Annotated in this window: 51 protein-coding genes and 5 pseudogenes (1 of these 56 running past the window's edge); 26 read left to right on the top strand and 30 right to left on the bottom strand. The window is 62.7% G+C overall.

What is annotated here, in order from left to right:
* Window positions 1-1243, bottom strand: partial view of a sigma-54-dependent Fis family transcriptional regulator gene (locus ASD12_RS10415; protein WP_056585074.1) — the 5' portion only. The gene continues 683 nt to the left of window position 1, outside the view; only the first 1243 of its 1926 coding nucleotides appear in the window; its start codon is at window positions 1241-1243; the stop codon falls past the left edge of the window.
* A gap of 384 nt (window positions 1244-1627) precedes the next feature.
* Here ASD12_RS10415 and ASD12_RS10410 point away from each other — a divergent pair, with 384 nt between their 5' ends.
* From ASD12_RS10410 to ASD12_RS10395, 4 genes are all read left to right on the top strand, one after another.
* Window positions 1628-2737 carry an LLM class flavin-dependent oxidoreductase gene (locus tag ASD12_RS10410; RefSeq protein WP_056585072.1) on the top strand — a complete coding sequence of 370 codons (1110 nt, stop codon included), beginning with the start codon at window positions 1628-1630 and terminating at the stop codon, window positions 2735-2737.
* Window positions 2738-2760: 23 nt separating this feature from the next.
* On the top strand, window positions 2761-4026 hold the full coding sequence (locus ASD12_RS10405) for a D-arabinono-1,4-lactone oxidase (RefSeq protein ID WP_056585069.1): 1266 nt from the start codon (window positions 2761-2763) through the stop codon (window positions 4024-4026).
* Between the two features lie 38 nt (window positions 4027-4064).
* Complete coding sequence (locus tag ASD12_RS10400; protein WP_056585067.1) at window positions 4065-5540, top strand: aldehyde dehydrogenase family protein; 1476 nt, start codon at window positions 4065-4067, stop codon at window positions 5538-5540.
* A gap of 83 nt (window positions 5541-5623) precedes the next feature.
* Window positions 5624-5977, top strand: coding sequence for a RidA family protein (locus ASD12_RS10395; protein WP_056585065.1), 354 nt, complete (start codon window positions 5624-5626; stop codon window positions 5975-5977).
* A 22-nt stretch (window positions 5978-5999) separates the two neighbouring features.
* Here the strand turns inward: ASD12_RS10395 and ASD12_RS35245 are convergent.
* From ASD12_RS35245 to ASD12_RS10375, 3 genes and pseudogenes are all read right to left on the bottom strand, one after another.
* Window positions 6000-7165: pseudogene (locus ASD12_RS35245) on the bottom strand (serine hydrolase domain-containing protein).
* Window positions 7165-8097: pseudogene (locus tag ASD12_RS10380) on the bottom strand (oligopeptide/dipeptide ABC transporter ATP-binding protein); the annotation flags it as partial. The pseudogenes ASD12_RS10380 and ASD12_RS35245, both read right to left, overlap by 1 nt.
* Before the next feature lie 27 nt (window positions 8098-8124).
* Window positions 8125-8898, bottom strand: a complete 774-nt coding sequence (locus ASD12_RS10375; protein WP_244482819.1) for an HPF/RaiA family ribosome-associated protein — start codon at window positions 8896-8898, stop codon at window positions 8125-8127.
* On the opposite strand from ASD12_RS10375, the gene ASD12_RS10370 reads away from it, so the two are divergent.
* Window positions 8863-9930, top strand: coding sequence for a CapA family protein (locus ASD12_RS10370; RefSeq protein WP_244482818.1), 1068 nt, complete (start codon window positions 8863-8865; stop codon window positions 9928-9930). The genes ASD12_RS10375 and ASD12_RS10370 overlap by 36 nt on opposite strands.
* Window positions 9931-10050: 120 nt before the next feature.
* Entirely contained in the window at window positions 10051-10515 is a 465-nt protein-coding gene (locus tag ASD12_RS10365; RefSeq protein ID WP_200953690.1) for a YbhB/YbcL family Raf kinase inhibitor-like protein, read from the top strand.
* Here the strand turns inward: ASD12_RS10365 and ASD12_RS34045 are convergent.
* Entirely contained in the window at window positions 10484-10786 is a 303-nt protein-coding gene (locus ASD12_RS34045; protein WP_156398564.1) for a hypothetical protein, read from the bottom strand. The two genes, ASD12_RS10365 and ASD12_RS34045, sit on opposite strands and share 32 nt — an antisense overlap.
* A 661-nt stretch (window positions 10787-11447) precedes the next feature.
* On the opposite strand from ASD12_RS34045, the gene ASD12_RS10360 reads away from it, so the two are divergent.
* Window positions 11448-11891, top strand: coding sequence for a hypothetical protein (locus ASD12_RS10360; RefSeq protein WP_056585056.1), 444 nt, complete (start codon window positions 11448-11450; stop codon window positions 11889-11891).
* A gap of 488 nt (window positions 11892-12379) precedes the next feature.
* On the opposite strand, the gene ASD12_RS10355 is transcribed toward ASD12_RS10360, so the two are convergent.
* From ASD12_RS10355 to ASD12_RS10320, 8 genes are all read right to left on the bottom strand, one after another.
* Entirely contained in the window at window positions 12380-13123 is a 744-nt protein-coding gene (locus ASD12_RS10355; RefSeq protein WP_056585054.1) for an amino acid ABC transporter ATP-binding protein, read from the bottom strand.
* Complete coding sequence (locus tag ASD12_RS10350) at window positions 13120-14094, bottom strand: amino acid ABC transporter permease (protein ID WP_056585052.1); 975 nt, start codon at window positions 14092-14094, stop codon at window positions 13120-13122. The genes ASD12_RS10355 and ASD12_RS10350 overlap by 4 nt, the downstream gene beginning before the upstream one ends.
* 54 nt (window positions 14095-14148) lie before the next feature.
* A complete protein-coding gene (locus ASD12_RS10345) occupies window positions 14149-14982 on the bottom strand; it encodes a transporter substrate-binding domain-containing protein (protein ID WP_056585049.1) in 834 nt (277 codons plus the stop codon).
* Window positions 14983-15246: 264 nt separating this feature from the next.
* Window positions 15247-16074, bottom strand: a complete 828-nt coding sequence (locus tag ASD12_RS10340; protein ID WP_056585047.1) for an alpha/beta hydrolase — start codon at window positions 16072-16074, stop codon at window positions 15247-15249.
* 2 nt (window positions 16075-16076) lie between these two features.
* The gene (locus ASD12_RS10335) at window positions 16077-17153 is read right to left on the bottom strand and encodes an LLM class flavin-dependent oxidoreductase (RefSeq protein WP_056585045.1); all 1077 of its coding nucleotides are present in this window, start codon (window positions 17151-17153) and stop codon (window positions 16077-16079) included.
* A 28-nt stretch (window positions 17154-17181) separates the two neighbouring features.
* Window positions 17182-18693 carry an aldehyde dehydrogenase gene (locus ASD12_RS10330; protein WP_056585043.1) on the bottom strand — a complete coding sequence of 504 codons (1512 nt, stop codon included), beginning with the start codon at window positions 18691-18693 and terminating at the stop codon, window positions 17182-17184.
* Between the two features lie 22 nt (window positions 18694-18715).
* Window positions 18716-19693, bottom strand: a complete 978-nt coding sequence (locus tag ASD12_RS10325; protein ID WP_056585041.1) for a flavin reductase family protein — start codon at window positions 19691-19693, stop codon at window positions 18716-18718.
* 175 nt (window positions 19694-19868) lie between these two features.
* Window positions 19869-21668 carry a helix-turn-helix domain-containing protein gene (locus ASD12_RS10320; RefSeq protein WP_056585038.1) on the bottom strand — a complete coding sequence of 600 codons (1800 nt, stop codon included), beginning with the start codon at window positions 21666-21668 and terminating at the stop codon, window positions 19869-19871.
* Between the two features lie 163 nt (window positions 21669-21831).
* On the opposite strand from ASD12_RS10320, the gene ASD12_RS10315 reads away from it, so the two are divergent.
* Both ASD12_RS10315 and ASD12_RS10310 read left to right on the top strand, forming a co-directional pair.
* Window positions 21832-22422 (top strand): amino acid synthesis family protein, encoded by a 591-nt coding sequence (locus ASD12_RS10315; protein WP_056585035.1) that lies wholly within the window; start codon window positions 21832-21834, stop codon window positions 22420-22422.
* A gap of 113 nt (window positions 22423-22535) precedes the next feature.
* Window positions 22536-23036: pseudogene (locus tag ASD12_RS10310) on the top strand (peptide deformylase).
* 131 nt (window positions 23037-23167) lie between these two features.
* Here ASD12_RS10310 and ASD12_RS10305 read toward each other — a convergent pair.
* A complete protein-coding gene (locus ASD12_RS10305; RefSeq protein WP_056585034.1) occupies window positions 23168-24196 on the bottom strand; it encodes an aldo/keto reductase in 1029 nt (342 codons plus the stop codon).
* A 188-nt stretch (window positions 24197-24384) separates the two neighbouring features.
* Here ASD12_RS10305 and ASD12_RS10300 point away from each other — a divergent pair, with 188 nt between their 5' ends.
* The 4 genes from ASD12_RS10300 (at window position 24385) to kdgD (ending at window position 28524) form a co-directional block, all read left to right on the top strand.
* Window positions 24385-25473, top strand: a complete 1089-nt coding sequence (locus ASD12_RS10300; protein WP_056585032.1) for a sugar ABC transporter substrate-binding protein — start codon at window positions 24385-24387, stop codon at window positions 25471-25473.
* A gap of 141 nt (window positions 25474-25614) precedes the next feature.
* Window positions 25615-26688 (top strand): ABC transporter permease, encoded by a 1074-nt coding sequence (locus ASD12_RS10295; RefSeq protein ID WP_057144808.1) that lies wholly within the window; start codon window positions 25615-25617, stop codon window positions 26686-26688.
* Complete coding sequence (locus tag ASD12_RS10290; protein WP_056585028.1) at window positions 26685-27512, top strand: ATP-binding cassette domain-containing protein; 828 nt, start codon at window positions 26685-26687, stop codon at window positions 27510-27512. Before ASD12_RS10295 ends, ASD12_RS10290 begins: the two co-directional genes overlap by 4 nt.
* Before the next feature lie 79 nt (window positions 27513-27591).
* Window positions 27592-28524 carry a 5-dehydro-4-deoxyglucarate dehydratase gene (kdgD, locus tag ASD12_RS10285; protein ID WP_056585026.1) on the top strand — a complete coding sequence of 311 codons (933 nt, stop codon included), beginning with the start codon at window positions 27592-27594 and terminating at the stop codon, window positions 28522-28524.
* A gap of 48 nt (window positions 28525-28572) precedes the next feature.
* On the opposite strand, the gene ASD12_RS10280 is transcribed toward kdgD, so the two are convergent.
* Window positions 28573-29304 (bottom strand): FadR/GntR family transcriptional regulator, encoded by a 732-nt coding sequence (locus ASD12_RS10280; RefSeq protein ID WP_162252237.1) that lies wholly within the window; start codon window positions 29302-29304, stop codon window positions 28573-28575.
* A 155-nt stretch (window positions 29305-29459) separates the two neighbouring features.
* Between ASD12_RS10280 and ASD12_RS10275 the strand changes: the two genes are divergently transcribed.
* On the top strand, window positions 29460-30287 hold the full coding sequence (locus ASD12_RS10275) for an NAD(P)-dependent oxidoreductase (RefSeq protein ID WP_244482817.1): 828 nt from the start codon (window positions 29460-29462) through the stop codon (window positions 30285-30287).
* Here ASD12_RS10275 and ASD12_RS10270 read toward each other — a convergent pair.
* On the bottom strand, window positions 30284-31888 hold the full coding sequence (locus ASD12_RS10270) for a GMC family oxidoreductase N-terminal domain-containing protein (RefSeq protein ID WP_056585021.1): 1605 nt from the start codon (window positions 31886-31888) through the stop codon (window positions 30284-30286). The genes ASD12_RS10275 and ASD12_RS10270 overlap by 4 nt on opposite strands.
* 212 nt (window positions 31889-32100) lie before the next feature.
* Here ASD12_RS10270 and ASD12_RS10265 point away from each other — a divergent pair, with 212 nt between their 5' ends.
* From ASD12_RS10265 to ASD12_RS10250, 4 genes are all read left to right on the top strand, one after another.
* On the top strand, window positions 32101-33183 hold the full coding sequence (locus ASD12_RS10265; RefSeq protein WP_056585020.1) for a sugar ABC transporter substrate-binding protein: 1083 nt from the start codon (window positions 32101-32103) through the stop codon (window positions 33181-33183).
* Between the two features lie 159 nt (window positions 33184-33342).
* On the top strand, window positions 33343-34326 hold the full coding sequence (locus tag ASD12_RS10260) for an ABC transporter permease (RefSeq protein ID WP_056585146.1): 984 nt from the start codon (window positions 33343-33345) through the stop codon (window positions 34324-34326).
* 5 nt (window positions 34327-34331) lie between these two features.
* Window positions 34332-35834 carry a sugar ABC transporter ATP-binding protein gene (locus tag ASD12_RS10255; protein ID WP_056585019.1) on the top strand — a complete coding sequence of 501 codons (1503 nt, stop codon included), beginning with the start codon at window positions 34332-34334 and terminating at the stop codon, window positions 35832-35834.
* 4 nt (window positions 35835-35838) lie between these two features.
* Window positions 35839-36807, top strand: coding sequence for an ABC transporter permease (locus ASD12_RS10250; RefSeq protein WP_056585017.1), 969 nt, complete (start codon window positions 35839-35841; stop codon window positions 36805-36807).
* A gap of 86 nt (window positions 36808-36893) precedes the next feature.
* On the opposite strand, the gene gloA is transcribed toward ASD12_RS10250, so the two are convergent.
* A complete protein-coding gene (gloA, locus tag ASD12_RS10245) occupies window positions 36894-37304 on the bottom strand; it encodes a lactoylglutathione lyase (protein ID WP_056584998.1) in 411 nt (136 codons plus the stop codon).
* A 161-nt stretch (window positions 37305-37465) separates the two neighbouring features.
* Between gloA and ASD12_RS10240 the strand changes: the two genes are divergently transcribed.
* The 5 genes from ASD12_RS10240 to ASD12_RS10215 all read left to right on the top strand — a co-directional run bounded on the left by ASD12_RS10240 (window position 37466) and on the right by ASD12_RS10215 (window position 41459).
* Window positions 37466-38905, top strand: coding sequence for an FAD-binding oxidoreductase (locus tag ASD12_RS10240; protein WP_056584996.1), 1440 nt, complete (start codon window positions 37466-37468; stop codon window positions 38903-38905).
* A gap of 7 nt (window positions 38906-38912) precedes the next feature.
* On the top strand, window positions 38913-39716 hold the full coding sequence (locus tag ASD12_RS10235; protein WP_056584995.1) for a FadR/GntR family transcriptional regulator: 804 nt from the start codon (window positions 38913-38915) through the stop codon (window positions 39714-39716).
* Window positions 39717-39791: 75 nt separating this feature from the next.
* Window positions 39792-40505 (top strand): SOS response-associated peptidase, encoded by a 714-nt coding sequence (locus ASD12_RS10230; RefSeq protein WP_056584993.1) that lies wholly within the window; start codon window positions 39792-39794, stop codon window positions 40503-40505.
* 553 nt (window positions 40506-41058) lie between these two features.
* A complete protein-coding gene (locus ASD12_RS10220) occupies window positions 41059-41238 on the top strand; it encodes a hypothetical protein (RefSeq protein ID WP_056584989.1) in 180 nt (59 codons plus the stop codon).
* Window positions 41239-41249: 11 nt separating this feature from the next.
* The gene (locus ASD12_RS10215) at window positions 41250-41459 is read left to right on the top strand and encodes a hypothetical protein (protein ID WP_056584987.1); all 210 of its coding nucleotides are present in this window, start codon (window positions 41250-41252) and stop codon (window positions 41457-41459) included.
* Between the two features lie 31 nt (window positions 41460-41490).
* On the opposite strand, the gene ASD12_RS10210 is transcribed toward ASD12_RS10215, so the two are convergent.
* The gene (locus tag ASD12_RS10210; protein WP_056584985.1) at window positions 41491-42396 is read right to left on the bottom strand and encodes an NAD(P)-dependent oxidoreductase; all 906 of its coding nucleotides are present in this window, start codon (window positions 42394-42396) and stop codon (window positions 41491-41493) included.
* 102 nt (window positions 42397-42498) lie between these two features.
* Here ASD12_RS10210 and ASD12_RS10205 point away from each other — a divergent pair, with 102 nt between their 5' ends.
* Window positions 42499-43239 carry a FadR/GntR family transcriptional regulator gene (locus ASD12_RS10205; RefSeq protein ID WP_056584983.1) on the top strand — a complete coding sequence of 247 codons (741 nt, stop codon included), beginning with the start codon at window positions 42499-42501 and terminating at the stop codon, window positions 43237-43239.
* Window positions 43240-43265: 26 nt separating this feature from the next.
* Here the strand turns inward: ASD12_RS10205 and ASD12_RS10200 are convergent, their stop codons facing one another.
* From ASD12_RS10200 to ASD12_RS10180, 5 genes are all read right to left on the bottom strand, one after another.
* Window positions 43266-43997 (bottom strand): ABC transporter ATP-binding protein, encoded by a 732-nt coding sequence (locus ASD12_RS10200; RefSeq protein ID WP_056584981.1) that lies wholly within the window; start codon window positions 43995-43997, stop codon window positions 43266-43268.
* The gene (locus ASD12_RS10195; RefSeq protein WP_056584979.1) at window positions 43994-44716 is read right to left on the bottom strand and encodes an ABC transporter ATP-binding protein; all 723 of its coding nucleotides are present in this window, start codon (window positions 44714-44716) and stop codon (window positions 43994-43996) included. Before ASD12_RS10195 ends, ASD12_RS10200 begins: the two co-directional genes overlap by 4 nt.
* Window positions 44713-45732, bottom strand: coding sequence for a branched-chain amino acid ABC transporter permease (locus tag ASD12_RS10190; protein WP_056584977.1), 1020 nt, complete (start codon window positions 45730-45732; stop codon window positions 44713-44715). Before ASD12_RS10190 ends, ASD12_RS10195 begins: the two co-directional genes overlap by 4 nt.
* Window positions 45729-46601, bottom strand: a complete 873-nt coding sequence (locus tag ASD12_RS10185) for a branched-chain amino acid ABC transporter permease (RefSeq protein ID WP_056584975.1) — start codon at window positions 46599-46601, stop codon at window positions 45729-45731. The genes ASD12_RS10190 and ASD12_RS10185 overlap by 4 nt, the downstream gene beginning before the upstream one ends.
* Window positions 46602-46703: 102 nt before the next feature.
* Window positions 46704-47918 carry an ABC transporter substrate-binding protein gene (locus tag ASD12_RS10180; RefSeq protein ID WP_056584973.1) on the bottom strand — a complete coding sequence of 405 codons (1215 nt, stop codon included), beginning with the start codon at window positions 47916-47918 and terminating at the stop codon, window positions 46704-46706.
* A gap of 174 nt (window positions 47919-48092) precedes the next feature.
* On the opposite strand from ASD12_RS10180, the gene ASD12_RS10175 reads away from it, so the two are divergent.
* Entirely contained in the window at window positions 48093-49079 is a 987-nt protein-coding gene (locus tag ASD12_RS10175; RefSeq protein ID WP_056584971.1) for an aldo/keto reductase, read from the top strand.
* Between the two features lie 240 nt (window positions 49080-49319).
* Here ASD12_RS10175 and ASD12_RS10170 read toward each other — a convergent pair.
* From ASD12_RS10170 to ASD12_RS35235, 7 genes and pseudogenes are all read right to left on the bottom strand, one after another.
* Window positions 49320-49553, bottom strand: a pseudogene (locus ASD12_RS10170) (sulfur reduction protein DsrE); the annotation flags it as partial.
* A 122-nt stretch (window positions 49554-49675) separates the two neighbouring features.
* Window positions 49676-50641: an MBL fold metallo-hydrolase gene (locus ASD12_RS10165; RefSeq protein ID WP_056584969.1), complete on the bottom strand. Its 966-nt coding sequence runs from the start codon at window positions 50639-50641 to the stop codon at window positions 49676-49678.
* Window positions 50642-50723: 82 nt separating this feature from the next.
* Complete coding sequence (locus ASD12_RS10160; protein WP_056584966.1) at window positions 50724-51548, bottom strand: alpha/beta hydrolase; 825 nt, start codon at window positions 51546-51548, stop codon at window positions 50724-50726.
* Between the two features lie 249 nt (window positions 51549-51797).
* Window positions 51798-52097 carry a tautomerase family protein gene (locus tag ASD12_RS10155; RefSeq protein ID WP_056584964.1) on the bottom strand — a complete coding sequence of 100 codons (300 nt, stop codon included), beginning with the start codon at window positions 52095-52097 and terminating at the stop codon, window positions 51798-51800.
* Window positions 52098-52134: 37 nt separating this feature from the next.
* On the bottom strand, window positions 52135-53133 hold the full coding sequence (locus tag ASD12_RS10150; protein ID WP_056584963.1) for a zinc-dependent alcohol dehydrogenase family protein: 999 nt from the start codon (window positions 53131-53133) through the stop codon (window positions 52135-52137).
* Window positions 53134-53269: 136 nt separating this feature from the next.
* Window positions 53270-54253: a hypothetical protein gene (locus ASD12_RS35240; RefSeq protein ID WP_244482816.1), complete on the bottom strand. Its 984-nt coding sequence runs from the start codon at window positions 54251-54253 to the stop codon at window positions 53270-53272.
* A gap of 82 nt (window positions 54254-54335) precedes the next feature.
* Window positions 54336-56135 carry a winged helix-turn-helix domain-containing protein gene (locus ASD12_RS35235; RefSeq protein WP_244482815.1) on the bottom strand — a complete coding sequence of 600 codons (1800 nt, stop codon included), beginning with the start codon at window positions 56133-56135 and terminating at the stop codon, window positions 54336-54338.
* A 171-nt stretch (window positions 56136-56306) separates the two neighbouring features.
* Between ASD12_RS35235 and ASD12_RS32975 the strand changes: the two are divergent.
* Window positions 56307-56929 (top strand): annotated as a pseudogene (locus ASD12_RS32975) (transposase); the annotation flags it as partial.
* Window positions 56930-57038 lie beyond the last annotated feature (109 nt).

Below are 57038 nucleotides of genomic sequence, written 5' to 3'. Positions count from 1 at the left end.
GCCCGACATTGCCTTCCCGCTTGGCGCCCGTGAAGGCGCCGGCGCCATAGCCGAACAATTCGCTGTCGATCAGCGTCTCTGGAATGGCCGCGCAATTGAAGGCGACCAGCGGCTTGTCGCAGCGATCGCATTCCCGATGAAGCGCGCCCGCCAATGTGTCCTTGCCGACACCGGTCTCGCCAAGCAGAAGGATCGGCAAACCGCTGCCGGAAACGCGCCGCAACAACCTGGAAAGAACCGTCAGGCGAGGATGGGATCCAAGGCACTGTTCGATCGTGGGGCCCTGGGAGGGGGCGATTTCGATCGCGGGTTCGACGCCGGGGCGGGCGGCGGGCTGCGCCGCTTTGGCGATCGCGCGCCTGCCCGGCACCCGCCTCGGCGTGATGACTTCCGCTTCGTACAGCGCTTCGGAATCGATCCGCCTCAGGCCAAGCTGCCCGCCGTCCCTCGTGATGCTGTCGCGCGCCTCCGGCGTGCCCTGGAACAACTCCCATAGCGTCGCCCGGTTGAGGCGCTCGGCGATCGATCCGAACACATGGCGCGCCTGCCTGTTGGCGCCGACAATGCGCTGCTCTTCATCCAGGGCCAGCAGGACGGTCGAGCCGTCGCCGCGGATCTTCAGGATCGAGCTGCCGGGGAAGTGATTGAGAAAGAGCTGGTTGCTCAGCCGTTCGGCCGTATTCATCGTCAGGCCGGCGGCCAGCGCGAATGTGTCGGAGGTGATGCGCGGATCGCCCGTCGCAACATTGAGAACGCCGATCATTTCCGCGTCGGCCGACATCACCGGCGCGGCGATGCAGGACACCGAAGAGTAGGCACGGAAATAGTGATGCCGGCCCAGCACCATCACCGGCCGCCGCTCGATGATGCAGGTTCCCACGCCGTTCGTGCCGACCGCGCCTTCCGCCCAGATCGTGCCCGGTCGCTCGAGCTTCAAATCCTCGTCGTTCTGGGAATCGCCGCGGTAGCGCAGGATGATGCCGGCCATGTTGGAGAAGCTGGCGCAGAAATTCGAACCGCGCAAAGTCGACTGCACGAACTCCAGCTCATTCTTGATGGCTTCCAGGCTGGGATCGAATGGCTCGCAAAGCTGCACGACCTCGCGGTCGCTCAGCGAGGACAGGCGTGGGTTCGCATTGGGGTCGAAGTGATAGCGTTCCTGGCAGCGCTGCCAGGAGCTGTCGAGGCTGGCCAGACCGCCGATCGCCGTTGACTGCGCGACTACACGGCCCAATGTGTCCATGCGGAGCCTGTCCTCTCTAACGGATCGGTCCGAAAATCAGGATCGGTCTTCGAAAAGCACGACGAAGATTCAAGGTAGCCGAGCATTTTTCGCGCGTCAAAGTGGACGCAACCTCGCTCATATGTTCGCAAACTATGCAGCTTTGAAATCTGCCGTCAAGCTAGGCAGCAAGCCCGTGGGGCTTTAACGCATTCTTCAATGCCCGCCGGGAGCCGCTGCGCGGCATCAGAAATGAGACGAGTTTCGCTGCCGCGAGACGGTCCCCCCGGAAGATCGCGCGGTTCCCCTGCCGATTGCGCGGAAATCCGCCGCGCGCGCCACGTCGGCGACACTGGCACGGGCCTTGCTCAGCCCTCCCTGCTTGAAACGAGTAAGGAGATTGCGATGAAACTCGCGTTTTTCATGATGCCAATGCATAATTTGAACCGCGATTACCACACGACCTTGATGGAGGATGTCGAGTCTGTCGTGCTGGCCGAAAAACTCGGTTTCGAGGAGTGCTGGGTCGGCGAACACTATACGTGCGAAATCGAGCAGATCTCGTCCCCCATCACGTTCCTTGCGTTCCTTGCAAGCAAGACGAAGACCATCAAGCTCGGCACCGGGGTTCTTCCCTTGCCGCTCTATCACCCGGTCATGGCCGCCTCGCATGTTGCCTTGCTCGACCATCTGACCGAGGGCAGGCTCATCCTCGGCGTCGGCACGGGCGCCTTGGGATCCGACTTCGAGGCCTTCGGCATGCCCGACGCGAACCGCCCCGAAATGATGATGGATTCGCTCGACATCATCCAGCAGATCTGGGCCGGCAGCGCGCCGTACGAGATCAAGGGCAAGTATTGGAACGTCACGCTGAAGGACAATGTCTGGCCCGATCTCGGCGTCGGCTCCTTCGGCAAGCCCTATCAACTGCCACACCCACCGCTCGCGCTGTCCGTCAGCAGCCCCAACTCGAATTCCATACGCATCGCAGCACAGCGCGGCATGATGCCGATTTCCGCGAACTTCGTCGCCTCCTGGGTGGTGAAGACCCATTGGGACACCTATGCCGACGAGTTGAAGAAGCTCGGAAAGAAGCCGGACGGGAACCAGTGGCGCGTGGCGCGCTCGATCTTTGTGGCCGACACCGACGAAGCGGCCGAAGCCTATGTGAAGACTCCGAACGGCGCCTATGACTGGTATTACGACTACATGTTCACGGTCTACCAGCGGCTGGGGGCGGCCAAACTGCTGGCGCCGACGCCAGACACGGCCGAGGCCGACATCACCTACGAGAAGGTGCGCGACAGCTTTGTCATCTTCGGCAGCGTCGAGACCGTGACCCGCAAGATCCTCGAGCTGCGCGACGAGGTTGGGCCCTTCGGCACGCTGTTGATGACGGCGCACGATTGCAAGGACAAGGCCGTGATGCACAAATCCATGGAGCTTCTTGCCACGCAGGTGATGCCAGCGGTCAATGCCGAGCTGGAGAGCAGCCGCGTCAAGCTCATCGCCTGACGCAATCAAGATCGGAGACGAGCATGCGACACGCCGAAACGGACGTCCTGGAGCCGGGCAAGCTGTGGTGGAACTGGTTCGGCGAGCACTATTTCGTGCCCGCCAACACGGTTCTGCCGCGCAGCGAAGAGGATGTGCGCCAGGCCGTCCTTGCGGCGGCGCGGCTTGGATTGCCTGTCCGTTCGTCCGGCAGGGGGCACGCCAACACAGCCGCCGTGCCGACGCCGGGTGTCCACATCGACTTCCGCGCCTTCAACGAGGTCCTGTCTGTCGACAGGGAGCTGATGCGCGTCACCGTGCAGCCGGGCATCAGCGTCGGCGAACTGAGCCGCTATCTGAGAACGCAGGGCATGTCGCTCAACAACCAGGGCGACATCGACACGCAATCCGTCTGCGGCGCGATCATGACGGCGACTCATGGTGCCGGGATAACCTTGCCGTGCATGTCGATGCAGATGATCGCCGCGCGGATCGTCACCGCCGACGGCAGCTTGCTGGACCTTTCGGCCGAGGCCGACGGCGAGCTGTTCAAGGCGTTTCGGGCCTCGATCGGCATGTTCGGCGTCGTGGTCTCCATCACGCTGCAGGCGGTTGCGTCCTACAACCTCCTCAAACGCTCCTGGAACGCCGACATCGAGGATTGCCTCGGCGGGCTTCGTCAGCGGCTGCAGGACAACAGGACGTTCTGGTTCTTCTGGTTGCCAAGGCGCGAATCCGCCGACCTGTTCGTCCTCCCGAGCGGAGTCCCGAACCTGGCCAGCCGCGACCACGACATCTGTCATATGCGCAGCTACAACGCCGTGCCGGTCGACCAAGCCGTCCCCGAACCCGAACCCGGTTCCCAATTCGACCATTCCTCGGTGATCTTCCCGAACCTTTACGAGCCGAATTTCCGCGAGATCGAATACGCGGTGCCGTTCGAGGATTTCGAGGCGACCTTCGACGAGGTCCGCCATCTGTTCCTCGACAAGCACAAGGACTTCACCTTTCCGGTCGAATGCCGGCCGGTCAAGGCGGATGATTCCTATCTCAGCGCCTATGCCGAACGCGACGGCTACGCGCTCTCGGTTTCCGGACCGATGGAACCACCGACCTGGGCGATGCTCAGGGACGTCGACGCCATTTTCGATCGGCACGGCGGACGGCCGCACTGGGGCAAGCATCATTTCATGACCCCGGCCAGACTGGAAAAGCTGTACCCGCGCTACGACGCCTTCAAGAAGATGCGTCGAGAGCTGGATCCCGCCGGCATGTTTCTCAACGACCATCTGCGGGCATTGTTTGCCTGAAACGTCAACGCCGCGCAGGACCTGAAGGACACTTTGCCATGAACCAGCACAATCTCGGACGGACCGATGTCGTCCGCAAACTGATCATCGACGGGCGGTTCGTGATGCCCGTCGAAGGCCGGACATTCGGAACATACAATCCGTCCACCGGCGAACTCCTCGCCACCGTTGCCGAGGGCGACGCGCGCGACATCGACCTGGCGGTGGCAGCGGCACGTCGCGCCTTCGAGGGACCGTGGTCGAAATTCACGCCGTTCCAGCGCCAGGAAGTCATCCTGAAATTCGCCGACCTCGTCGATCGGCATTTCGAGGAATTCAGCCAGCTCGACACGCTCGACATGGGCATGCCGATCACCATGACGCGGGGCCGTCGGCAACGCGCCATCGGCATGCTGCGCATGTATGCCTCGATGTGCGTGACGATCGGCGGCCGCACCCTGCCCAATTCCCTGCCCGGCGACGTTTTCGCTTACACGTTGAAGGAACCGGTGGGCGTCGTCGGTGCGATCACGCCATGGAACGCGCCGCTGACGGGCACAATCTGGAAGATCGGACCCGTCCTCGCAACCGGCTGCACCATGGTCCTGAAGCCGGCGGAGGACGCGCCGCTGACCGCGCTGCGGCTCGGCGAATTGGCTCTGGAAGCCGGCGTTCCGCCCGGCGTCGTCAACGTGGTCCCCGGTCTAGGCACCGTGGCCGGCGCGGCGCTCGCCGCCCACATGGATGTCGACAAGATTGCCTTCACGGGATCGGACGCGACCGGCCGCCGGATCATCGAAGCCTCCAAGGGCAATATCAAGCGGCTGATGCTGGAACTCGGCGGCAAATCGCCCGACATCGTCTTCGCCGACGCCGACCTGGACAAGGCGGTCGCCGGAACGGCGATGGGCATCTTCGGCAACAGCGGCCAGATCTGCAGCGCCGGGTCCCGGCTGCTGGTCGAACGGTCGATCTACGACAGTTTCGTCGAGAGAGTGGCCGATTTCGCCAAGGCGCTCAAGGTGGGCAACGGCATCGAGCCCGACACGCAGATCGGCCCGGTCGTCTCAAGCAAGCAGATGGAGCGCGTCCAGTCCTATCTCGGCCTTGGCGTCGGCGAAGGTGCCGAGGTCGTTGCCGGCGGCAACCGTCTTGTCGACGGTCAGCTTGCCCAGGGGTATTTCCTCGCACCGACGGTGATGAAGAACGTCCGGCAGACCATGCGTATAGCCCAGGAGGAGATATTCGGGCCGGTGGTCACGGCCATCCCCTTCGACGACGTCGGCGAGGCGCTGCGCATCGCGAACTCGACCGTCTACGGACTGGGGAGCGGCGTCTGGACCCGCGACGTGGCCAAGGCGCACGGGGTGGCAAAGGGCATCCGCTCAGGCACCGTGTGGGTGAATTGCTACGGGGTGCTCGACCCGGTGATCCCCTTCGGCGGCTACAAGATGAGCGGCTACGGGCGCGAATCCGGGATCGACCATGTCGAGGAATATCTCGCGACCAAGGCGGTGGTGCTCCAGAACGGCTGATGCATGTCGCCCCGGACTGGCGCCGGGCCATAACGAGCGTTCGGGCGGTACGCGCCAATCGACGGATATTTCAGGAGAGAGCATTGACCATCAAGCGCACGGATTTCACGGGTCGTTTCCATCGAATCGTCGAGGTCGGCAACACTGTCTATCTGGCGGGCGTCACCGCCCGGAACGCCGGCGCGGACGTCGGCCAGCAGACGGCGGATGTGCTGGCGCAGATCGATGATCTTCTCGCCAGGGCCGGTGCCTCCAAGCGCGATGTCGTCACCGCGAATATCTGGCTGGCGGACATTGGTGATTTCGCCGGCATGAACGCCGCCTGGGATGCGTGGCTGGACAAGGAGCACGCCCCGGTGCGCGCGACCGTGGAATCGAAGCTCGCCCGCCCCGACCTGAAGGTCGAAATCCAGGTCCAGGCCGCTAGGCAGGGCTGAGACCAGCGGCTGTCCGGCGGCCCTATAGGCTTTGCACGCATGCCGACAGGGCGGCAAGCAGGGAGCCCGACCTTGGATCGTGTCCTTCGAAGTGCAGAAGCGTGTTGGTCACGTAGGAGAAGCCTGTCTTCAACTCCGGCCAGGCGCCGTGCAAGGAACCGCCGGCGCCGTCATGGCCAAATCCCACCGGAACGTTGCCGAACAACGCTTCCTTCGTCTGCAATCCAAATCCGACGCCGTAGGCGAGTTCCTGCTCGAGGTAAGACTCGACACCACTCGCAAGACATGTGTAACCGAGCGCGATGGTCTCTGGCTGGAGAATGCGTATCTCTCCAAGTTCGCCGCCTCGCGCCAGGCAACCGTAAAGTCGTGCCGCGGCGCGCGCCGACACGATGCCGTTTCCACCCGGGACCTCGGCCGCGCGCCAGGAGCGCGAGTTCAGCGGTAGCGGGTCCGGTCTCGATCTCGGCGGATTGTCCCAGATCAACCACGCGGCGCGGTCCGTTTCCAAATCGCTGCGTTTCGCCCCATAATTTGGACCACGCTCGAACACCGCGACGCGGGGCTCCTCTTCGCCGGGAAGTCCGATCCAAGCATCCAAGGCGAGAGGCCGGGCAACATCATCCGCGAAAAGCCGGCCGACGCTGCGGCCATCGATGCGCCGGATCAGTTCGCCACAAAGCCAGCCGATGTCAGCGCGTGATAATACAATGTCGTGCCCGGCTCGCGGATAGGCGATTGGTCGGCCAGCAATCGCGCCATGCGGACATCGTCGGTCGCCTCTTCCACCGAAACCGGAGTGGCAAGGCCAGGAAGGCACGCCTGATGCGAGACCAGATGCCGAACGAGCATCCGCTCCTTTCCGGCCGTGGCGAATTCGGGCCAGTAGGCGAATACGGGCCTGTCCAGTTCAAGTTGCCCCCGCTCGATCAGCAGCAACAAGCATGTCGCGACGAAGCCCTTGGTGCCTGAAAATATCCCGGCGATCGTGTCCTCGCGCCAAGGACGGCGATTGGCCGTGTTGGCCCAGCCGCCCCACAGGTCGACCACGGTACGGCCGTCCACCACGGCTGCGAAGGCCGCCCCGTGTTCTCCACGGTCAAGGAAATTGACACGGAACTGGTCGGCTACCGCTTCATATCCTTTCGAGGCGAAGCCATGTATCTGGTTCTCAGCCGTGTCGGTCATCAATCCACCGTCCAGTTTGCAAAGCCAACCTCCATCGGTTGCGGAAAATGGCATGCGGCAAAATGCTGGGGTTCGACCTCCACCAGCGCCGGCTTGACCTCGGCGCATATGTCCTGCGCCTTGAAGCAACAGGTCCGGAATGGGCAGCCCGACGGCGGATTGATCGGGCTGGGGACATCGCCCTTCAGCAGGATCTGACTGCGCCCGCGCTCGATATCGGGGTCCGCGACGGGAACGGCCGACATCAAGGCCTGCGAATACGGATGCAGCGGCCGCGCATAGAGGCTGGCCGCCGGCGCCACTTCTACGAAGCGGCCGAGATACATGACAGCCACGGTGTGCGAGATGTGGCGCACCACCGACAGGTCGTGCGCCACGAAGACATAGGCGGTGCGCAATCTCTCCTGGATTTCCTTGAGGAGGTTGAGCACGCCGGCCTGAACCGAAACGTCCAGCGCCGACACGGGCTCGTCGAGCACAACCACCTCGGGCTTCAACGCCAAGGCGCGGGCGATGACCACGCGCTGTCTCTGGCCGCCGGACAGCTGATGCGGGTAGCGCCGGCCGTAATCCGAGCCAAGGCTGACCAGGTCGAGCATTTCCGCGACCCGCTCGCGCCGCTCGGAACGGGTCATGGCAGTTATTCGCAACGGTTCAGCGATGCTGTCGGCGATACGCATGCGTGGATGAAGCGATCCGTACGGCTCCTGGAAGACGAGTTGCAGACGGCGACGCATCTCGCGCATGGAGGCCGCGTTCAGCGAAACAACATCGGTGCCGTTGACCGCGACGCTGCCCGCGGTCGGCTCGATGAGCCGCAGCAGGCAACGTCCGAGTGTGGATTTTCCACAGCCGGACTCTCCCACGAGGCCGAGCGTCCTGCCGGGTTCCAGGTCGAAGGAAACGTCATCGACGGCTTTCAGTTAACTGAGGGTGGAAGATCGGCGTTGGAAATAGGTTCAGGCTGGCATGACGGCGGAGGCGTAGGGGCCTTTCTCCCCTTCATGTTCGGCAAAGCGTACTTCGTTGCCTACTGCGAGGGTCTCCCATTGGCTGTCGGAGGCCATGCTCTCGCGCCGGAAGAAGAATTCGCGCCCATCCGGGCCTGAGATGAATCCGAAACCTTCCTCGGGCACCAACCTGACGACGGTACCGTGGTGCGTTTCCGGATGCGGTTTGACGCGATGCCCGCTCATTTTGCGCGCGACATCCTCAAGCTGGCGCTGTGCCGCATTGAAGCTATCGCGGATCGCGACATAGACATCCTCATGTGCATGATTTTCTTCCGATTCCCGGCCCGCGACGATTTCGCGGCCAGGCACGGTTATATCAACCCGCACATGATAGATTTTGCCCCTGTGGCCATGCCGATGCGGTGCTTCGACCACGACGTTGCAGGATGTTATTCGGTCGTCGAAGCGCGCCAACCGCCCAATGCGCTCGTGGATGACTTCCTCCACCGACGGCGACGGTTCCATGCCGCGAAACCGGATCTGGGGTGTGATTTTCATGACTATCCTCGCAATGAAAGATCCATAGCGATCAGCTTCCGCGCACCGCCGAGTTGATGCATTGATCGGCATCAACCCGACACACGCCGCCTGATGGCATTCTCTCAAAATCGAATTGACTACGAACGCCGCAATTACTGGCGTCAGGATCGGTATCCGATGAGGCTCTTTCTTTGCGGAGACGTGATGACCGGCCGCGGCATCGACCAGATCCTGCCGCATCCCTGCGACCCAACGTTGTATGAGCCTCACATGTGGTCCGCAGTCGACTACGTGGCTCTTGCGGAACACAGGGCCGGCGAGATTCCGAGGGCCGTGCCTTTTGACTACATCTGGGGCGATGCCTTGGATGAGATCGATCGGCGAGAACCCGATTTCAGGATCATCAACCTCGAGACCAGCATCACTGCCGACGGCATTCCGGAAGCCAAGGGGATCAACTATCGAATGCATCCCGACAACCTTGGATGCATAACTGCAGCAGAAGTCGACTGTTGCGTTCTGGCTAACAACCATGTCGCGGACTGGGGACTCAACGGTTTGAAGGACACAGTTCAGGCACTGGGGCGGACCGGCATTGCGACGTCGGGTGCCGGGGTAAATGCTGAAAAGGCAGCCCGCCCTGCGGTCCTCACATTGGCTGCGGGCATGCGGCTCCTGGTCTTTTCCTTTGCCTGTCCATCGAGCGGAGTCCCTGTCCAGTGGGCGGCTGAGAAAGGGCGACCCGGCGTGAACTTTCTTACGGATTTCAGCCGGAACGCCGTCGCAGGGATCGGCCGCAAGATAGGAAGATGGAAGCGTCCAGGTGATCTGGTCCTGATCTCGATCCATTGGGGTCTCAATTGGGGATACGATATCCCCGACGATCATCGAAGATTTGCCCACAGTCTCGTCGACGAGGCCGGTGTCGACGTCATCCACGGGCATTCATCGCATCATCCATTGGCCATCGACGTCCATGCGGGAAAGCCGATCCTCTATGGGTGCGGCGACTTCATCAACGACTATGAAGGCATCAGCGGACACGAGGCATTCCGGCCGGACTTGGCGCTCGGCTATTTCCTCGACATCGATCATCGAACCCGCCGCCTGCGAGCCGTCGAAATGGTGCCGTTTCACTTAAGGAAATTCCGCCTTGAACGCGCGTCCCGCGCAGATGCCGGATGGCTGAGCAGCACCCTTGACCGCGAATGCCGGCGCTTCGGCCATACTGTCCGCTTGACCGAAGACGATGCTCTGGCGCTGTCATCGTGAGGACCCCTGCTTGGACTTTTTCTGACCAAGCAGGAAAACCGTAAGGAAGCCGGATGGGCACGCAGCTGTGGTTTCATGCTGACACTGCATTCCGGGCAAAAAACGCGAGGTGGAACCGACATGGACATGATGTTCGCCAGCCCAGCCTTCGACAATGACGCCGTCGTCCCGCGTCGCTATACCTGCGGCGGGGAAGATGTCTCGCCGCCCTTCAAATGGCAGGGCGCACCTGAAGGCACCAAAAGCTTCGCACTCACCTGTCACGATCCGGACGCACCCAGCGGCACGTTCTTCCACTGGGCCATATTTGATATCCCCTCAAGCCAATTGCAGCTTGCCGAACGTCTGCCGCGAACGGAGACTTTTGCTGATGGCACGAAGCAAGCGGTGAACGATTTCGGCAGGATCGGCTATGCCGGCCCCTGCCCACCCAAGGGGCATGGCATCCACCATTATCACTTTCGGCTATTCGCACTTGATGTGGATCATCTGGACCTCGACAAGGCAGACTGCCGACAGGTCCAGGTAGCGCTACAGGCCCATATCCTGGCTTTCACGGAAATCGTCGGCTGCTTCCAGCGCTGATCTCAATCATGGGCGCGGTCCACGCAACGGTCAGGGATATGGCTGAGCCGCTATTTGTCGACCGTGGAGGCGTTCCCGCGACCACCCTGGCCTGTGCGGCGTCCATCAAGGCGATCACGTCCTGATCTCTCAACTGACGGAAATCGCGATAATAGAGACCGATCGTCTGAAAGAATTCGGGCTCTTCAAGACAGATGACATCGTCGGCCTCTTTGCTCAGCGCCTCGATCGTCTCAGGTGAGACGCGCCAGCGCCGATCTGTTGAGCTCAAGAACATCCTGGTCGTTGCCGCCGACAATCAGCAATGTCGGCGCACGGACCTTTTCGAGCGCGGCCGCCGCCATATCCGGCCGCCCGCCGCGCCGATGCCGGGTCGTTCAAGGCCTCTTCGAGATCAATCGCTGCCATCGAATTCAATCCCTGGGCTTGCGGGAACGACGCCTATCGGTCCGATGCAAGGTCCATAAGTAGTGCCCACGCGCTGCAGCTATTCATGAGATGCCCGGCGCGGCATTGATGCCTATCAACGAATGTGAGAATCGATGCCTGCAATCATGCACACTTGGTAAGCTTGGGCAGGCGCTGGGTCAGCAACGTTAAGTCGATCAGTGATGAAACTTGGGATGATGGGACTGCGGCTTCGATGAATATATTGATGCTCACGAATACCTTAACCCGTTATATTGGCGGCGTAGCCAATAGTGTCACTTGGCTTGCCGAAAATTTGCGGGCGGCCGGCCATCGGGTTCTGATCATCGTGCCCGACGCTTCGGAGGCAGCGATTTCTCGGTGCCGATCCCGCTCAGTCGCTCGCTCGACGAGGCCTTGGGCGTCTTCCAACCCGACATCGTGCATTCCCATCAGGCACTACGGATGCGAAGCGATCTCTGCTCCAAAAGATCGTTCGCAGGGTCACCCTCAAGCCGGGGTCATTGACCATCGAACAGGATCGCCGCTCGATATCGGAATTGCTTCTAGACCGGATTCTGCCACCCAGCGATAGGTCGCAGGTGACTTCCATTGAATGTTCAATTGGCATGAAGCGGCGCGGCATCGAAATGCGGATCATGCTTACAGAGGGCTCTAACAGCAACCGAGAACCCGATGGCGCTTTGATCGACCTTCTGCGTCGGGCCCACTTGTACCTGGATCAACTTACGGACGGTGCCAGCCGCAGCCTCACCGACGTTGCCATGCTCAACGACACCGATACATCTGAGGTAAGCCGTCTCCTGCCCTTCGCGTTGCTCGCCCCGAAAATTGCGGCCAGCATCGTTGCGGGTGATCAACCTGTCGAGCTATCTGCGCATAGGCTGTCACGAGTTTCCGAATTGCCGTACGCTTGGGCCAGCCAGACTGCCCTCCTCGGCTTCTGACGCCATTCTTGAGCTTCCGAATCGCATCGCTGACCATCGCATTGCCAAACAATTGGCTACGGCATTCGCCCAACAGAGACGGACTCCCAAAAGTCAGGTGTTTTGGGCATTGATTGCGGCGTCTCAGCCAAAAGTTGCCGACTACCCGGCGCTAACCCTCGGAAAAGTCGACGCTATTCTGAGACGGATGAAAAACCCGAACATCAGGCGGACTGGATGGTGGGTCCGGAGGGTCAAAATTTTCTACACAAAATCAATATGTTAGCGGTTGGCTCGCCAGGCCGTTTCCTTCGTATTCTCTCGTATGGTCAGGCGAGCCTAAGGACCAGGAGGAGGACTAGTTTTCCATCACGCGGTGTCTCTTTCATCCCACAAAAGGGGTCGAGGAACCCGTGTTGACCATTGTGTGTGAGCGCGGCTGGTTTTGGGCCGGAAGCAGACTGTTCGCTTTCCGAAAGCGACGAGAAAGAGCAGCCTTTTCTGGATGTCTAATGCTTCAGTATCTGGCTGAGGAACAACTTGGTTCGATCATGGCGAGGGCGGCTGAAGAACTCGTCGGGCGTGCCTTCCTCGACAATCTGGCCGGCGTCCATGAAGATGACTCGGTCTGCGACCGCCCGGGCAAAGCCCATCTCATGCGTCACGCACACCATGGTCATGCCGTCGCGCGCCAGTCCCGTCATCGTCTCCAGCACCTCGGAGACCATTTCCGGGTCGAGAGCTGAGGTCGGTTCGTCGAACAGCATGACAGCCGGTTGCATGCACAGGCTGCGGGCGATCGCCACGCGCTGCTGCTGGCCGCCGGACAGTTGGATGGGGAACTTGTTCGCCTGTTCGGGAATGCGGACCCGCTCGAGGAACTTCAGCGCGGTCTCGCGCGCCTCCTTTTCCGATACGCCCTTCACCCACATCGGGCCGGCCATGCAGTTCATCAGCACCGTCATGTGCGGAAACAGGTTGAATTGCTGGAACACCATGCCGACGTTGGAGCGCACGGCGGCGACATTGGTCATCTTGCCGTGTAAGGCAACGCCGTTGACGACGATGTCGCCCTGCTGATGCGCTTCGAGGCGATTGAAGCAACGGATCAGTGTCGACTTGCCTGAGCCGGATGGCCCGCAGATGACGATGCGTTCGCCCTTATGAACCGTCAGATTGATGTCCTTCAGCGCGTGGAACTGACCATACCATTTGGATACAGCCTTGGCCTCAATGACGGACTGAGCGCTCATCGCACCTTGCTCCTGTGGTAATGCCGTTCGATGCGGGACTGGATCAGTTCGAGGCAGATCGACAGCATCCAGTAGATCATGGCGGCCGAAATCAGCATCTCCATGTGCTGGAAGGTCTTCTGGCCGAGGGTGCGCGCCAGAAACATCAACTCCCAAACGCCAATGACCGAGACCAGCGAGGAATCCTTCAGCATCGAGATGAACTGATTGCCTGTCGGCGGAATGATGACCGGCAATGCCTGCGGCAGGATGATACGGCGCATTGTCAGGGCGAAGCCGAATCCCATGGAGCGCGATGCCTCCCACTGGCCACGATCGATGCTCTGGATGCCGGAACGGAAGATCTCGGTCATGTAGGCGCCGTAGCAGAGCGAAAGCGCCAGGATGCCGGCGGGCACCGCATTGATGACGAAACCGAGCTGCGGCAGTCCGAGATAGATCAGGTAAACCTGCATGAGCAATGGCAGGCCGCGGAAGAAGGAGGTGTAGAAGCTGGCAATGGCAAAGGCAAAGCCATTGTTGGAGAGTTTGGCGACCGCGCCCGCCACCGCGATGACCGAAGCGATGACGATGGAAATCGCCGAGACGTAGAGCGTGGTGACGACGCCCTGGCTGATCAGAAAGGGCAGTTTCTCTCTGATAAAGGGCAGGCTGAGATGGAACGTTTCGAAGAAGGCGATGAACAGGAGCAGCAGTTCGAGCCAGACGATGCCGATCTGGAACTTGAGCGGTGCGAAGCCGATCAGCACGACGTTCAAGGTGAAGATCACCGCTATGGCGAAGGCAATGGCAAAGCGGCCGTAAAGGCCACTCACCGACGGTTCGCCGATCACCGGACGCATCAGTTCGGCGAAGCTGGTGCCCGACATGTTGAAAGCCATGAAGAGAAGCAGAACGACGCCGAACATCGTCGCCACAAACCAGGGTTTGTGGACGAGGATTTCGGCTTCGACGGTATCCGGATAAAGCATCTTTGAGCACCGGCTGTTCGGCGGCCTGCCAGTGGCAGGCCGCCTTTTAAGGGGCTAGTTCGTCTTCGAGTAATCCTGCCCGTACCATTTTTCGGAAAGCTTGCTCAGCGTGCCGTCCTCCTTCATCGCTTTCACCGCGTCGGCGATCTTGGCAGAGAGTTCGGGATCGCCGCGCTCGATGGCGATCGCCAGCGGCTCGTAGAAGACCGGATCGCCCACCTGCTTGATCGGGTAACCGGCCTTCTCGGCATCGAGGATCGACGGCAGCGAAGAGACCACCGCGTCGAGGCGCACGCCGTCGCCGAGGCGAAGGTCGTCGAAGGCGGTCGTCGAATTCTCGTAGGAGTGGACCTCCTTCGGGTTGAGCTTGTACTCGAATGGCGGCGCGCCGGCGGCATCGAGCGTCAGATCCTTCTTGGCATAGGCCTCGAAGGTGGAGGTGCTGGTGGCGCCGACCACCTTGCCGTCGAGATCGGCCAGCGTCTTGGCCTTGCTGTCCTTGTGCACGGCAACGGCCGCCGGTGTGTAATAGTAGACCGCCGGAAAATCGAAGATCTCGGCGCGCTTCTTGGTCGGCGTCATCGAGCCGGCATGCATGTCCCAGCGCCCTGCCCAATGGCCGGCGGTGATGATGTCCCAGCCGGGCGTGATGAACTCGACCTTGACGCCGAGGTGCTTGCCGATCGCCTTGGCGACGTCGACATCGAAGCCGTCCAGCTCGTTGCTCGCATTCACGAAGGACTGCGGCGCCCAGTTGGCATCGGTCGCCACCTTGAGCGTGCCTGCCGCCATCACGCGGTCGAGCACCGCGCCGGCGTGAGCAGGATATGCGCCAAGCGCAAGCGCCATCGCGGCCATCGTCACGTGTCGTCTGTTCCAGATTGTCATGTGCGTATTCCCCTGTTGTTGTTCAGTCCCTTGCGGTCACTTCCGTTCAGCCGGTCTTGACATCGCAATTTCGTGCCGACCAGTCGGCGTCCTCTCCCAAAGGCCCGCGGATTTAGCGACGTCGTGGCCGGTCCGGTCTTCCGATGTCGCGGAGGATGTTTTCCGTCGCCATTCCCCCGATCACAGGAAAGGGGCCGGCCCGCTGCCTGCGACCCCTCGTACAGCGTCTGGTGTCCGAGATACTCTGCTGCATCGCGAAGGCTGCTATTCATTGGAGGTGGCCCCCTTCCCGCGGTCAGTATCCAGCAGGAAAACGTCCATCACGGCGGCAACCCGAGCCGGCGCCTCGATCAGGATCGAATGACGAAGTCCGGGCAGGATGGCGAGTTGCGACCCTTGCACCTGTTCCTGCATCAGCCGTGCCATGCGCGGGCTGGAACCCTGGTCGTCCTCGCCGGTGACGATCAGCGTCGGGCAGGTGATACGGTCGAGAATGCCGCCGAAATCGGTCTCGGCCAGAACGCGATAGGCCGCCGCGTAGCAGTCGCGGTCGTTCTCGGCGTCGCGTCGGCGCAACTCGGCGATCACCTCCGGGTTGCTGTCCTGGAAATCCTCCGTCAGCCAGCGCGACAGCGAGGCGGCGTGGTGGGTCGAGGCATCGCTCGCCACCAGCGCCGCCAGCCGGCCGCGCACCGCGTGCCGTTCTTCTGGCGTGCGGCCGGCGACCGTCGACAGCAATACCAGTTTTTGCAGACGCTCGGCATGCGTCAGCGCCAGGCGCTGCGCGATCAGGCCACCCAGCGAAAAGCCGACCAAATTGAAGGTGGCGAACCCGACATGGTCGGCCAGCGCCAGCGTCTCCTTGACGAAATCGTCGATCTCGTAGCGGCCCTTGATCCGGCTGGAGCGGCCATGGCCGCGCAGGTCGAAAGTGAGAACCGCGAAGCGATCTTTCAGTTGGCCCGCCACCCCATTCCAGGCTTCGAGATAGGAGCCGACCCCATGAATGCAGACCAGCGGCACGCCGCCCTCACCCTCAAGGCGCCAGTTGAGCAGCACACCCTCGACATCGAGCTGGCCGGAGCGCGCCATTGTCACGCCCTCGCCGCCTGGCGCGCCCTGTCGCGCTCGCGCGCGGCAAAAACCGGCATCACCTCGTCGACCCACAGCTTGATCGTCTCCTTCTGCAGCTCGAACGGCAGGTTGAACGTCAGGCCGAGGCAAAATTGGTCGACGCCCGCCGCTTCATAGTCGAGCAGCTTCTCGATCACCTCGTCCGGCGTGCCGAACATCAGGTTGCGGCGGATGTTCTCGGGATTGTAATTGTCCTTGCCCTCGACGCTCTCGTAAGGGACGGCTTCGGGAAAGCCGTTTTTCACGGTGCCGATGTTCTGGAACAGGTTCTCGAAGGCGCGGCCGTAGTCGATGGCATGCCGGACCGCGATCTCCCAGTCCTGCGCCCGTTCGTAGACGCAGGTGCGCCGTTGCATCATCAGGCGCGGGCGCGGCACCTCCGGATGATCGGAGACGGCCTGGCGGAATTTCTCGCCGAGCACGGCGATCTCCGCCGCCGGCGCCGACAAGGGCGTCGACAGGATCGAGGCGCCGATGCCAACCGCCCAGTCGAAAGTACCCGGGTCTCGCGCGGCCACCCAGATCGGTGGATGCGGCTTCTGCTGCGGCTTCGGGACGCCGGCGGCGAGCGGGAACTTCCAGTAGCGGCCGTCATGGGCATAATCCTGCGCCCAAAGCTTCTTCACCGCCGGCACCAGTTCCTTCAGATAGGCAACGCCCTCATGCTGCGGCATTCCGTCGGCCATGCGGTCGAACTCGTACTGATAGGAGCCGCGCGCAATGCCGAACTCCAGCCGCCCGCCGGTCAGGTGGTCGCAAAGTGCCGCCTCCCCTGCCAGCCGGATCGGGCTCCAGTAGGGCGCGACCAGCGTCGAGGTGCCGAGCCGGATCTGCTCGGTATGCTGGGCAAGCCAGGTCAGCGTCATCAGCGGGTTCGGCGAGATCGTGCATTCGATCGTGTGATGTTCCGCTGTCCATAGCGTCTCGAAGCCACCCTCGTCGGCCATCCGCGCCAGCTCGAGCAGATTGCTCTTCACCTTCGACATCGGCATGTCGGGCGAGAAGCGTTCCATGGTCAGCGAAACGGCGAATTTCATGTCGGTCTCCCCAGTGCGTCGGGTTTGGTCAGCGAAGGCGGATGATGAAGGGGTCCTGCATGGCGCCGGAGTAGTCGATGACGACGTTCTTCAGGCGCGAGAACTCTTCCATGGCGTCGAAGCCTCCGCGCCGGCCATAGCCGCTCTCCTTGAAGCCGCCATTGGCGGACATGAAGGAGGAAGCGCGGTAGGTGTTGATCCAGACAGTGCCGGCCTCGACATTCCTGGCGAAACGCAGCGCGCGGTTGATGTCCAGCGTCCAGATGCCGGAGGCCAGCCCATAGCGGGTGTCGTTGGCGAGCCGGATCATCTCGTCTTCGGACGAGAACGGCATGACGCCGACAACGGGACCGAACAGCTCCTCCTGCATGAAGTCCATGCCGTTATCGGCATCGGTCATCACAGTCGGCTCAAAATACCAGCCGCCGGCAAGATCGGCCGCCTGCGGCCGTCTGCCGCCGGCCGCGATGCTGGCGCCTTGGCGCACCCCCGAGGCGACATAGGTTTCCACCTTGGCAAGCTGCGCCGACAGCGCCAGCGGGCCGATGTCGGTTTCTTCCAGTGTCGGCAGCCCGACCCGCACGCGCCTCGTGCGCTCGACCAGCGCCTCGACGAAACGGTCATAGACGCTGGCCTCGACGAAACAGCGCGAACCGGCGACGCAGGTCTGCCCCGCCGCCGCGAAGACACCGGATACGACGCCGTTGACGGCATGGTCGATGTCGACATCGCCGAAGACGACATGAGGCGACTTGCCGCCGAGTTCCATCGAACAGGGAATGAGGTTTTCCGCTGCATTGGCGGCAATCCGCCGGCCCGTCACGGTGGAGCCGGTGAAAACGAATTTTGCAATGCCTGGATGGCGCGTCAGCGCGTCGCCGGCCACGGCGCCGGTGCCGGTGACGACGTTGACGACGCCGGCCGGGAAGCCAGCTTCCATGATCAGCTCGGCCAGAGCGAGCGTGGACGCACTGGCATGCTCGGACGGCTTGACGACGACCGTGTTGCCGAGTGCCAGGCATGGCGCCAACGTGCCGGTGAGCAGCATCAGGGGCGAGTTCCATGGCGTGATCATGCCGACGACGCCGATTGGCTCGCGCAGGTTGAAGTTGAGCATGTCGAGCTTGTTCACCGGGATGGTGTCACCGAGCAGCTTGTCGGCCATCCCAGCGAAATAGGTGTAGCTGTCGGGCATGGCGCGCATCTGCGCCCGCATTTCCTTGAGCAGCTTGCCGTTGTCGCGTGTCTCGATCAGCGCCAACTGGTCGGCGTGCTCCAGGACCAGTTCCGCCAGCCGGCGCACCAGCCTGCCGCGGTCGGTCTGGGTCATGCGTCGCCAGGCTGGAGCGGCGAAGGCAGAGCGCGCTGCCTCGACCGCCGCGCCGACATCCTCGGCGCCGGCCTCGGCGAACTGATACCAGGGCTTGCCGGTGGTCGGGTCGAAACTGTCGATGTATTGCCCGTTTTTCGGCGCCACGAACGCACCGTTGATGAACAGGTTCTGGCGTGAGCCTTCGAGCGATCGGACCGTCGTTTTCATGCTGTATTTCCTGCGTGGAGCATCATTCGGACGCGGCCTGCGTCCACGATTGCGACTGGCCGTCGATCATGGCGACGCGGCCGCCGTCCCCGGTATCGATGTAGATGCCGAAGCGCTTGTCCTGGCGCTCGCGCGCATAGCGGCGCAGCATGGCGCGCAATTCATGCGTGGCGATCCGCTCATAGGGCAGCGCGTCGAGGGAAAAGAAGGCATGGCCATCCGGAAGTGCGGCTTCAGCGCTCTCACGGCTCAGTTCGGCGCGGTAAACGAGATAGCCCGGGTCGCTGTCAGCGACGTCGAACACCGAATAGAGAAAGGTGTTTTCAGGAACGAGGGTCAACGCCTCGCCGCCATCGAGGACAAGCTGGCTGTCGGCCTTGCGCCGCCGCGCCGTCGGCAGCACCCAGCTTCCCTTGCCATCTGTGCGCAAGAGGATGCGGTTCCCCGCTTCGACCAGATAGCCGATGATCATGTCCTGCGAGGCCATCCAGCCGGCGGGCAGCGGATCCTTCACGCTGGCGTAACGGCCGCGGCAAAATCCGAGCGGCGCCGATGGGCTGGTGCCGAAAGCCTGGACCTGACCGATCAGGATGATGTGGTCACCGGCCTCGATACGGTTGTGAACGGTGCAGTCGAACCATGTCAGGCTATCGGTGAGGATCGGCGCGCCGGTGTGGGCGCGGTCATGGTTGACCGACTGGAACTTGTCCGCCGCTTTCGACGCGAACACCGAAGAAGTTTCGACCTGGCCTTCATGCAGGAAATTGACCGCGAAGGACTGTGTTTCGTTGAATGCGGGAAAGCTCGCCGCCGCCTTGCCGACGCAGACCAGGAGCAATGGCGGGTCAAGCGAGACCGAGGTGAAGGAGTTGGCGGTCATGCCCCGCGGATTGCCGTCGCAGTCGCGCGTGGTGATGACGGTGACGCCGGTGACGAAGGTGCCGAAGGCACGACGCAAGGCGATCGGGTCGATCCTCCTTTGTGCCATCGCGTCCGCCATCGCTTTCCTCCATAGTGTCGGACGAAAGCTAGGCAGGAGCCGGCCGGCGTTCTTCCTCCGGTCTGTAGGAAAGATGGCGCGGCGTGCTGCTGTTATCCCGAGCAAGCGCAGGCGCGACAAGCCTGCGCTTGCGGCGACTGCCGCATCGCAACAATGGAGGCGAGGTCCAGAGAGTCTAGCGGGCTGCCGGCACGCGGCTGTCGATGATGCCGCTGAGACGGATCGCAAGTTCGACCGCGAAGCGCTGTTCGGGCGTGTCGAGACGGATCCCGAACAGTTCCTCCATGCGCGACAGGCGATAGCGCAAGGTGGTGACATGCAGGCCGATGGCGTCGGCGCAGGCCTGGCTGCGGCAGCCCTCGCGCAGATAGGCAAACAACGTGTCCAGATAGGGCGTGCCGTGCTCGCGGTCGTGCGCAATCAGGGCGCCCACACTGTCGTCGACGAAGCCGCGCACTTCGGGAGCGTCGGCGGCGGCGACCAATATCGGCAGCGGACCGAAATCCTGGCCGGCAAAAACACCGGTGCGCCCGAAGGAACGGCCGATCCGGATCATGCGGCGGCACCGCTCCCAGGCGATGGGATAATCGGCCAGCGCGGCACAAGCTTCGGAAAGCACCACCACCGGTTCGCGTTCGAAATAGCGGCCAAGCTCGGCCGCGATCCTGTGCGGCAATTTCCCGAAGCGCGCGCCGTCTTGCACGGCATCGGCAGGAACCAGGCAGACAAGGCCGTCTTCCACCGCGATTGCCGTACCGGCAATGCCTGCCTGCTGCAGGAGACGCACGAGCGCATGATGCGGATCGGCAAGGCCGATGGCACCATCCTTCGCCTGCTCGGCGAGGTCGATGACGATCATCTTCTGCGCAACGGTCAGATCGAGCCCCAGCCGGCGGGCGCGATTGACGATATCCGCCTCGTCACGCCAGCGGCGCTCCGCCACCTCCAGGAAAAGCTCGGTCAATGAACGCGTCTCGAAGCGGAAGCGCACGAAGCTGCGCATCATCTGCACGCTGAGAGCGAATTTGGTGCTGTCGAGCAGCATCTGATCGAGTTGGCCAGACTCGTGAGGCGTCGGAAAAATCATCAGCGCACCAACCACCTCGGCATCGATGGTAAGCGGCTCGATGCGCACCGAAAGCTTAAGCTGGCGCTTGCCGTCATCGACGAACAGCGTCTCGGTGTGGCGTCCGTCGGACGCGCCGCGCGCTATCTTGAAGATCTGCCGGCTCAGCGTTCCGCGCACCGCCTGCTGCCAGGAGGCAATGTCGAAATGCGCCTCGCTTGGGGAACGGCCGGCGACGACCAAATTGGCATGGAAATCGATCACCACCGCCGGATTGGGCAAAAGTTCGCTGACCTTTTCGGCGAGCGAGACCACGGACCCGTCCGACAAGGCCTGCTGCAGAAGCGAGGTGTGCGCCGAAAGGGCACGTTGCAGGCGTTTGCCAGCCTGCTTCTCCTGGCGCAGCCGATGCTGCTTCTCGACCGCGATCTCGCCCAGATGCACGATCATGCCGATGAAGGCGATATCCTCCGCCGTCACTTCGGTGATCTTGCGCGAGACGACGGTCAGCACCATCGGCCGGCCATCTTCGTCGACGCAGTTCATCGGCATCACCAGCACGCTGCGGTAGTCGCGCTCGAAGGCCTCGCGGCGATAGCCCGGGAACTCCTCCGACACCCGCGCGTCCCTGATATAGACCGGCTCATTGCGGTTGAGCGCGACGATCGAGGGACTGGTGGCCAGTTCCCAGCGATCCGGCAGCGTGCGGTGAATGAGCGTCGGATCGTGGCGCACGATGACATAGGCGTGGCCATGCGGTGCGTCGATGCCCATGATCGAGCCCAGCGTCCATTTGGCATGACGGCAGGCCGCCAGCACGAGGTCGCGCAGCACGGACTGGAGATCGCCGCCCGAATTGATGAGGCTGGCGGCGTCCCGCAAGGAGAGAATTTGCGACTCGTGGTCCACGCCTGATCTTCCGCCACTCGCGAAGGGCGAATTTAAGCCGTCGCGGATATATAAACGCTACACCGCTTCCAAGCGGGGCGCACGCCGATTCTTCCTACGAACCGGAGGAATACCCGCCGATTTGCGCCTACTAGATTTGAGCTTTCACTGAAGAGGCCAAATCATGGAATTGCGGAAGATCTGTACCTTCACCGAGGAAGTGCACTTCGAAGGCAGCAAGGCGGCCGCGAGGCCGGTGACATCGATCGTCGTCGCCGCCGTCTTGCACAATCCATGGGCCGGGCGCGGCTTCGTCGAGGATCTGCGGCCAGAGATTGTCGCCATCGCACCCCGGCTCGGGCAGGAACTCACGCACCGCCTGATCGGGTTGATGCCGGCGGAACGCATCGAAAGCTACGGCAAGGCCGCCGCCGTCGGAACCGCCGGCGAGATCGAGCATGCCTCCGCCATGATCCACACGCTGCGCTTCGGCAATGTGTTCCGCGATGCCGTCGGCGGCACGACCTATCTCGAATTCTGCAACACACGCAACGCGCCTGGCGCGCTGCTGTCGCTGCCAATGATGCACAAGAGCGAGAACGGCCGCCGCTCGCATTTCATCACCGCCAACTTCCAGATCGCCGACGGCCCGGCCGCGGACGAGATCGTCGTCGCCATCGGCGCGGCGGATGGCGGCCGCATCCATCCCCGCATCGCCGACCGCTTTCAGGACTTGGCCGAGATGGAGCAAGAGCGGCTCGGCGTTCAAGCCTGACAGCTGCATGGCCGGACTTGCCTGCCTTTTTTGCGTTGCGAGCATGGCCATTCCAGCTACTCTGTGCAGAAGAGCCGCGCAGACGTTGGCCCCTGCCAATGCCGGAGTGACATGTGACGATACGGCCAATCGTGAGATTTTCCCGATCCTCGTCTGCGCTCCGTCGCCGAGCCCATATCGGCGTTTGACGAAGATTTGCGCCGGCTTGCGGGCGATCTCACCGACACAATGCGCGCCGCTCCTGGCATCGGAATCACCGCGCCTCACATCGACTCCTGAAGCGGCTGTTGGTCATCGAAGTGTCGCCTTCGGCGGGCCTGCGCAGCTACGTGAACCCGACCATTCTTTGGGCATCCACTGAGACGATCCGCCATATCGAAGGCAGCGTATCCATGCCAGGAGTCACCGAGGAAATCGAACGGCATGCGCGTGTCCGAATCGGCTACCAGACCCTGGACGGCGACGAAGGCGTCGAGCAGGCCGAAGGCCTGCTTTCTGTTTGCCACCAGCGCGAGATCGAACAACTCGACGGTGTCTTCTGGATCGAGCGGCTCTCCCGCCTGAAGCGGGAGCGGCTTGTCAAACAATACCAGAAACAGCAACGAGGCTTTTAGTCGATGGCATCCACGCACCGCCCTGAGCAATTCCAGGAAAAGTGTGAAACGGTGTTCCGTCCGGGATTGCTCAAAACAAAGAGTTAGCCGCTCCAACCGCGGCATATCTTTCGGCGCAAAATCAATGATGGTCAGGGGGACGGCGCGCCGGCTTCGATCAACCCTTCGCGTTTCAGATCGGTCCACAGCGCTGGCGGAATATCCTCGCGCAGATAGGCCAAATTCTGTTTCAGCTCCTCGGCCGAGCGGGCGCCCGGGATGACACTCGACACCAGGGGATGGCCGAGCGGGAACTGGAGCGCCGCCGCCGGCAGCGATACTTTGTGGCTGATACAGACTGCCTCGATACGGCGGACGCGTTCGAGCACCGGCTCAGGCGCCGGCCTGGTGTTGAAGGTGGCGCCCTTGACGGCGCCTGTTGCCAGGATGCCGGAATTGTAGGGGCCGCCGATGATGATCCTGGTGCCGCGCTGCTCGCAGAGAGGCAGCAAGGTCGACAGCGGCTCCTGTTCGAGCAGCGTGTAGCGGCCGGCGAGCAGGAAATAGTCGAACGCTCCAGCCACGACGAAATCGGACAGCATCTGCCATTGGTTGATCCCGACGCCAACCGCCTTGATGACGCCTTGCGAGCGCAATTCGTCGAGCGCCGGATAGGCGCCGTCCATGGCTTCCCGGAAGCGGCTGCGAGCATACGGGTCCTCGCCGGGGCCGAAATGGATGGCTTCGTCCGGATCGTGGATCGAGACCATGTCGACATAGTCGGTGTCCAGCCGCTTCAGCGTGCCTTCGAGCGAACGCATCACCGCATCGCGCGAATAGTCGAACTCGGCACGGAAGGAGCCGGGCTGGTCCCACAGTGCCGGCTTCAGCTCTTCCGATGGGATCGGCACGAGGTCGTAACCGATCTTCGACGAGATGACGATGTCAGCGCGTGGCAGCGACTTGATCGCCAGCCCCAGACGCGTCTCGCTGACGCCGAAGCCATAGACAGGTGCTGTGTCGAAATAGCGGATGCCATTGTCATAGGCCGCCTGCACGGTCTTCACCGCTGCATCGGTGTCGACGGCGCGGTACATGTTGCCCAGCCCGGTGCCGCCGAGCCCGATCGTCGTCACCTTCAGGCCGCCCTTGCTAACAGCCCTGAATTCGATTTCAGCCATTTTCTATTCCTGCGATCTTTAGTGGTCCATCGTTCCGGCGATGCGGCGGCCTCCCGCGCCGTGTTCAGACTGAGGAAGAGCGCCGTAGCACCGGGGTCGAAAAAGCATTGACACAAAACTTGTCATATAACAATGTAACCAGACGACAAAGGTGAGCAAGCCCGCAAACGAAGAGGGAGGAAGAAAGCATGGACGACGAAACGAAAAATCAGATGGAGATGGCGAATGCGGCCATCTCCCGGCGCAGTGCCTTCGCACTGGCAGGAAAACTTGGCCTTGGTGCAGCAGGCCTCGCCAGCGGGCTGGGAGCAGGTTTTGCCGGCGGTATCAGCGCGGCACGAGCAGCCGATTCATCGCCCGGGTTGCCGAAGAAGCCCTACAAGTTCCACTTCGTCTGCCATGTGACGCTGGACCAGTTCTTCACGCCGACCGTCTACGGCATCCAGGATGCCTGCGCCGCCTTCGGCTGCAGCTACCAGTGGACAGGTTCGCAGAAGAACGTCGTCTCCGAAATGGTCAGCGCCATGCAGACAGCGATCGCGCAAAAGTCGGACGGCATCGCCGTCTGCTTGGTCGATCCGACGGCCTTCGACGCTGCCACCGACATGGCCGCGCAAGCCGGAATTCCGGTCGTTGCCTTCAACGCCGACGTGCCGGTCGGCAGCCCCAACAAGCGGCTCTCCTATGTCGGCCAGCCCCTCTATCAGTCGGGCTACAATTCGGCGCTGAAGTGGCTGAAGCTGATCCCCGAGGGCGGCCACGTCATGCTGTCGATCGGCGTGCCGGGCTCGCTCAACACGCAGCCGCGCCTCGACGGCTACATCCAGGCAATCAAGGACAGCAACAGCGGCGTCACCTACGATGTCGTCAACACCGGTCCGGATCCGGCAACCGAAATCTCGCGTGTCGAGAGCTATTATCTCAGCCACAAGAACGTCAACGGCCTGTTCGGCACCGGCGGTTCCGACACCTATGCCTGCGGTTTCGTGTCCAACAAATACGGGCTGGTGAAAGCCGGCGGCGCGGTGGCCGGCTTCGACCTGTTCCCGCAGACGCTGGACTTCATCAAGGCTGGCGACGTCAACTTTACCACCGACCAGCAGGCCTATCTGCAGGGCTTCCTGCCGGTGCAGCAGATGTATCTCTACAAACTGTCGGGCGGCCTTGTCGGCCCGGCCAACAGCGACACCAGCCAGGCCTATGTGACCAAGGACAATGTCGACGCCTATGTCGGCAAGTCGCGCTTCGAGGGCCGCTCAGACGTCGAGCCGACCTGACACGGTCCGGCCAAGCGAACTCCTGCCCCCGCCACGTCATTTTCCGGTGACGTGGCGGGCCATCGCTGACTGCACGCCATGCGTTCGGCTTGCCTGTCGCCAACCCGCCTTTCGCCCAGTATTCGAAATTAGGAAGTCACAGTGCAGCCAACCAAAACAGCAAGAGCCGGGAAGAGCGCCGTCGGCGTCAAGGTCCCGCACACGATGACGGAAAGGCTGCTGATCCTTTTGTCCCGCTATCGCGAGGCCAGCATCGCCGTCGTCGCCATCGTGCTCGTCATCTATTTCCAGTTCGGCAGCGATGGCGGATTCCTGTCGCCGCAATTCATGAGCGTCGTGCTGCGTGACACCGGCCGGCTCGGCCTGGTCGCCGCGGCGGAAGTCATGCTGATGATCACCGGCGAGATCGATCTGTCGCTCAGCGCCATCTTCTCGATCGCGCCCTATGTCATGGCGCTGCTGTCGGTGACCTATGGCCTGCCGCTGGCCGTCGGCGCGCTGATCGGCGTGCTGATCGGCATACTGGTCGGCGCCATCAACGGCATCATCACGGTGCGCTTCAAGGTGCCGTCGCTGATCACCACCGTCGGCATGCTGTTCTTCCTGCAAGGCATCGTCGTCTCGATCTACAACAGCCAGCCGATCGTGGCGCCGGTCGAGCAGCCCTTCAACGCCATCTTCGGGCAGAGCCTGTACCAGCCGTCGGATGCGCTCCTGTCCTGGCACGGCATTACGGCGTTCACGCCTTTCCTGTGGGCGGTGCTGGTGGTGCTGGTGTTGGCTCTGGTGCTGAACCGCACCACCTTCGGCCTGCACACCATCGCCACCGGCTCCAACATCATCGGCGCCCGCGAGATCGGCGTGCGCACCGACCGCATGAAGATCTACAATTTCATGATCGCCGGCGGCTGCGCTGCCTTTGCCGGCATCATCAACACGGCGCAGTTCACCTCGGCCGATCCGCAGGCCGGCAGCCCGTTCCTCACTTTGCAGGCGATCGCGGCCGCGGTCATTGGCGGCACCTCGCTGCTCGGCGGCTCCGGCACCGTCATCGGCGCACTGATCGGGGCCTTCGTCGTCGCCTCGCTCAACAACGGCCTGGTGATGATCGGCGCCCAGGCCACCGTATCCGACATCTATCTCGGCGCGGCCATCATCGCCGCGATGATCCTCTCAATCCAGGTCGATCGCCTGCGCACACGGAGGCGCGTATGAACACGCAAACCATTCCACCGCTCGCCCCCGATGCGCCCGTCGTGCTGGAAATGTCCAACATCTCCAAGAATTTCGGCGCCGTCACAGCCCTCGTCGATGTCTCGATCAAGCTGCGCCAGGGCGAGGTGCTAGCGCTGGTCGGCGACAATGGCGCCGGCAAGTCGACGCTGATCAAGATCCTGTCGGGCTTCCACCAGCCCGACACCGGCACGATCGTCTCGCAAGGCAAGGAGGTGCGTTTCGCCTCGCCGCGCGATGCGCGTGCGCAAGGCATCGAAACCGTCTATCAGGACCTGGCGCTGATCGGCGACCTCAGCGTCTTCCACAACATGTTTCTCGGCCGCGAGTACCACAAGCGCTTCCTCGGCCTGAACCTGCTGGACAACAGGAAGATGCGCGAACAGGCGCAGCTCTATCTCGATACGCTCGGCATCACGATCCCCAGCGTCAACAGCACGGTCGACCTCCTGTCGGGTGGACAGCGCCAGTGCATCGCGGTGGCCCGCTCGATCTATTCATCGCCGAAGATCCTGGTTCTCGACGAACCGCTGGCGGCACTGGGCGTGCGCGAGAGCGCGCATGTGCTCGGCCTGATCCAGAACTTGCGCAAGCAGCGCCAGGTCTCGGTGATCTTGATCGTCCACAACTACAACCAGATTTTTGAAGTCTGCGACCGCATCAACTTCCTGCATTCGGGCGAGGTCGCACTGGACGCGTCGACGGCCGACACCAGCGAGGAGGAACTGATCCGCATCGTCAAGTCGGGCTTGGGCACCAGGGCGATCGAAGCCGCCGCGGCCGAAGTCCGGCCGGGCCTCGTATGAACCAGCCGGCAAGCCACGGCTGAATCAATCCCCGCCGGCCCGACCACGATCGGCCGGCCCCTTGCATGGAGTATTCGTTTTGACGCTCTCACCCACTGAACTGACCAGATCCCTTGGCCGCGGGCTGCTGTCCTTTCCGCTGACCTTTTTCGACGATGACGGCGGCTTCAACGAAGACGGCTATCGCGCCCATGTCGCCAGCCAAGGCACTGCCGGAGCAAGCGGGCTTTTTGCCGCCGGCGGCACGGGCGAGTTCTTCTCGCTGACGCTCGAGGAGTACAAGCGCGTCGTACGGGCGGCGTCGGACGAAGTGCCCGATCAGCTGCCGCTGCTGGCCGGCGTCGGCTATGGCACACATATGGCGGTCGAGTTCGCCAAGGCCGCCGAGGCCAATGGCGCCGACGGGCTGCTGGTGCTACCGCCCTATCTGGTCAAGTCCGAGCAGGAAGGATTGCGCCGCCACCTCACCGCCATCTGCCGTTCGGTCGGCATCGGCGTGATCGCCTATAACAGGGACAATGCGGTGCTGACGCCCGAGACGCTCGAGCGCCTGGCGCAGGATTGTCCGAACTTGATCGGCCTCAAGGACGGTGTCGGCGACATCGAGCTTCTCACCGCTTTGCGCTACCGCATGGACGACCGCCTGATCTTCATCGGCGGCATGCCGACGGCCGAAGTCCATGCCAGTGCCGCCGCGGCAATCGGCATGACGACCTATTCCTCAGCAATCTACAATTTCGCACCCGAGATCGCGCTGCGTTTCTTCAATGCCCTGCGCGCCGGGCGTACGGCCGAGGTTGGCGATCTCATCCGCTCGTTCTTCCTGCCCTATCTCGCCATCCGCAACCGGCGCGCAGGCTATGCCGTGTCGATCGTCAAGGCCGGCGCGCGCATCGCTGGGATCGACTGCGGCCCGGTCAGGTCACCGCTTCTCGACCTCACGGCAGAAGAGGAGCGGCAGCTGGCCGCGCTCATGCAGTCCTGCAATATGCCGGTCGGAGAGCTGGTGTAGGACGGGATGGTTTGCGGGCGCGAATCGAAGACCGGAGTTGACAGCTTGCTACGATCTGGCGTGACCATCGACCATGCGGCCATAGCGCTCGCGGCCCGCTTCCAGATGCTCGCGCAAGGTGAAGCGGGCGGCTTCGACATTCTGCCGCTCGATGGCCTGGTAGATGCGGCGGTGCTCCATCTGCACCTGTTCGAGATAGAGCCTCCGCTGCTCCGGGGTCTCAGTCCGCGGACGGATCGACTGGCGCGGAATGATGACGGGTCCGAGAAAATGCATGAAGCGTTCGAAATAGGGATTGCCGGTTGCCGAGGCGATCGCCCGGTGGAAGGCAAAGTCCGGCTCGATGGCGTTCTCGCCGGCGGCGATCGATGCATCGATGGCGTCAAGGCAATCGCGCATGCGGGCAAGGTCGTCGTCGCTGCGCTTCTCGGCAGCGATGCCCGCGGCCTCGAGTTCGATGGCGAGCCGCAGCTGCAACACGTTCTGAACTTCCGTCAGCGAGTGAAGCTCGTCGGAGACGATGCGAAACGTGGTGCTGGCCTCATGGTCGGCGACGAACACGCCCGATCCCTGGCGGCTGACGACCAGCCCTTCCGTGCGCAGCGAAGCCATGGCCTCGCGGATCACCGTGCGACTGACGCCGAACTGCGCGATCAGCTCCTGCTCGGTCGGCAGTCTCTCGCCACTGGTCAGATGGCCGGCGCGTATTTCGCGCGCAAACCAGTCGGCAACCTGCGCCGTGCGGCTGATCTGCGGGGGAAGGCCAAAGGAACGTTTCATCGCCATCAAGCAATAAACGAACCATTGTTGGTGGCAACCGCTAATTTGTACGGTAATATGATGAGATTTATGCCACGTCGGCCGCGCGCGATCTCCATTCGCCTTGCCAGGTCCGCGCGAACATGCCTGCGGTATCAGCGAAAGGACAGGGCGTGATGATCCCCGAAAGGCCGGTGCTGTTGACCGGAGCCTCCGGCACGATTGGACGGCTGCTCTCAGCCAGACTGGCAGTGCTGGGCTGGACCTTGCGGCTCACCGACGTCGTGCCCTTGCCGATCCCGCTGCCGGACAGAGCGAGCTTCACCGTCGCCGATCTCGAGGACCAGCAGGCTGTGAACGATATTGCCCAAGGCTGCGGGCTGATCCTGCATTTCGGCGGTATCTCCACCGAGCAATCCTTCGAAACGGTGCTCGGCCCCAATCTGCGCGGCAGCTTCCACATCTACGAGGCGGCGCGCATCCAGAACGCGCGGGTCGTATTCCCTTCCTCCGTGCATGCGGTCGGGCTCTATGAACGGACCGAGATTCTCGATCAGGACTGCCTGTTGCGCCCGGACGGCTATTACGGCCTGTCGAAGGCCTATGGCGAGATGCTGGCGCGGCTCTACTTTGACAAGCATGCGGTCGAAAGCGTGCTGATCCGCATCGGCTCGGTGCTGCTGGAAGTTCCGGACGAAAGGATCCTGTCGACCTGGATATCGCATGACGATTTTGTCCGCCTGGTCGAGCGTTGCGCCGAGGCAGAGCGGGTCGGTTGCTCCGTCATCTGGGGGCAGTCCAACAACAGCCGCGGTTTCTGGCGAAACGATGCCAGGGACAAGATCGGCTGGAGACCGCTGGACAGTTCAGACAGCCAGGCCGAACGCGTGCGCGGCAAGGTGACGGACAATCCGGTGGTCGAGCGCTACCAGGGCGGCAAGTTCATCGTCGTCGACTACAGCCGCACCGACTTCCCGCCGCGCTCGATGTTTGACGACGACTAGGCCGTCACCGCTGGCAGCGGGCTTCGCCCGGCGATCAGATCCGCCGCCTTTTCGGCGATCATGATGACCGCGGCGTTGGTGTTGGATGACACGATGCTTGGCATGACCGAACTGTCGCAGACACGCAGACCTTGCAGTCCGCGCAGGCGAAGCTCGGGATCGACCACACTCGCGGCATCGCTGCCCATCCGGCACGAGCCGACCGGGTGGTAGGCACTGCGCCCATGCTCACGGGCAAAGGCTTCGAGCGCCGCGCGTCCCTTCATTGCCGCACCCGGCAGATGTTCCCGGCTGATGTATTTGGCGAAGGCCGGCTGTGACAGGATCTCGCGGCTGATCTCGATGCCATCGACGGCGCGCTCCAAATCATAGCGTTCGGCAAACGGATTGGGATCGATGATCGGCGCATCGCGCAGATCGGCTGACCGCAGCGTGACGCTGCCGCGCGAGCGGGGGCGGACATGGTAGGAATTCAGCGTGCAGCCATTGCCACCGGGGACCGAGCCGATGCCTTCCTCGACGCCGGCACCGGGCAGGAAATGGAACTGGATATCCGGAGTCTTCTCGGCGCGGTCGCCCCACCAGAAGCCGCCGGCCTCGACGATGTTGGAGGCCACCGGCCCCTTGCCGAACAGCGCGTATTCGAGACCGGCGATCGCCTGCCAGCGCTTCTTCTTGTAGCGGTCGATGCCATGCGGCCCGTTGAGCTCGGCGACGACATCGACATCCATGTGATCATGCAGGTTCTGCCCGACGCCAGGCAGATCATGGATCACTTTGATGCCATGCGCACTGAGATGCGCGGCATGGCCGATGCCGGACAGCATCAAAAGTTTGGGCGAGCCAATGGCGCCGGCGGTGACGATCACCTCGCGTCCGGCGCGCAGCAGCTCGGTGCGGCCATTGACGATGACCTCGACGCCGATGGCGCGGCCGTTCTCGACAACGACGCGGCTGACCGTGGCGTCGGTGCGCAACGCCAGATTCCTGCGGCCAAGCGCCGGCTTCAGATAAGCGACCGCCGTACTGCTGCGTTTCCCCTGACGTGTCGTCGTCTGGTAGAAGCCGGCGCCTTCCTGTTGGCCAGCATTGAAGTCGGCCCGGAACGGAAGACCCGCCTGCTGCGCCGCCTTGACGAAGATCCGCGTCAACGGATGCGGGGCGCCGCTGGAAACGCCGAGCGGGCCATCGGTGCCGTGCTGCGGACCGGCGAATGTGTCATTGCCCTCCGAGCGGATGAAGTAGGGCAGCACTTCGGCGTAGCTCCAGCCGGTACAGCCATCGTCAGCGACCCAGCCGTCGTAATCCTGTGGGCAGCCACGCGTAAACACCTGGGCGTTGATCGAGGAGCCGCCGCCGAGCACACGCGCCTGCGGATAGACCATGGTGCGGCCGTCGATAGCCTTGCCGGGTGCCGTGTCATAGCCCCAGATCAGCGGCCCTGCCGTCATCTTGAAGAAGCCGACCGGCAGATGGATGTAGCGATCGGTGTCGGGCGGTCCGGCCTCGAGCAGGACGACGGACACGTCCGGATCCTCGCTCAGCCGGGCGGCCAGAATGCAGCCGGCCGAGCCGCCGCCGACGATGATGTAATCCGACATTCTCACTCCCTGGCAGGCAAAATCAGCGCCCTGCCCTCCGCGTGCGACGATCTCAAGTCGCTTGTGCTGCGTCAAGAGAAAGGGTATGGTTATCGTGTTGAAGGGTTGTCGTACAAGTGGAGGAGCTTGACAATCCATTGATCGGAGGCCCGGCCGCGCTCCCCGCGCATGCCGCCGGGCGGGAAACAGATTTCAATCGGGAGGTTTGAATAATGAAGGACAAGACGAGTTTTACGCTTTCCGGCACAGTCAGTCGCCGGACGCTGATGATGGGAGCCACCGCCGGCGTGGCGGCGCTTGCCATGCCGAAGGTTTTGCGCGCTCAGGAAAAGCCGACGCTGGTGACATCGATCCGGTCGTTGTCCAACCCCTATCACGCGGTGTGGAAGACCGGGGCCGAGGCCTATGCCAAATGGGCAGGGCTCGAACATGTCACACTGGTTTCGGAAGGCAACAGCGAGAAGGGCATTGCCGACATCAAGGCGATGTTGGCCAAGACCGGCGGCAACATGGTGCTCAATTCCGATCCCAACGACACGCCTGATGCGCGCCCGATCGTAGAGGCCTGCGCCAAGGCCGGCGCCTATGTGGTGACGCAATGGAACAAGCCGGCGGATCTGCACCCGAAGGACTTCAACCCGAACTATGTTTCCCACATCGAGTTCGACGGCATCGCAAGTGGCAAGACCATCGCCGAGATCCTGTTCAAGACCATCGGCGGCAAGGGCGGCATCGTGGCGCTCGGCGGCCTGATCTCGACCACGGCGGCGATCGAGCGCAAGAAGGGCCTGGACGCAGCGCTAGCCGCCAATCCCGACATCAAGCTGCTCGACTTCCAGGTCGCCAATTGGAAATCGACCGAGGCCTTCGACCTGATGGGCAACCTGCTCACCCGCTTCGGCGACGACATCAAGGGCATCTGGGCCGCCAATGACGACATGGGCTCCGGCGCACTTGAAGCGCTGCGCGCAGAAAACCTTGCCGGCAAGGTGCCGATCGTCGGTGTCGACGGTATCAAGACGGCGGTCGACGCGGTGCGCACGGGCGAGTTCGCCTGCACCGTCACTTCGGATCCGTTCTGGCAGGGCGGCATGGGTCTCGCCATCGGCTACAATGCCAAGATCGGCAAGTTCGATCCGGTCAAGGAGCCGCCGGAGCACCGCGAATTCTACGGCAAGGCGGTGCTGATCTCGCACGACAATGTCGAGGAATATTACAAGACCAATGTGGATGCGAAGCCGGAGATCGACTGGAACGACCTGTGGGGTCGGGTGACCGGAGCCATCCGGACCTGACCGCCGGAGCGGGCTGCTCTCCCTGGCGGCCCGCTTCCTCTTACCGTCGTCGTGCATTGCATCCGCATCGGCGACTGTCATCAGCAGACGGGAAGCGGTTTCTTGACAATCCATACAGAACCCATGAAGTCCGTTTCGGACATCGAGCGGACGACGCTTATGACATTTCTCCCCGGCCGCATCGCCACTGTGTTCGGTGGCAGGCGCTGGCGCAGCCTGGCGCCGCTGGCGGTGCTGATCGTGCTGTGCATGCTGATCGCCATTGCCAATCCCAATTTCATCGAGCTGCGCAACCTGGTGCGTCTCGCCAATTCGGCCGCGGTGCCGCTGACGCTGGCGATGGGCCTGACCTTCATCATCCTGATGGGCAGCATCGACCTTTCCGTCGAGGGCACGCTGTCGGTGTCGGCGATGGTGGTCGTGCTGCTCGCCGCCAATGACAGCAATGGCAACGACTATGGTTGGTGGGCGGTGCTGGCCGCGGTCATCGCCGGTACCGCCATGGGCTTTGTCAGCGGCCTCGTCCAGACCATGCTGCGCATCCCCTCCTTCATGGCCACGCTCGGCATGTGGTTCATCGGCCTTGGCCTGTCGGTCTATATGCTCGGCGGCTCGGCGATCCGGCTCAACGACGCCACGATCCGCGACCTGGCACTGCATCGTTTCCTCGGCCTGCCGCTGGCGGTGTGGGTCGCCACCGGCGCGTTCCTGCTCGCCGCTGTCATCCAGTATCACACCAAGCTCGGCCGCCACATACTGGCGATCGGCGGCGACGAGGATGTCGCCAAGCTCTCCGGCGTCAACGTGGTGCGCGTGCGCATCACCGCGTTCGCGCTGGCCGGTTTCTTCTTCGGCATATCCGGCGTGCTTGCCGCTGCACAGCTCGGTCAGTCGCACGCCGTCATCGGCGACGGCAGGCTGTTTGCCGCGGTCACCGCCGTCGTCGTCGGCGGCACGGCGCTGACCGGCGGCGAAGGCGGCGTCGTCAACACGCTGATCGGCGTGCTGATCGTCACCGTGCTTGCCAACGGCATGATCCTGCTCGGCATCTCGCCCTACATCCAGCAGACCGTGCAAGGCCTGATGATCATCGCCGCGGTGGCGCTGTCGCTCGACCGCATGCGCCTCAGAATCGTGAAGTGACCGCCATGCTGCAGGCGTCCCACATCATCAAGAACTTTCCCGGCGTGCAGGCCCTGCGTGACGTCTCGATCGAGGTCCGGCCGAACGAGGTGGTCGGGCTGATCGGCGAGAACGGCGCCGGCAAGTCGACGCTGATGCGCGTGCTGGCCGGCAGCTACCGGCCGGATGGCGGCAGCCTCACGCTGGACGGCGAGCAGCTTCGCATGCGCAGTCCGCGCGACGCGGCCCGGCATGGCATCGGCATGGTGTTCCAGGAACAGTCGCTGGTGCTCAATCTGACGGTCGCCGAAAACATCTATCTCGGCGAGGAGGACCGCTTCACCCGCTTCGGTATCGTCAACTGGCGCGCCATGAACGCCGCGGCGCGCCGCCAGCTGGCCAAGATCGGCGTCGACATCGACGTCACGGCGCGCACCTCCGAGCTCACCTTCGCCGCACGCCAGATGGTGGAGCTCGCCAAGGCGCTGACGCTGGAGGAAGTGGTCGAGCGACAGCTGCTCATCCTGCTCGACGAGCCGACCTCGGTGCTCAACGCCGCCGATATCGAAGTGCTGTTCGCGCGCGTGCGATCGCTGAAGTCCCGCGCGAGCTTCGTCTTCGTCTCGCATCGTCTCGACGAGGTGCTTGCGATTTCCGACCGCGTCTACACGATGAAGGACGGCGCGGTGGTGGCCGAACACCGCGCGGCCGAAGTCACCGCACCGGAGTTGCACGAGATCATGGTCGGGCGCGGCCTGCAGGCCGAATATTACCGCGAGGCCCGCCAGCAGGCGCCGCGCGAGACGGTCATGGTCGAGGCCAAGGGACTTGGCGCGAACGGCGCCTACCATGGCGTCGATCTCAAGATCAGGGCCGGCGAGATCGTCGGCATCGCCGGGGTCGTCGGCTCCGGCCGCGAGGAAGTGACGCGTACCATCGGCGGCTTCCTTCAGCACGATTCCGGCGACATGAAAATCGCCGGCGACACGGTGCGCTTCGGCTCGCCCGAGCCCGCCGTGCGCAAGGGTATCGGCTATGTGCCACGCGAGCGGCGGCTCGAGGGGCTGGTGATGTTCCTGTCGATCGCCGAGAACATTTCGCTGGCCGATCTCTCCAGCGTCATGCGCCATGGCGCCATCGACTATGGCAAGGAGCGGCGGTTGGCCGCCGACTGGATCAAGCGGCTGCGCATCAAGGCGCCCGGCCCCGATGCCGCCTGCCGCAAGCTCAGCGGCGGCAACCAGCAGAAGGTGGTGCTGGCGCGCTGGATGACGGCGGGCTCGCGCATCCTCGTGCTCGACCACCCGACGCGCGGCCTCGACGTCGGCGCCAAGGAGGAGGTCTACGAACTGGTCCGCGATCTCTCCGCGCAAGGCGTGGCGATCCTGCTGATTTCCGACACGCTGGAGGAAACCATCGGCCTGTCGCACCAGGTGCTGGTGATGCGCGACGGCGAGATCACCGCGCGCTTCGATGCCAGCCCGGGCAACAAGCCGAACCAGGTCGACCTTCTTCGGGCAATGGTGTGAGCCGATGAATGAAGCTTTCTCCCTCAGGCGAATTTTCGAAGGCAAGTGGACGCAAGGCGCCATTCCGCTGGTCCTGCTTGTCGCCTTGCTTTTGATCATCGAGATCGCCGCGCCCGGCTTTCTCACCGGCGAGACCGTGGCGCTGCTGTTTGCCAACACCGCCGTGCTGTTCATCCTGGCGACCGGCGTCACCTTCGCCATCCTGCTCGGCGGCATCGACCTGTCGATCCAGGCGGTCGCCTCGCTGGCCAGCGTCGTCCTGGCGCAATTGCTGCCCTCGCTCGGCCTCGCCGCCTTTCCCATAGCGATCCTGTCCGGCCTCGCCTTCGGTGCGTTGAGCGGCATCGTTCATGTCAAGCTACGCGTGCCGTCCTTCGTGGCGACGCTCGCCACCGGCGGCGTGGTTACCGGCATCGCGCTGTGGGTGTCCGACGGGCGCGCCATCACCATCGAGGAAGGTGGCCGCGAAAACACCGCCTGGATCAACGCCACGGTCGCCGGCCTGCCGGTGGTGGTGCTGATTTCGGCCGTCATCGGCATCGCCAGTTTCCTCGCGCTGCGCTACACGCGCTTTGGCCGCCAGGCGATTGCGGTGGGCGCCGGCGAGCCGGCCGCCTGGGCGGCGGGCATCAATGTCGACCGCACCAAGATCATCGCCTTCGCCGCCTCGGGCATGCTGGCCGCCATCGCCGGCGTCGTATTGGCGGCGCGGCTGTCGAGCGGCTCGCCGGTCCTTGCCAACCAGCTGCTGCTGCCGGCCATTGCCGCCGTCATCGTCGGCGGCACCGCCATCACCGGCGGGCTGGGCGGCGTCGCCCGCACGGCGGTCGGAGCGCTGATCATCTCGATCGTGCGCATCGGCATGACCTTCGTCGGCGTCAACATCTTCCTGGAAAACATGGTGTTCGGCGCGGTGCTCATCGCCGCCGTCGCCATCACCATCGACCGCAGCAAGATTGCGGTCATCAAGTGACAGTTTTATCCGCACCGCCTCCCAAGCAAGCGCGGACAGGACGGGGTCGCATCACAGGCTCGATGCGACCCCGCCCGATCAGGTCGTTACATCGTGTCGAGACCGATCAGCTCGATCTTGTAGCCATCCGGATCTTCCACGAAGGCGATGTGGGTGGTGCCATGCTGCATTGGCCCTGGCTTGCGCGGAATCTTGGCGCCGCGCTTCTCCAACTCGGCGCAGACGGCGTAGATGTCGTTGACGCCGAGCGCCAGGTGGCCGAAGCCGGTGCCGATCTCATAGGGCTCTTCCCTGCCCCAGTTCAGCGTCAGCTCGACGACAGCTTCCTTGTCCTCCGGCCCATAGCCGACGAAGGCATTGGTGAACTTGCCGCCAGGATAGTCCTCCCGGCGCAGCAAGGTCATGCCGAGAACCTCGGTGTAGAAGGCAATCGACTTGTCGAGGTCGAGCACCCTGATCATGGTGTGCATATAGCGAAAGCCCGGGGCGTCGCTCATTGGGAAAGTCCTCCGTGTCAGGTGATTTGCTGGTCTGACCATCCACATCAAACGGGTGGCGGGGATATGGCTTCGCTTGATGTTCTAAATCAGGGTTGTATGATAACACGACAAGAACGGTGGTTGTCCAGTCGTTTTCCCCTGGGGTCCAGAGTCAATTCATGAATGTCGTGCCGCCCACCTCCGCATCGCTGACATCTGCCCTTGCCGGCGTGCTGCCGAATGGCGGATTGCTGACCGCGACGCAAGACCTCGCGCGCTATAGCCGCGATTGGTCGGGCGACCATTTCGGCCGCCCGCTGGCGGTGGCGCGGCCGGCATCGGTCGAGGAGATGTCGGCGCTGATGCGGTATTGCCATGCGCAGCGTATCCCGGTCGTGCCGCAAGGCGGGTTGACCGGCCTCGTCGGTGCGGCCGTCGCGGCCGATGGCGGCGAGATCGTCATCTCGCTGGAGCGCATGAACCGGATACGTTCGATCAGCCCGATCGATTTCGCCATGGTGGTCGAGGCCGGCTGCATCCTCGAAGATGCCAAGCGCGCCGCCGAGCAGAGCGACTGCCTGCTGCCGATCACCTTCGGCGCGCAAGGCAGCTGCCGGATCGGCGGCAATGTCGCCACCAATGCCGGCGGCTTCAACGTGCTGCGCTACGGCATGACGCGCGACCTGGTGCTTGGCCTCGAAGTGGTGCTGGCCGACGGCCGCGTCTGGAACGGGCTGAAGGTGCTGCGCAAGGACAATCGCGGCTACGACCTCAAGCAGATCTTCATCGGCTCGGAAGGCACGCTCGGCGTCGTCACCGCCGCCGCGCTGAAACTGTTTCCCAAGCCGACGCAGATCGAGACGGCGCTGGTGGGCCTGCGTTCGGTCGAGGATGCGATGGCGCTCTATGCGCGGGCGCGGCGCGACTGCAGCGACCTTCTCACCGCCTTCGAACTGATCCTGCGCGGCGGCATCGAGATCACCATGCGCGAGGGCGCGGACTTTCCCGATCCGCTTGATAAGGCCTACCCGGCCTATGTGCTGATCGAGGTGTCTTCCGGCGGGCTCATCGACCTGTCCGCCATGCTTCTGGGCTTTCTCGGCGGCGTCACGGATCTCGTCGAGGACGGCATCGTGGCCTCGACGCGGGCGCAGGCCGAGCGGTTGTGGCTCTATCGCGAGATCATGGTCGAGCGCCAGGGCCGCGGCGGCCGCTATCTGCGCACCGACGTCTCGGTGCCGATCTCGAAGCTCGCCGATTTCGTCACCGATACGCTCTTCGAATTGCAGCGCGCGCGCCCCGACGCGCTGGCCGTCACTTATGGCCATGTCGGCGACGGCAACATCCATCTCAACGTGGTGCCGCCGGAAGGCATGGCACCTGACGCGGTTGAGCATCTGTTCGAGGAGGCGGAGGCGGTGATCTTCGCCATCGTCGATCGCTATGGCGGCTCGATCAGCGCCGAGCACGGCATCGGCCGGGTCAAGCAGAAGGCGTTCCTCGAACGCATCGATCCGGTGACGCTTGGTCTGGCGGCAGGCATCAAGGAAGCATTCGATCCGCGCCACATCCTGAGCAACGGCCGCATTCTGGCAAGCAGGCCCGATCATGGTCTATAGGTGAGCGATGACGCTGAAACTCGACAAGGTCAATCGCGGTCCGCATCTCTCCACCTTGGTGGCGAGTTCCATCTCGCGCGAGATCGCGCAAGGGCGCCTCAAGCCCGGCGACCAGCTGCCGACCGAGCAGGCGCTGGCGACCACGTTCGGCGTCAGCCGCAACGTCGTGCGCGAGGCGATCGCGCGGCTGCGCTCGGAAGGCCGCATCTGGTCGCAGCAGGGGCGCGGCGCCTTCGTGGTGGAGAGCAACAACCCGACGGTGCTGACCATCGACTATGAGGCGCTGCAGCGCGCCGACTCGTTCCGCAATCTGTTCGAACTGCGCGGCATCCTCGAGGTGCAGGCGGCGGCCTTTGCCGCAAAGCGGCGCACCGAGGCCGATCTCACCGCGATGGGCGCCGCGCTGGCCGGCATGCGCGCGGCACCCTATGGCAGCGTCGCCTGGCTGCGCAGCGACCTCGAATTCCACCGCGCCGTCGCCGAAGCGACGCGCAACGGCTACATGGGCCAGTTCCTGGGCTTCGTTTCCGAGCGTGTGCGCGAAAGCATCCTGGCCGCCGGCAACCAGCAGAAATCGGACGACATGGCGCGCATCACGCTGGGCGAGCACGAGCGCATCCTGACCGCCATCCGGGCAGGCGATGTCGAGGGCGCCCAAGCGGCGATGCGCGACCATCTGGCGGGCGCGGCGCTGCGGGTTGGGCTGCACGATGGGGAGACGGCTGCGGAGGCTGCTCCTGTGCCAGAGGCAGCCTCTCCGGTGCGGCATTCACGGCTGCGGAAGGCTGTGCGCGGGCAGGCTGCGCGGTAGCGGTTTCGTCCTCGGTGCTATTTCGTCCGAATTTTTCGACTGGTCGGCGGAGCACACTCACGGCAGAGTGTGACCATGTGCAACCTCTACAACATCACCACGTCACAAGAGGCCGTCCGCCAATGGACCCGGACTCTGCGGGACATCCTGGGCAACCTTGAGCCGTCCATCGACATCTATCCCAACCGCCCCGGCCCGGTGGTGCGCAATGCGCTGGACGGGCAGCGGGAATTGGCGAACCTGCTGTGGGGCATGCCGACACCCGTTGAGCGGATGAAGGGCAAGGCGGACTACGGCACGACCAACATACGCAATCCCCAGTATGGCCATTGGCAGCAATATGTCGGCGTCGAGAACCGTTGCGTGGTGCCGGTGACCAGCTTTGCCGAGCCGAGCCCGACACCCGGTGACAAGGACCCTGAGACAGGCATCCAGCGGAACTACTGGTTCGCTCTCAATGAGGACCGCCCGCTGTTCTTCTTCGCTGGCCTCTGGACCCCGTGGCATGGGGTGCGCAAGGTCAGGGATGGCCCCGGCGATTTCGAGCTTTACGGGTTCATGACGACCGCTCCCAATGCGCTCATCAAGCCGATCCATGAGAAGGCCATGCCGGTGATCCTGAGGACGCAGGAGGAGACCGAGACGTGGCTGACAGCGCCATGGTCTGAGGCGAAGCGGCTACAGCGCACGGCGCCTGACGATGCCCTTGTGATTGTCGAGAAGCCGGCCACGCAGATCAAGTTTCCCGAGCAGGCACCACCCCTGCCAAGCCAAGGCTCGTTGTTCTAGATGGCTGGCCTTCGGGTAATGTCGGACGTAGCACCGGGCCTTGCAATTGCCATCTTTCTTGCAATCTTGGTCGTTTTTCGTCGTAAGCAGCATTAAGCAAATCGGCGGCAAGTGATTGAAATGCCGGGCTGTTAGCGCCTACTCTTCGTCGCTCCAGATCACACGGCGCACCATGCGGATTTCAACAAGCCGCCTCACCCGTATCCTCAAGCCCTCCGATGCGCTTGGCAGCAGGATATCGACATCAAGGTCGCGACGTTTGCACCGCTCGCAACGCATATGCCGGTCAACATCCCAAAACGGAATGTCCCCGATAAGCTTGGCAAGGTCGCCAGGCAGATAATGGCGGGTGATGTTGCAGTTGACGCACCGGACGCGGATCAACTGACCGACCTCATGTGCTTTGCAAAGGGTCTGCACAAGGCGGCGGGGTTTTCTGGGCTGCTCCGGCATATTAGAAAATAGGAATGAGTTCCTCTCCGAGTCAATTCACCCTTGACATTTATGTTCCCTTTTTGTTCACTGCGATCCTGTAGCGTTTGGAGTAATTGCTATGGACCGCATTGTGACACTCAACAGTCGCCAGGAGGCCGCCCTCCAGGCTCACGCCGAGGATTTCATCGCCGTCCACAAGGGTGATGTGATGAAGGCGCTCAAGGAAATGATCGTGCTCAATGGGCATCTTCAGGAGCGACTTGATGCACTCACCGCCCCTCGCCGCGCGACACGCTAGGAGGAACCGCCATGGGTACGATGCACTTTGACGCCGAAGCCAAAGCCGAGCTCCATTCCGAAGCCATGAAGCTCATCGCGCGCTACGACAGCCCACTTGAGACCGTGAAGGCGCTCATGGCCTATAACTGCGAGCTTGAGACCCAGATACTCGCCATCGCCCACCGGCATCCGGGGATAGTTTCAATTGGCTACGATCCCACTCCGCCTGTGCTGGGGTGATCGCTTGTCATTGGCTGCGACAGTCGGCCCGTCACTCCGCCGGCTGCTCCACCAGCGACACCCCATTCAACCCCGCCACAATATCCGACAAGGCCGGCACGAATTTCTCGCCATGGCCGGTGGTGACGGCGGTGGCAAAGCCGTTGCGCACCGCAGCACCAATCGGGTTGGCAACACCCGCCGCCTGCGCGAATGAAGCAAGATACGTCATGTCCTTCAGCGCGTTGACGATGGCGAAGCGCTGGGCGTTTTCGTTGCGGTTCAGGACGAAATCGAAGAACGCCTGGTAAAAACCGCAATCCATGCGGCTGCCTGAAATGACGCTGTTGAAGACCTGCGGCGTCAGGCCGGCCTTGGCGCCCAGTGTCAGCGCCTCCGAGTAGATCGCCGAATAGCCCATCGAGACGAAATTGTTGAGCAGCTTCATGGTGTGGCCGCTGCCGGTCGGGCCAGTGTGGATGATTCGCGCCGCGAACGCTTCAAGTACCGGGCGCGCGCGGGCGACCGCCTCGGCCGGGCCGCCGACCATGACGTCGAGCTTGCCCTCGGCCGCCTCCTTGGGCGTGCGCGCCAGCGGCGCATCGATGAGCATGACGCCCTGCTCGGCAAGGTCGGTCGCAAGGGCTGTGGTCGACGACGGGTTGGAGGTCGAGCAGTCGACGATCAGCAGCGGCGTTCCGGCCACGGCAAGGCCATCCGGCCCCTTGATCAGCATTTCAACCTCGCGCGAACCGGTGACGCACAGGATGACGATGTCGGAGGCGGCGGCGAGTTTGCGCGGGGTTGCGACCTCGCTGGCACCGGCTGCTATCAACCGATCGGCAGCGGTGCGGCTGCGATGCACGCACACGGTCAGCGGCCAGCCCTTGCGCAGCAGATTGTCGGCCATGCCGGCGCCCATGCTGCCCAGGCCGATGAAGCCAATGCGTTCTTTCATGCAATCCTCCTATGATCTACGCTGGCGGGCTGACCTCTGGTCACCTTGCGGTGGGCACCTGTCGATGCAATCCTTGCGGGAGAATCGGACCGGAGTCCCCCGATGGCGGAGCCCATGCTTTTCGATGCGATACCGCAAGCGCCCAATCTCAGGACCGGGCTCGTCAACACGCTGATCGCGCAGATCGAATCCGGCGATCTGGCGCCGGGCCAGAGACTGCCGACCGAGCAGGAGATCGTCGCCGCGACCGGTGTCAGCCGTACCGTCGTGCGCGAGGCGCTGGCGGCACTGCGCGCCCGGGGATTGATCACCACGCGTCAGGGCCTCGGCGCTTTCGTCGCCAAGGATCCGCTGCCAAGGACCTTTTCCATCCTGCCGGACGATCTCGAATCGATCGACGAGGTGCTGCGTGTGCTGGAACTGCGCATGGGCATCGAGGTCGAGGCGACCGGCCTTGCCGCCGAGCGGCGCAGCGACGCAGCGCTCGAGCAGATGAGTTCGCGGCTCGATGCGCTGGAGGCGGCGGTGCGTGCCGGCGGGTCGGGTTCGGAAGAGGATTTCGGCTTTCACCGCGCCATCCTGGCTGCGACCCAAAACCCGAATTTCACCCGGCTGTTCGACACGTTCGGCAGCGCCATGATCCCGCGCCAGTGGACGCGGCTCGACCGGATGACCATTCCCGAGCGGGAGAAGTATCTGGACCGCATGCAGCGCGAGCATCGCGTCATCCTGGCTGCCATCGAAGCCAGGGACGTCAACGCGGCGCGGCGCGCCATGCGCAGCCATTTGACCAAGAGCTACGCCCGCTTCGAAGATCTGCGCGACAAAGCTGTTCACGATTAGGGGGCAAGCCACGACCGGTCGCGGGCTCATGCGGCTGCTCCCGCCACGCCGCCGAGGTACAGTTCCCGCATCAGCGACATGTCGCGCAATTCGGCGATTGCGCCTGAGACCGCAATGCGGCCGTTCTGCATGAGGTAGCCGCGCGAGGCGACCGACAAAGCGAGACCGGCATTCTGTTCGACCAGCAGCACCGAGGCACCGAAGCGTTCGCCGATGCCGAGGATGATCGCCTTGATCTCCTTGACCAGCAGCGGCGACAAGCCAAGCGACGGTTCGTCGAGCAACAGCACGCGCGGCCGCGTCATCAGCCCGCGCCCGATCGCCAGCATCTGCTGCTGCCCGCCGCTCAGCGAGCCGCCCTTGTCGCGCCGCTTGGTGGCCAGGATCGGGAAGAAGGCCAGCATCGTTTCGAAATCGGCTTCCACGGCCGCATCATCGCGGCGCGCATAGGCGCCAAGACGCAAATTCTCCTCGACCGTCATGTCGACGAAGATCTTGCGTCCCTCCGGCACCAGCACGACGCCTCGCCTGGCCATGACATCGGCGGCAAGCCCGGTCACCTCGGCACCATCGAAGGCGATGCTGCCGGCGCGTGGCCGGATCAGCCCGGCGATTGCCTTGAGCAACGTCGACTTGCCGGCGCCGTTGGGGCCGAGGATGGTGACGATCTCGCCCTCGCCCAGCGTCAGCGAGATGCCGCGGTTGACGATGGACGGCCCATAGCCGGTGACGATATCGGAAACGTCAAGCAGGCTCACAGATCGCCCCCCAGATAGACTTCCAGCACCTTGGGATCGGCAAGCACCGCTTCGGTCGGCCCGTCGGCGATCTTGGAACCGAAATCGAGCACGGCAAGGCGACGGCACAGCATCTGCATCAGCTTCATGTCGTGGTCGATGACGCAAACGGTGATGCCATGGCCGGGAAGCTGGCGGACAAGCCCGACAAGGGCCGCGGTCTCGCGATCATTGAGGCCGGCGGCTGGCTCATCGAGCAACAGCAGCGAGGGACGCGTGGCCAGTGCCAGCGCAAGGCCGAGCAGGCGAAGGCTGCCGAAAGGCAGCACGCCGGCTTTTTCGCCGCCGAGCGCGCTTAAACCGACGAAATCGAGCAGCGCTTGCGGCGTCGGCCAGGGATTGGCGGTGCCCCCTGCCCGCGCGTGCTCGCCGGCGATCTGGACATTCTCCAGCACGCCAAGGCCGGCAAAGGCCATAGCCTGCTGGAAGGTGTAGCCGATGCCGGCCCGCGATATGGCGTGCGGCTTGAGACCCGTGATGTCCTGGCCGCGAAACAGCACCGTGCCGCCGCTAGGCTTGTGGACCCCGGTGACGACGTTGAACAAAGTCGTCTTGCCCGAGCCGTTCGGGCCGACGACGCCGAGGATCTCGCCTTCTTCGATGGCGAGATCGACGCCGGCCAGGGCGGTGACGCCCCCGAATTGCTTGCTGAGGCCGCTGATCGCCAGGATCGGGCTCATTGCCGCACCTCCGCTGCGTCGCAGTCTTCCGTCTCCTGTTTCGGCTTGCCCGAAAATGCCGCGCGGAGCGCTCGCACGATGCCGCCTATCAGGCCGTCGGGCAAAAGCATGATCACCGCGATCAGGCAGACGCCGTAGACGATGCGCGACTGCACCGGGTCGAGGTTGAGCACCTCCGGCAGGAAGGCGACGAGGATGCCGCCGGCGAGCGGCCCCTCGATCAGCCTTGCGCCGCCGATCATGACCATCAGCGCCAGATAGATGCTGGGGAAGGAGGAGAACTGCGACGGCGAGATATGGCCAAGGAAATAGGCGAGCAGCACGCCCGAAATGCCGGCAAAGATGCCGCTGACGACGAAGGCGCCGATCTTGTGGCGGCCGACATTGATGCCGAGCGAGGCGGCGAGCTTTTCGTTCTCGCGGATGGCACGCAGCGTGCGGCCGTAGGACGAATGGATGATCGCCCAGCTCGCCACCGCCGCGACAGTGACGAAAGCCACCACCATCAGATAGTAGCGCGTCAGGTCGGTCATATCGGCACCGAACAGGGTGACCGGACCGGCGATGTCGAGCCCGGTGGCCGCACCCGTATAGTCGCCGCCATTGGTGAGCACGATTGCCAGCAATTGCCCGAAGGCAAAGGTCATGATGACGAAGTGATGGCCGCCTACGCGCAGCGACGGAATGCCGACGATCATCGCGAACACCGCGCTGGCGAGGGCCGCCGCCGGCAGCGCCAGCCAGAACCCGATGCCAAAGTCCCGCGCGAGGATCGCCGCCGCATAGGCGCCGACACCGACCAGCGCGGCGTGGCCCATCGACAGGATGCCGGTCTGCCCGAACAGCACCGAGAGGCCGTAGAGCGCGATGACGTTGATGCCGGCCGAGATCGCCAGCGACAGGAAGCGATTGCTGGGCGAAAACAGCGGCACCAGCGCGATCAGCGCCAAAATGACCAGCACCGGCAGCAGCGATCGGAGCGACTCGAACAAATCCGCGCGGCGATCTTCCTTCATGATGCCATCCTGGGCCCGCTGGTGCCGCCGAACAGGCCGTGCGGGCGCACGATCAGCACCAGGATCATCAGGGCGAAGGAGTAGGCGTCGGTCCATTGCGAGAAGCCGTAGCCGGCGCTGAAGCCTTCGACGATGCCGAGGATGAGGCCGGCGGCGACGGCGCCATAGATGTTGCCGAGCCCGCCGATCAGGGCCACGGCGAAACCCTTCATCACCATGGTGCCGCCAGTGAACGGCGTGATCGGAAACAGCGCGATCAGCAGCGCGCCGCCAAGGCCGGCCAGCGCACTGCCGAGCACGAATACGCCGGTGATATAGCGGCGCACCGGAATGCCCATCAGCGCCGCCGTATCGCGATCCTCGACGCTTGCCCGCAGCGCGCGACCGTAGCGGCTGGCCGTGATCATGCGGAAACTCAGCGCCACCACGGCGATGGTGATCAGGATCACCATGACGCGCACCGATGCGATGCGCACGCCGCCGACGTCCCATACGGTGGTCAGCGGGCGCGGAATGCTCTTCTGGTTGGGGTTCCAGAACAGCACCACGACATGCTGCAGCACGACGATGAGGCCGAGCGACACGATGAAGCCGTTGGTCGGCCGCTCCAGCGTGAAGCGAAACAGGCCGCGCTCGAGGATGTAGCCCATCAGCCCGACAGCCAGGATCGCCAGCACCACCGCCAGCGGGAAGCCGAGGCCGGCACTGACCGCAAGCCAGGTGACGATGCCGCCGATCATCAGGAATTCGCCATGCGCGAAGTTGATGATGCCGGTCAGGCCGAAGATCAGGGTGACGCCGATGGCGATCAGCGTGATGACGCTGGCGATGGAAAGGCCGTTGAGGATTTGCTGGATGAAAATATCCACGGCTGACTTCCGTTGTTCATGCGGGGGCCGGCGATCGAGCCTGCCTGCTTCAAAGAAGAAGGAGTTGGCGGCGGGATGAGGCCGCCAACTGAGGGATAGCGCTCAACTCTTCGGCGCTTCGGCCGGCGGCTGCTGCATGGCGCAGGAGATGGCGCCGCCCGGTGCCGCGGCGCAGACCTCGGTGGCATGGGTGACCTGATGCGTCGGATTGAACGTCAGATCATCCGAGACCACGCCCTTGTGATGGAGCGTCAGCAGCGCGTCGACCGTCTTGTCCGGATCGAAGCTGTCGGCCTTCTGCCAAGCTTCGACGAGGAAGTGGACATAGTCATGATAGAGCAGTGACACCGACGAGGTCACGCCATGCGGCGCGCCGGCGGCGAAATAAGCGTCGAAATAGGCCTTGGCCTTCGGGTTGGAAGACTCGCCCCAGCAGACCGGGACGCAGCTCATCGCCACCGGCACATCGGCCGAAAGCTGCTTTTCCTTCCAGATGCCGGGGTCGACGCCGAACAGGAAATAGCTTTTCGCGGCACCCAGTTCAAGCGCCTGCGGCAGCGCCGTCAGCGTTGAATCACCATTGTACCAGAAGTGGATGATGTCAGGATTGAGGCTCTTGGCCCGCGTCAGGAAGGGTGAGAAATCGGTGGTGTCAGGCGGATAGAAGATGATGTCGGGAACGTCCTGCCCCTCGGCCTTCAGCGCCTTGTAATAGTAGGACGACAGGAACTGGCCGGTGGCATCGTTGCCGACGATCATCACCGACTTCTTCGGCTTGAAGCCAAGCAGCGGTTCGAGCAAGGACAGGACACCACGCGCGGTCGATCCGGAACGCTGGAATTCCTGCGGTTCGGACTGGAAGAGATAGTGATCCTCGCCGCCAGGCTTGACGCTATCGGCGTTGAGGATTTTCGCCAGCGTCGAATTGCCGGCGAAATGGATGATCTTGGCCGGCTGCGTGATCTTCGCCATGGCCAGCGTGAAGTCATGCGTTTCCGACCCGAAGATCGCCTGCACCTTGACGTCGCGCACCAGCTCCTGGGTGGCGGCTATTGCCGTGGAGATATCGGTGCGGTCGTCGCGCTTGACCATTTCGAGCTTGTAGGTCTTGCCGCCGACCTTGAAGCCGCCGGCATCATTGATCTGCTTGACGGCCAGGCCGACGCCGGCCGGCAAGGTATGGCCGGCAGAAACGAAAGAGCCTGACTCCGCCGCGACGACGCCAATCTTGACGATGTTGTCCTCGGCGAATGCAGGATGGGCAAGCGCGCCAAGGCACAAGGCCAGTGATGCGCCCATTTTCAGAACGGTTTTCAACTTGAGATCCTCCCGACTCCAAATCATTGCAGTCTTACCGGGTTGTCATACAACCCTGTTATCTGGTAAATCGTACGAGCACGGATGTCAATCGCGTCATCATTCGATTAGATGCCGCGAGCAGGATGCGAATCGGCATGCAGGCCAAGACCAGACCGGAACGAGGAACAGGACATGCACTCACGGAAATTCGGCCGCACCGGCCGCGACGTCAGCGAGATCGGCTTTGGCGCATGGGCGATCGGTGCCGCCTGGGGCGAGGTCAATGATGGTGACGCTGTTGCCGCCCTGCATGCGGCGCTCGACGCCGGCGTCACCTTCATCGACACCGCCGACGTTTATGGCGATGGCCATTCCGAGAAGCTGATCGCAAAGGTCATGAAGGAGCGCGGCGGCGAGCGTCCGTTCATCGCCACCAAGGCTGGAAGGCGGCTGCCGGCACAGACGGTCGAAGGTTACAGCCAGGAAAACCTGACCGGCTGGATCGACCGCAGCCTGAAGTATCTCGAGACGGACACGCTCGATCTCGTGCAGTTGCACTGCCCGCCGACCGACCTCTATTACCACCCGGAGGTGTTCGAGCGCCTCGACCGTCTCGTCGAGCAAGGCAAGATCCGCAATTACGGCGTCAGCGTCGAGCGCGTCGAAGAGGCGCTGAAGGCGATGCAATATCCCGGCGTCGTCAGCGTGCAGATCATCTTCAACGCCTTCCGCCAGCGGCCGGCCGAACTGTTCTTCGACCAGGCGAAAAAGAACGACGTGGCTATCATCGCCCGCGTGCCGCTGGCCAGCGGCCTGCTGTCGGGAAAATTCAAGGCCGACACCAAGTTCGAGGCGACGGACCATCGCCTGTTCAACCGCAACGGCGAAGCCTTCGATGTCGGCGAAACCTTCTCGGGCGTTCCGTATGAGGTCGGGTTGGCGGCAGTCGAGCTCATCCGGCCGCTTGTCTCTGGCGACACGACGATGGCGAAATTTGCGCTGCGCTGGATCTTGATGTTCGATGCGGTGAGCGTGGTCATTCCCGGCGCCCGAAACCCGGCGCAGGCGCGTTCCAATGCGGAAGCGGCAGCGCTTCCGCCACTATCTGATGAGCTTATGGGCAAGGTGAAGGCGATCTACGACCAGGACATTAAGCCCTACGTGCACCAGCGCTGGTGACCTACCGATGCTATCGAGCCTGTCACCCTTCGCTCTGCCTTGATGGATTCAGGCAGCGCCTGCCACCACAATCCGCGACAAGTCAAGGCAGACTTCATTCAACCGTACGGCAGCTGGTCGGCGCGTTGAGGCGACGATAGACAGGCCGAGCGAAGCGCCTTGACACAGACGCAATCAGTCCTTGGCATCATCACGCCCTCCGAATTCGCTATCAAATGGCGCTGAAAAACAGGCAACATGAGACGCGTTATAGGCTGCGTCACTGAGCGTGACGTGACCCGCATTGGTGTGGAAGACCACGATCACGTCAGATGTCGCCTTCCAGTTCGCGATGTCCGTGGTGATCAGTTGAAGATGGAACAGCGCTGCTGGCAGATCGCCTTCAAACTGAAGGCCCCCGATGCTGTGGACCGATTTTACCGCGTTCAGTTCAACCGGTATATCGATCGTCAGAGCGCATTTTGTTTCCGACATGGCTGTCTCCTGAAGGTTGGGATTTCTGTCAAAAGATCGGGCCGGGACGGCCGGTGCGTCCCGATTGCGCGTGTGAGTTGGGGATCGCGCCAGAAGAGATCGGCGCACAAAGAAGGCTCGTACTAGACGCCCTCGTAGACCAGCCGCGTGAAGAAGCCCGGATCGATGACGAAATTTCCCCACTTGGCATCGAACGCCGCCGTGGGCTTGGCGGCGACTGTCTCGTCTCTCGATCGCCCTTGGTGCTTGAGCGCCGCGACCTTCTCTCGCACGGCGACAAGCATGTCGCGGAATTCCTGGAGTTCCGCTCGATTGCTCACGGGGCTTCCGTGGCCTGGGATGATAATCGTCTTGGCGGTCGATGTAGCCAAGTTCGCATCCGAAGCCGCGATCATTCCGTCAATGCCGCCTCCCGTCGAATAGTCGATGAAGGGATAGATCCCGTTCCAGTAGGTGTCGCCGACATGGAGGACGTCCGCCTCGCCGAACATGACCGAGATGTCGCCGTCGGTGTGCGCCGGGCCATAATATTTCATTGCTACCGACTGGCCGTTCAGCTTAAGCGAATGCTCCTTTGAGAAGACGTGCTTTGGCACCCCGCTCTGCTCCAGCGGCATGAAATTGTAGTCCCAGTCCTCGACCCGTTGTACCTGCGACAGGTGCTTGAGGGTATTCTCGTGCGCAATGATCTTGGCGCCGCCAGCACCGATCCAGGGGTTGCCGTCCGCGTGATCGAAATGCCAGTGGGTGTTGATCAGATGGGTCACGGGTTCGGCGGAGATGGCTGCGAGCGCCTTCGTCATCTGGGTGCGTGACACGCTGATGCCCGCGTCAACCATGACGAGCCCGTCCTTGCCGCCCAGGACCGCGACATTGCCGCCAGAGCCTTCGAGGATGGTGATGTTGTTCCTCAGCTTGTGGGTGGCAATGTTTGCCTTGGCGGCGCTGTCCTTGATGAGGCTCACCAGCCCGCGCGCCTCGGCATAGGCCGCACGTGGGCTCATCCAACCGCCCGTCGCTGCGAAGGTGGCAGCGCCTATGCAGCAAAGGCAAAATCCACGCCGGGAAAGCATGTGTTCCGTCATCATGACATACCTTTCCGCAGCCGACCTCAGGTGGGCCGACAGCTTTTGAATTGGCTTGAGGAGATCGAGGGCAGGCCTAGGGCGGTCACGCCTTGATAAAGGCGAGCAGGTCCGCGTTGATCACATCGGCATGCGTTGTGAACATTCCATGCGGGTACCCGTCGTAGACCTTGAGTGCTCCGTTCTTGAGCAGCTTGACGGAGAGTTCGGCAGAGTCGGCGATGGGCACGACTTGGTCGTCGCTTCCATGCATTATCAGGACCGGAACGTCGATTATCTGCAGGTCCTCGGTGAAATCCGTTTCCGAGAACACCTTGATGCACTCGTAGTGCGCGTTCGCTGCGCCCATCATCCCTTGGCGCCACCAGTTGCGGATCGTGCCTTCGGAGATAACGGCGCCTGGGCGGTTGAAGCCGTAGAATGGTCCGCTAGCGATATCGAGATAGAGTTGCGCTCGGTTTGACGCCAAGGCGGTGCGGTAGCCGTCGAAGACCTCGATGGGGAGTCCACCAGGGTTCTTGGCAGACTTGACCATCACGGGAGGAATCGCAGAGATGAGCACTGCTTTGGCGACCCTGCCTTTACCGTGCCGGGCGACGTACCTGGTGACCTCACCGCCCCCGGTCGAATGGCCAATATGGATCGCCTCGCGAAGGTCGAGCGCCTCGGCGAGTGCGGCGACGTCGGCGGCGTAAGTATCCATGTCATTGCCGTCGGAGGTCTGGCTTGAGCGACCGTGGCCCCTCCGGTCGTGGGCGATGACGCGGAAGCCCTTGTCGAGGAAGAACAGCATCTGGTTATCCCAATCGTCGCCGCTCAGCGGCCACCCGTGATGGAACACGATCGGCTGACCTGCTCCCCAGTCCTTGTAGAAAATCTGCGCGCCGTCTTTCACCTTGATGCTGTTCATAATCTCACTCCCATCTTCAATGGTTGCATTGGTTGAGTTCACAGACGCCCTGGCCACCAAAGGCAGCGTCGTGGCAAGAGCGACGGCTCCCGTCCCGATAAGGACTTCCCGTCTTGTCGTCGTGGGCATTGTTGTGGATGTGCTCGTATCCATTTCTCTTCCCCTTTACGGGCTGGACACGGCTTTGACGGCTCGGGACGTATGCCGTCCGGATGCTCTCGTTTCGGCCGTGAAGAGATTGCGAAGTGGTCAGCCCAGAACTGGCGCCGCCGCGGCCCACTCTTTCCGGGTGGTAGGCGTACCGTCGATCATTTCGACGACCTCTTTGGATTTCGAAAGAGTCGTCATCAAAGACTTGGGTCCTTCAAACGGCCTGCCGCCGATGTGCCAGCCGTCGGTATGAAGCTCTTCGATAAGGACCCATACCACCTCGCGGAACGCCTCCGATCCCTCGAACTTTACCATGACGTCGGTCAGGGCCTTCGCCATGGCATGCTTCTCTTCCGGCGTGAACACGCCGTCGACCAGTTTCACATTAACGAATGGCATGACGCGTTTCCTTTGATTAGAGCTTGAAGGGGTCGCTTTAGTCGGTGACGTCGATCACGATCTTGCCGTTGGCAGTTCGGTTTTCGATTTCGGCATATGCCTCCGCAATGGTCTCGAAACTGAAGCGGCGGGGATCGACGAGAGGTGTGATCTTTCCTGCTTCCGCGAGCCGCTTCGCCTCTCGCAGGATTTGCCCGTGATGGGCGCGGCCTTCCCCGGTCAGGATCGGCAGGAGCGTGAAGACGCCAGAGTAGCTTGCGGCTCGGAACGAGAGTGGACCGAGCGAATGGGTGCCCCATCCCAGGCAGCTGACGACATGGCCGAAGCGGGTCACAGCGTTGAAAGCGGCGTCGATACCGGCTCCGCCCACAGTGTCGTAGACGATATCGAAGCCACGCCCGCCCGTATGGTCTTTGACGTATTCGTCGACCGTCGCCTGATGGCGGTCGATTGCGGTGGCACAGAGCTCTTCGATCTCGCGTTGCTTGGCAGCCTTGTCCACGGCGAAGACCTCGGCTCCGAAAGCGCGTGCGATCTGGATTGCAATGTGGCCGACGCCGCCGGCGCCGAGCACCAACACCCTCTGCCGGGCCTGGACTTGGGCGCGATCCACCAGACCTTCCCAAGCGGTGATGAACACCAGCGGCAACGCGGCCGCTTCGCGCATGGTCATGTTGGCAGGTTTGGGGCCAAGCAAATCAGCGTCAACGGTGACGAAAGTCGCGAGCGAGCCCTGGAGACCGCCTACGCCGCCCGTCATGCCGAAGACCTCGTCCTGCGCCTTGAACGCGGTCACCCCGGAGCCGACAGCCTCAACAATTCCGGCTACGTCCATACCGAGAACAGCGGGCAGTGGATGCCGCGCATGCGGAGCTTGCCCGCTTTTGATCTTGAGATCGAGCGGGTTGACGCTGCTCGCCCTGACGCGGACAAGTACCTCGCCAGGCGCGGGCGCCGGGCAGTCCATGCTGGTGCGGACGAAGTCAGAGTTCGTCTCGTTTAGGACGAGGGCGTCCATTTTTCTCGGCATAGTCATCTGTCTGCCTCGCTGCGGTGTCGACGGCTATCCGGCGACCAAAAGAGGATGACAGAGCTGTGTGATTTCAAGCCAGTGAATCGTAGTGAAATCTTGTGAGGAGCGCGAACACAGACGCGGGGAACGCGCGGGAAGATCAAGAAATCTCGGCCAAAAGATTCTTTGCCGCCACCATGTCGGCCGTATCAAAGCCTTCAGTGAACCGATCGTAGACCGCAGCCAATCGTGTACGCGCCCGATCGGTATTTCCCCGGTCGCGCGCCAACTTCGTCAAACTCGTGGTCGTCCGAAGCTCCCAGGACAGGGCGTCCTGCCGACCCGCTACATCGAGCGAGTGAAGATAGCATCGTTCGACGCTCCCGAGGTCATCGCCGCCGCGCCAAAGGACGTCCCCCTTCAGGCGATAGAGTTCTGCGACGCACCAGAGCTCCTCCTTCGCCTCGCTGGCGCTTATCGCCGCCTCCACCAGCGATCGCGCTTCGGCGTGTTGTCCCAGAGAAGACAGGCCCTCGGCCAGAAAGCCGAGAAATCTGACGGTGTAGAGGTTGAAGAGTTTTACCTGACGGAGTTCAGCCAACCCGTTTCGGAGAAGCGGAACGCCGCTCTCGGCAAGCCCTCGCTGGATCAGAAGGACCGCCTTCCAGCACCGACCGAACACCTCCCATGGTCCGAGCGCGTTCGTGTTTGCCAACTGGAGTAGCTCCGTGATAGCTGAATCTGCCGCCGGTAGGTCGCCGACATGAACAAAGACCGGACAGGACCAGCGAGCCAGGGCTTCACACAACGAGATCGCGTGGCCCGATTCCCGCGCGGCCGCGACGGCGGTGTGGACCGCCTTAATGGCTTGATCGGGAAGGCCTTCCATCCAAAGGAGTTGGGCGGGTTGGATTCGAGCCGAAATCGACTGGCCGAACCTGAAACGCACTGAATTCGCGGAGACGGTGTCAGTAGAGACATCGTGGCCCAACATGAGATCGGCGTGACGGCGGGCACCCCGGAAGTCACCCATGCAAAATAGGGTCATGCTGAGCATCCGGTCACCGATAAACCGATCAAGTCCGCTTTGTGCGAGCGCCACGAACCGTTCGGCGTTTCCCAGCGACGCCCTATAATCACCCATGCCCACCTGGGCGACCCATAGACCCCAAAGAGCCTCCGCTTGAGCGTCGACATCCCCCAACTGTTCCGAAATCTCCAACGCTTTAGTGAAAGCGGCCGGAGCTTGTGGCGCGAAGCCGATTTTGAATGCTTGAGAGAGCCCCAGCGCTGTAGAGCTGCATGATCTGACGAGCGTAGTCGCTTCTTCGCTTTCCCGGACCGATGCCTAGCAGCGCGCGCTGGACGCTGGTCAGGCATTCGTCGACCAGAGAAAGCTGGTACCACATCGGAATGGCGGCGACGGTAACCGCTAGCCCAACTTCTAGATCGCCATGATCCGAGTACGCCCAGTCCAGAGCGAAGCGTATGTTGTTGATGTGGGAACCATATCTCGACAGCCACTCTTCGCTCGACAGGGTTTCCACTTCCTCCTGCGAATGTCGAAGGACATCGCACAGATAGGTCGCCAGTTTCCGAATGACGGCGTCGAGCTCACCTTCCTCCCGGACTTTTTCCAAAACGAAAGCCCGCGTTGTGTCGAGCAAACGGTATCGCGCGGCCTTGCGTTGAGCATCGACGGCTACCAGGGATTTGGCGACGAGGTTAGCAAGAAGGCCTGGTACGTCGCGGTCGGGGGAGGTCACGTCGGTTGCAATGGCAACAGCAGCTTCCCGTCCGAAGTCGCCTGCGAAGATAGCGAGTCGACGCAGGACTTTCCGCTCCTCTTTTGAAAGCGCTCCGTAGCTCCAGTCGATCATTGCAGCCAAAGTCTGATGGCGAGGTAGAGCGGTGCGCCGTCCCCCGGTCAGCAACCGCAGACGATCGTTGAGAAGTTCGGCGATTCCGCGGGTGCCAAATGCCTCCACCCGCGCTGCGGCAAGCTCGATCGCCAGGGCGATTCCATCGAGCTGGCGGCATATATGTGTGACCACGGGCGCTTCATCGTCGTCGAACGTATACCCGCTTCCGGACGAGGTCGCCCGCTCCACGAACAAACGGATAGCGGGAAACTCCAACGCGTAGGCAGCAGTCATACCCGCCGCCGACGGCGGTGTATCGAGAGGGGGGAGCCTGTAGACGCTTTCACCCTCCACCCGCAAGGCTTCGCGGCTGGTGGCAAGGATGGTGATCTCCGGCAGTTCGCGGAGCAAGGTCTCCGCCAGACGGGCGGTGGCTTCGAGAACGAGCTCGCAACTGTCGAACACGAGTAGCAAACGTTTGCCGCGAAGGTGCCCGATGAGGTTCGCGGTCGGATCACCCGATGTCTCGGGAAGGCGAAGCTGTGACGCCAGGACTGAAGGGACGATTTGGGAGTTCGTTATTGGGGCAAGGTCGACGAAGCAATGGCCATGCTCATGCGATGACAACAATTGTTCTGCCACGCGAAGGCCGACGGTTGTCTTCCCTATGCCACCTGGGCCGACAATGGTGACCAGCCGGAACCTTTGAAACCGCCCTTCGACGGTTTTGATGGCTTCTTCACGTCCGATAGGTCGCGTCAGCTGTTTTGGGAGGTTGTTCGGGGCCGTTGTCTTCTTGGGCTCGTGCCCAACACGAGAGCGGGTGAGAGGAGCAATGAACCGATAGCCCCTTGATGGAACGGCGACGATGTATCGCGGAGCGGCTTGATCCTCGCCGAGCACCCTGCGGAGCAACGCGATCTGAGCTCGAAGGTTCGACTCCTCCACTCTGGCGTTGGCCCAAGCTCGCACGGTCAATTGATCCTTCGTTACCAGTTCACCCGGTCGTTCAGTCAACGTGATGAGGAGTTCGAGCGCTCGGGATCCGATCGTGACAGGTTCATCGTTTTTGAGCAGAAGATGTCGCCCCGGATAGAGCAGGAATGAGCCAAAGGCGAGCGCCAGGTCTGCCGAGATTGCCTTCAGGGAAGCTTGCTCTTGCATACTTATCCTTCCCCGGTCACGGAGCGTTGCCAGCCGGATTATAGATTGATGCTGCGAAGGAGATCGAGTCTCCTGGTCACGTACTGATGACAGTGCGATAGACTGACCTTTGAAAGGACTGTCAGGAATTCCGTGTGCGGGCGGGCATAATGGATAAAAAGGATTCCCACTATGACCCGACGCAAAGAACCTGCGATACCAAATGATTTACTCGACCAGCTTCTGGCAGGAGGCCCAGCCAGTGCTGCCTTCGAACAGGGCGGCCTGTTGGATTCGCTCAAGAAGGCTCTGACCGAGCGTGCGCTAAACGCGGAGATGGACCGTCATCTGGCGAGCGGCGAAGACGCTGGCAATACGCGTAACGGCTACGGCCGCAAGACCGTGACGACGGAGACCGGCAAGCTGGAGATCGACGTACCGCGTGATCGCCAGGCCAGTTTCGATCCGCAGCTGATCGCCAAGTATCAGCGTCGCTTCCCCGGTTTCGACGAAAAGATCGTGTCTATGTACGCGCGCGGCATGAGCACCCGGGGCTGCGGGTGATGAACGAGCTCAAGAACCGCGGCGTCGATGATATCCTGCTGGCCGTTGTCGATGGCCTGAAGGGCTTCCCCGACGCGATCACCGCCGTGTTCCCGGAGGCGATCGTTCAGACCTGCATCGTCCACCTGCTACGCAACTCCATGGACTTCGTCTCCTGGAAAGACCGCAAAGGGCTGGCGACAGCGCTCAAGGACATCTACCGCGCCGTCGATGCCGATGCGGCCGAAAAGGCGCTGACGGCGTTCGAGGCCAGGCGCTTGCTGTTGATTGCCACTGAGAACTGACCCGGCAACCCAGGATATTTCCATCGAGAATTGACCCATGTTTGACCCTTACCCTGCGTTTTTTCAGCGGGGATTA

This window comes from Mesorhizobium sp. Root102 (assembly GCF_001425625.1).
In the GTDB taxonomy this organism is placed as follows: Bacteria; Pseudomonadota; Alphaproteobacteria; order Rhizobiales; family Rhizobiaceae; genus Mesorhizobium.
Note: the sequence above shows the minus strand (reverse complement) of the source record. Positions and strands in the feature narration are given on the sequence as shown.

Bases quoted from the DNA above. Each gene is read 5' to 3' on its own strand.
- ASD12_RS10400 (WP_056585067.1), top strand. From the start codon at position 4,065: ATGAACCAGCACAATCTCGGACGGACCGATGTCGTCCGCAAACTGATC.
- ASD12_RS10410 (WP_056585072.1), top strand. From the start codon at position 1,628: ATGAAACTCGCGTTTTTCATGATGCCAATGCATAATTTGAACCGCGAT.
- ASD12_RS10150 (WP_056584963.1), bottom strand. From the start codon at position 53,133: ATGACTATGCCGAGAAAAATGGACGCCCTCGTCCTAAACGAGACGAAC.
- ASD12_RS10300 (WP_056585032.1), top strand. From the start codon at position 24,385: ATGGACGACGAAACGAAAAATCAGATGGAGATGGCGAATGCGGCCATC.
- ASD12_RS10325 (WP_056585041.1), bottom strand. From the start codon at position 19,693: ATGGCGGACGCGATGGCACAAAGGAGGATCGACCCGATCGCCTTGCGT.
- ASD12_RS10350 (WP_056585052.1), bottom strand. From the start codon at position 14,094: ATGCTTTATCCGGATACCGTCGAAGCCGAAATCCTCGTCCACAAACCC.
- ASD12_RS10290 (WP_056585028.1), top strand. From the start codon at position 26,685: ATGAACACGCAAACCATTCCACCGCTCGCCCCCGATGCGCCCGTCGTG.
- ASD12_RS35235 (WP_244482815.1), bottom strand. From the start codon at position 56,135: ATGCAAGAGCAAGCTTCCCTGAAGGCAATCTCGGCAGACCTGGCGCTC.
- ASD12_RS10370 (WP_244482818.1), top strand. From the start codon at position 8,863: ATGACCGGCCGCGGCATCGACCAGATCCTGCCGCATCCCTGCGACCCA.
- ASD12_RS10375 (WP_244482819.1), bottom strand. From the start codon at position 8,898: ATGCGGCAGGATCTGGTCGATGCCGCGGCCGGTCATCACGTCTCCGCA.
- ASD12_RS10240 (WP_056584996.1), top strand. From the start codon at position 37,466: ATGAATGTCGTGCCGCCCACCTCCGCATCGCTGACATCTGCCCTTGCC.
- ASD12_RS10175 (WP_056584971.1), top strand. From the start codon at position 48,093: ATGCACTCACGGAAATTCGGCCGCACCGGCCGCGACGTCAGCGAGATC.
- ASD12_RS10205 (WP_056584983.1), top strand. From the start codon at position 42,499: ATGGCGGAGCCCATGCTTTTCGATGCGATACCGCAAGCGCCCAATCTC.
- ASD12_RS10195 (WP_056584979.1), bottom strand. From the start codon at position 44,716: ATGAGCCCGATCCTGGCGATCAGCGGCCTCAGCAAGCAATTCGGGGGC.
- ASD12_RS10210 (WP_056584985.1), bottom strand. From the start codon at position 42,396: ATGAAAGAACGCATTGGCTTCATCGGCCTGGGCAGCATGGGCGCCGGC.
- ASD12_RS35240 (WP_244482816.1), bottom strand. From the start codon at position 54,253: ATGGGTGATTATAGGGCGTCGCTGGGAAACGCCGAACGGTTCGTGGCG.
- ASD12_RS10330 (WP_056585043.1), bottom strand. From the start codon at position 18,693: ATGAAAACGACGGTCCGATCGCTCGAAGGCTCACGCCAGAACCTGTTC.
- ASD12_RS10230 (WP_056584993.1), top strand. From the start codon at position 39,792: ATGTGCAACCTCTACAACATCACCACGTCACAAGAGGCCGTCCGCCAA.
- gloA (WP_056584998.1), bottom strand. From the start codon at position 37,304: ATGAGCGACGCCCCGGGCTTTCGCTATATGCACACCATGATCAGGGTG.
- ASD12_RS10275 (WP_244482817.1), top strand. From the start codon at position 29,460: ATGATCCCCGAAAGGCCGGTGCTGTTGACCGGAGCCTCCGGCACGATT.
- ASD12_RS10160 (WP_056584966.1), bottom strand. From the start codon at position 51,548: ATGAACAGCATCAAGGTGAAAGACGGCGCGCAGATTTTCTACAAGGAC.
- ASD12_RS10315 (WP_056585035.1), top strand. From the start codon at position 21,832: ATGGAATTGCGGAAGATCTGTACCTTCACCGAGGAAGTGCACTTCGAA.
- ASD12_RS10405 (WP_056585069.1), top strand. From the start codon at position 2,761: ATGCGACACGCCGAAACGGACGTCCTGGAGCCGGGCAAGCTGTGGTGG.
- ASD12_RS10355 (WP_056585054.1), bottom strand. From the start codon at position 13,123: ATGAGCGCTCAGTCCGTCATTGAGGCCAAGGCTGTATCCAAATGGTAT.
- ASD12_RS10280 (WP_162252237.1), bottom strand. From the start codon at position 29,304: ATGAAACGTTCCTTTGGCCTTCCCCCGCAGATCAGCCGCACGGCGCAG.
- ASD12_RS10255 (WP_056585019.1), top strand. From the start codon at position 34,332: ATGCTGCAGGCGTCCCACATCATCAAGAACTTTCCCGGCGTGCAGGCC.
- ASD12_RS10270 (WP_056585021.1), bottom strand. From the start codon at position 31,888: ATGTCGGATTACATCATCGTCGGCGGCGGCTCGGCCGGCTGCATTCTG.
- ASD12_RS10250 (WP_056585017.1), top strand. From the start codon at position 35,839: ATGAATGAAGCTTTCTCCCTCAGGCGAATTTTCGAAGGCAAGTGGACG.
- ASD12_RS10215 (WP_056584987.1), top strand. From the start codon at position 41,250: ATGGGTACGATGCACTTTGACGCCGAAGCCAAAGCCGAGCTCCATTCC.
- ASD12_RS10335 (WP_056585045.1), bottom strand. From the start codon at position 17,153: ATGAAATTCGCCGTTTCGCTGACCATGGAACGCTTCTCGCCCGACATG.
- ASD12_RS10155 (WP_056584964.1), bottom strand. From the start codon at position 52,097: ATGCCATTCGTTAATGTGAAACTGGTCGACGGCGTGTTCACGCCGGAA.
- ASD12_RS10190 (WP_056584977.1), bottom strand. From the start codon at position 45,732: ATGAAGGAAGATCGCCGCGCGGATTTGTTCGAGTCGCTCCGATCGCTG.
- ASD12_RS10235 (WP_056584995.1), top strand. From the start codon at position 38,913: ATGACGCTGAAACTCGACAAGGTCAATCGCGGTCCGCATCTCTCCACC.
- ASD12_RS10260 (WP_056585146.1), top strand. From the start codon at position 33,343: ATGACATTTCTCCCCGGCCGCATCGCCACTGTGTTCGGTGGCAGGCGC.
- ASD12_RS10165 (WP_056584969.1), bottom strand. From the start codon at position 50,641: ATGATGACGGAACACATGCTTTCCCGGCGTGGATTTTGCCTTTGCTGC.
- ASD12_RS10220 (WP_056584989.1), top strand. From the start codon at position 41,059: ATGGACCGCATTGTGACACTCAACAGTCGCCAGGAGGCCGCCCTCCAG.
- ASD12_RS10340 (WP_056585047.1), bottom strand. From the start codon at position 16,074: ATGGCGCGCTCCGGCCAGCTCGATGTCGAGGGTGTGCTGCTCAACTGG.
- ASD12_RS10365 (WP_200953690.1), top strand. From the start codon at position 10,051: ATGGACATGATGTTCGCCAGCCCAGCCTTCGACAATGACGCCGTCGTC.
- ASD12_RS10265 (WP_056585020.1), top strand. From the start codon at position 32,101: ATGAAGGACAAGACGAGTTTTACGCTTTCCGGCACAGTCAGTCGCCGG.
- ASD12_RS10305 (WP_056585034.1), bottom strand. From the start codon at position 24,196: ATGGCTGAAATCGAATTCAGGGCTGTTAGCAAGGGCGGCCTGAAGGTG.
- ASD12_RS10345 (WP_056585049.1), bottom strand. From the start codon at position 14,982: ATGACAATCTGGAACAGACGACACGTGACGATGGCCGCGATGGCGCTT.